Source organism: uncultured Flavobacterium sp., from assembly GCF_937967675.1.
Lineage (GTDB): Bacteria > Bacteroidota > Bacteroidia > Flavobacteriales > Flavobacteriaceae > Flavobacterium.
In genome coordinates, this window is the sequence record NZ_CALBSN010000066.1 from 1 (window position 1) to 53,271 (window position 53,271).

Sequence of the window (53,271 nt, forward strand, 5' to 3'; positions counted from 1 at the left end):
AGAATTCTTATATTTGTAAATTAATTAAACCAAAACAAACTATGAACGAAATTATCAAAAAAAACGGAATTACCTTCGGTATTATCACTGGAGTATTAAGTGTATTGATTACAACTTCTATTTACATTGTTGATTTATCTTTAATGACTAAATGGTGGCTTGGTATACTAATTTTAGTAGTTTATATTATTATTGGTTGTGTGTTATTAGTTAAAACCAAAAAAGATTTAGGTGGTTACATGAGTTTTAAAGAAGGCTTCACTACTTATTTTGTATCTGCACTTATAGGTATAGCAATTTCTGTTGTTTATAATATTTTACTTTTTAATGTAATTGATCCTGAAGCAGCAATTCGTTTAAAAGAACTTACACTTGAATCAACTGTTCAAATGTTAGAAAAATTTGGAACTCCCACTTCTGCTATCAAAGAAACAGTTGATAAAATGAAAGATTACAACCAATTTTCTGCAATTGAGCAAGCCAAAGGAAGTATTTGGAGCATAGTAGGTTCTGCAATTTTTGGTGCAATTTTAGCTGCAATTTTCAAAAAAGATAAACCTGTATTCTAAATGAATTTATCCATAGTTATCCCATTATTAAACGAACAAGAATCGTTACCTGAATTACACAATTGGATTGTGAAAGTGATGCAAGCGCACAACTTTTCCTATGAGATCCTTTTTATTGATGATGGTAGTTCCGATGCTTCTTGGAATGTTATTCAAAAATTATCTCAAGAAAATTCAAATGTAAAAGGTATCCGTTTTCTTAGAAATTATGGAAAGTCACAAGCCTTGCATGCAGGTTTTGCAAAAGCACAAGGTGATGTCGTGATTACTATGGATGCCGATTTACAAGATAGTCCAGATGAAATTCCAGAATTATTCCGATTAATTACCGAAGATAATTATGATTTAATTTCAGGATGGAAGAAAAAACGTTACGATTCGGTTGTAGCAAAAAACATTCCATCTAAATTATTTAATTGGGCCGCTCGAAAAACTTCAGGCGTTAAATTGAATGATTTCAATTGCGGATTAAAAGCCTATAAAAACATTGTTATTAAAAACATAGAAGTTTCAGGTGAAATGCACCGTTATATTCCTGTTTTAGCTAAGAATGCTGGATTTGGGAAAATCGGTGAAAAAGTCGTGATTCATCAAGCTAGAAAATACGGAAGTTCTAAATTTGGAATGAGCCGTTTTATTAATGGCTTCTTAGATTTGATTACGATTTGGTTTTTATCTACTTTCGGAAAACGACCAATGCATCTTTTCGGATTATTAGGCTCCATTATGTTTGTGATTGGATTTTTATTCGCATTCTACTTAGGTATCGATAAATTATTCATCAACACAACAGGAAGATTAATCACCGAAAGACCGCAATTTTATTTATCGCTAACCGCGATGTTAATTGGAACTCAATTATTCTTAGCCGGATTTTTAGGTGAAATCATCCTAAGAACCAAAAACAACGAAGAACGTTATAAGATTTCAGAAGTACTATAATATTGTGAGAAAACAATAGTTCTCTCAAAACATACAGAATATGCATATCGAACAAAGTATTTTAAACAAAGTAAACGAGTGGTTAACCCCAACATTTGACGAAGCAACTCGAAACGCTATAGAAGAAATGATGACTTCGGCTCCAAAAGAGTTGGAAGAAAGTTTTTATAAAAATTTAGAATTTGGAACGGGTGGAATGCGTGGTGTTATGGGTGTTGGAACGAATCGTATCAACAAATACACATTAGGTAAAAACACGCAAGGTTTATCAGATTATTTACATAAATCGTTTCCAAACGAACAATTGAAAGTAGCAATCGCTTACGATTGTCGTCATAACAGTAATACATTGGCTAAAGTAGTAGCTGATGTTTTTTCGGCTAACGGAATTAAAGTATATTTGTTTTCAGATATGCGCCCAACTCCTGAATTATCATTTGCAGTTCGTCATTTGAATTGCCATGCAGGAATTGTTTTAACGGCTTCTCACAATCCACCAGAATACAACGGTTATAAAGTGTATTGGCAAGATGGTGGTCAATTAGTACCGCCTCAAGATGCCGAAATTATCAAAGTAATTGAAGATTTAAAATACAGCGATATCAAATTCGAAGCGAACAACGATTTAATTGAATATATCGATGCTGAAGTAGACGAAGCTTTCGCAAAATCAACCGTTGAAAATGCAAGTTTTAACACGCCAGCCGATGCTAAAGCTAATTTAAAAATCGTTTATACTTCTTTGCACGGAACTTCGATTAAAGCAATTCCAAACGTATTAGCAAAGGCAGGTTACACCGATGTAAATATCGTTCCTGAACAAGCGGAACCTAATGGTGATTTCCCAACCGTAGTTTCTCCAAATCCAGAAGAACCAGAAGCATTGTCAATGGCAATTGCTTTAGCAGAGAAAATTGGTGCCGATATGGTCGTAGGAACTGACCCAGATTCTGACCGTTTAGGGGTTGCCGTTCGTGATTTAGATGGAAACATCAAATTATTAAACGGAAATCAAACGATGGTTATCATGACCGCTTTCCTATTAGAACAATGGAAACGCGCTGATAAATTCCAAGGAAATGAATTCATTGGTTCGACTATTGTTTCCACTCCAATGATGTTGGAATTAGCAGCAGCTTATGATGTAGAATGTAAAGTAGGATTAACAGGATTCAAATGGATTGCAAAATTCATTAAAGATTTCCCAAATCAGAAATTTATTGGTGGTGGTGAAGAAAGTTTTGGTTTTATGGTGGGCGATGCCGTTCGTGATAAAGATGCTGTTGCCGCTATTTTATTGGTAAGTGAAATTGCAGCGCAAGCTAAAGCTTCGGGAAGTTCGTTATACCAAGAATTATTGAATTTGTATATTGATTTTGGTTTCTATAAAGAACATTTGATTTCGATTACCAAAAAAGGAATTGAAGGCGCTAACGAAATCAAACAAATGATGATTGCTTTACGCGAAAATCCTTTAAAGGAAATCAATGGACAACGTGTGATTTGCATCGAAGATTATCAAGCTTCAAAAGGAAAAGACTTCATGAACAATGAAGAATTTGAAATTCATGTTCCAAAATCAAACGTATTGATTTACTATTTGGAAGACGGAAGTAAAATTTGTGCACGACCAAGTGGAACCGAACCAAAAATTAAATTCTATTTCAGCGTAAATGGAGATTTAGATACGATTGAAAACGCAAAATCAGTTGAAAAAGAATTAGATAACAAAATTGCTGGCATTATTTCAGCAATGAAATTAAACTAAATGGATCAAAATTTAAAGAAAATAATTCCGTTTGCTCTGAAGTACAAAAAAGATATTGTAATGAATGTTATTTATAATATTCTTTATGCTCTTTTTAGTACTTTATCATTTATTGCATTAATTCCAATGCTCGATGTTTTGTTCAAAGACGCTGAAAAAATAGTTAAAGAACCTAAATTAACTTCGATTTGGGAAATAACAAGCTACGGAAATGATTATTTATATTTTTACATAACAAAATTAACAAATGAAAGTGGTGCACAATACGCTCTTTTATTAGTAGTTTCTATTATTATTTCAACTTTCTTATTAAAAAACATTTTTAATTATTTAGCTCTAAATCATTTGATGCTTCTAAAAAATGGAGTTTTAAAAGACCTTAGAAACAAAATGTTTGATAAAATCATTAGTCTTCCAATTTCCTATTATTCAGAGAAAAGAAAAGGTGATATGATGGCAAGAATGTTAGGAGACGTTAATGAAGTAAGAAATTCGTTTTTTAACATCCTGGAATTGGTTATTAAAGAGCCAATGACAATTGTTTTCACTATTGGTGCCATGATTGTAATAAGTTTTAAATTAACTTTATTCGTATTTGTTTTTATCCCTATTTCTGGTTTTATCATTTCTAAAATTGGAAAAAGTTTAAAAGCAAAATCTAAAAGAGCACAAGATGAAAATGGTTATTTGATTTCGGTTGTAGAAGAAACCCTTGGCGGATTAAAGGTAGTTAAAAGTTATAATGCAGAAGGCTCATTTACAAACAAATTCAATAGTTCAATTCAAAGATTATATCGTCTAACAAACAGTATCGGAAGAAAAAACAACCTTTCTTCTCCTATGAGTGAATTCATGGGAATCGTTGTAATTGCTATTTTACTTTGGTACGGAGGAAATATGGTTTTGGTAGAAACCTTTGCTGATGGTTCTCCTCTACTTGAAGGCTCTAAATTTATTGCTTACATGGGATTAGCCTACAATATTCTAACTCCTGCAAAAGCAATTTCTAAAGCTTCTTATCAGGTAAAGAGTGGATTGGCTGCTGCCGAACGCGTTTTTGATGTATTAGAAGTTGAAAATACTATTACCGATAAAGAAAATGCAATCATAAAAACTTCTTTTGATACTTCCATCACAATTGAAAACATCAACTTTAAATATGAAGAAGAAAATGTTCTAAAAAACTTCTCGTTAGAAGTTCCAAAAGGAAAAACAGTCGCTTTAGTAGGACAATCAGGTTCTGGAAAAAGTACGATTGCGAATTTATTGACTCGTTTTTATGACGTACAAGAAGGAAGTGTAAAAATCGACGATATCGACATTAAAGACATGACGTTAGAATCGTTACGTCATTTAATAGGATTAGTTACTCAAGATTCAATTTTGTTTAACGATACGATAAAAAATAATATTCTATTAGGGAAACAAGATGCAACAGATGAAGAAATCATTGCGGCTTTAAAAATAGCTAATGCTTACGAATTCGTAAAAGATTTACCTAACGGAATTGAAACAAACATTGGTGATGCTGGTGGAAAACTTTCAGGCGGACAAAAACAACGCTTATCGATTGCAAGAGCCGTTTTGAAAAATCCTCCAATTATGATTTTAGATGAAGCTACTTCGGCTTTAGATACAGAAAGTGAAAAATTCGTTCAAGTGGCATTAGAAAACATGATGCAAAATAGAACATCAATTGTTATCGCACACCGATTATCAACCATTCAAAAAGCGGATAAAATTGTTGTAATGCAGAAAGGTGAAATTGTGGAGCAAGGAACGCATGACGAATTATTAGCTTTGAATGGAACATACTCGAAGTTGGTGATGATGCAGAGTTTCGAGTAAAAGTTAGGAGTTTAGCAAAATAAATTAATCTCATTTCAAGATTTTGTAGATTATGTAAATTTCTTAAATCTGTGTTCCAAAATTTGTAATTTTACTTGAATTTGATTTTTGAACTTGTAATTGCACTTGAAAAATGTATGTAAACCATCCAAATATCACATTACCCGATGACAATGAGACCATTGTTTGGAAATATTTGGACTTGTCTAAGTTTTTAGACATGCTGTTGTCACAACAGTTGTTTATGTCGCGTTCAGATAAGTTTGAAGACCAATATGAAGGCACATTTTCGGAACCTACTTTTGAAGAAATAAAGAAAATTGCTGCTAACAATCCTAAGTTTTTAGATTACTACAAATCACATCGAGAAAAAGTTGTGATTAGTAGTTGGCATATTAACGAATATGAATCGTTTGCGATGTGGCAAATTTTCACTCAAAACACCGAAGGTTTAGCGATTCAAACTACAATTGGTAGACTTAAAGAAGCTTTACAACCTGAAAGACAAACCGAACAATACATTGGCGCTGTAAATTACATCGATTACAAAAAAGAATTTATTCCGTTTGAAGATACGTTTTTCCCGTTTTTGTTTAAACGTAAAAGTTTTCAATACGAAAGAGAAATTCGTATTATTTCTGACGTTTCAGCTAATGGTATAAAAATCGACAACGGCTTAAAAGTCGATGTTAATTTGAACCAATTAATCGAAAAAATCTACATTCACCCAAAAAGCGAAAACTGGTATAAAAAACTGGTAATCGAATTAGTTTCTAAACTAGGATTTGATTTTGAAATTGAAAAATCGGATTTAGAAAGTGATATTCTGATTTAGAAAATCTTCTGAACTCTATTTGAGAAATCTTGTAAATTAATTCGGAGTATACATTTCCACTTTCCACTCGTCTGCTAACAAGTTAACATAGTGGTAGTGTACTTTATCATTTTTATCAAAAGCACCATTTTTGTTGATGTCTTCGATACATCTGAAATACAAACGATTTTGGGCTTCAATTATATTCCAATCGATTAACTCTTTAAATTCTTCTGATAGTTTGGTAAATTTTTCACCACTTGCCGAACTCAAATACAACGAACGAATATCATTTTGATTGATTTTTCCATCTTTGTTAGTATCGGAATCAACCAAAGTGTAAACCATGATTTGCTTCTTGGTTTTAGCCGCTATTCCATCTAAAAATGTTGCGGTTTGAATTTGAATCTTCTTATTTGTTAATGGTTTTATAGTTGTAGAATCAATATGTTGAAAGTTCAAATTATCGAAATAACCTGTAATTTCAAATCGATTATAATTGGAAATAGCATAACTAACTTGATTGGTTTTACTGCTTCCGTAGACTTTACTATTCGAATCATACACACGAACATCTCCAACTGGATGAATCAAATACTTGGTTCCTTCCATCAATATTGGCAAATCTGCCACTTTGATAGACGACGTATCTTTAACTTCTGCTTCTACCTTAGTTTTTCCTTCTTCATAGATAACCTTTGGCGTTTCTGCTTCATTTTTACAACTCATTAAAGTTGCAACTAAGCTAAAAGTAAAAAGAATACGTTTCATCTGTTTGAATTTTATAGTCAAATATACTAAAATAATAATTGGCTTACAATCGGGCTACCAATTTGATATTAAAAACGCGAGTGGTCATGTAGTTTGGAATTCCGTATTGTGATTTTGTATATACATCACGAACCCAAGTATTCGTAATCGCATTTTGATTGTTGAATAAATTGAAAATTTCCAACCCTAAAGAGAATTCATTAAAAGGTTTTAACCATTTTTTAGCAGCCTTAATTTCTTGGTCTTTAAACACATAAGAAAATCCAACATCAGCTCTTCTATAATCATTTAATCGCATTTGATAAGCATAGGAATCTTCAACATATGAAGGCGATCCTCCTGGCAATCCTGTATTGTAAACCAAGTTTAAATATAACTTAAGATTAGGAATGTTTGGCATATAATCTTGAAATAAAATTCCAAATTTAAGTCTTTGATCTGTTGGACGAGCTATAAAACCTTTTCCGTCTTGATTTTCCTCAGTTTTTAAGTACCCAAAACTAAACCAAGATTCGGTTCCAGGAACAAACTCACCATTTAGCCTAGCGTCAAATCCGTAAGCATAAGCTTCTGCGTTATTGTTTGCTCTGTATCGGATGCGAACATTGTCTATTGTATAGGTATTTACATCTGTAATATTTTTATAATAAGCTTCTGAAACCAATTTAAAAGGGCGATTCCACATTTTAAAACTGTAATCATTACTTAAAACGATATGAAATGATTGTTGGGCTTTTACATTGGTTTGCACTACCCCATCATAATCTCGAAGTTCTCGATAAAAAGGAGGTTGATGATACAAACCTCCAGACAATCGAAACATCATATCTTTACGCCAGTTAGGTTTAAAAGCAAATTGAGCTCTAGGAGAAAAAGTAAATTGACTAGCTCCATCAGGTCGATTATCAGCGGTAACTTGCCATTGATGAGAACGAATTCCTGCGTTTAACCAATACTCATGAGCTCCTAATTTCCCCCTATAATTCCATTGTAAATATCCTGACAATCTATTAATTTTAGTAAAATTAGTAGCTCTAATATTTTTATAAGGTGCTAATGGCCCATAATACGGATTATATGGTTGATTGTTTACATATTCTAATAAAGGATTTGGTAATGAAAAACCGGCAGAATCTACTGCCTCCCACTCTACTAATCGATCTCTAATGTCCTCAATAGTAAACTTTGCTCCCCATTCAATTTGAGATTTTTTATTAATTTCATGAAAACCTTTAACTTCTGTATTAACAATTAGTGCATCTAAATTATTACGAGCATGATTTAATTGGGAACCTACACCACGAGAAAAAACCACATCACCAAAGGTATCAGAACCAATATTTGCATCAACTTCTCCTAATCTATATTGAGCCAAGATATCATAATATTCTTGCTCTTGCGTATGATAACCCGAAAGAATAAATTTTAATTTATTTTTTTCATTGTATTGATAAACGGCTTTCCCTGCACCAAAAAAAGTAAGGTATTTATCCTTTTCTTGCCCTTCATAAAACACTAATAAAGCAATAGGCTCATCAATAGTTCCAAAGTTGGTTTGACGCGTTAAAGGCTGATAATTATAGTTATTTTGTGAAATATTGCCTAAAAAACTAAAATTCCATTTAGAGGAAGCATTGAAATTTAACAAAGACTGAACATCAAAAAATGTAGGTCTAAAATTAGTTTGAGTTTCCTGACTATTAACTAACAAACTATTATCTCTGTAACGAATTCCCGTAATATTACTCCATTTTTGATTTTTAGAAACCCCTTCAACTGTAAGACTTCCTCCTAAAAAACTAGCTTCTAAACTAGCGCCAAACTGTTTCGGATTTCGATATGTAATATCTAAAACTGAAGATAATTTATCACCATATTTAGCTTGAAAACCTCCGGCGGAAGCATCAACATTATAAACCAAGTCTGTATTAGTAAAACTCAATCCTTCTTGTTGTCCTGAACGAATTAAAAAAGGACGATAGACTTCAATTTCATTTACATAGACTAAGTTTTCGTCGTAATTTCCACCACGTACCGCATACGAAGTACTCAATTCATTATTACTATTAAAACCTGGTAAGGATTTAACAATATTTTCAATTCCGGCATTAGCACCGGGTATTTTTCTTATAATAACCGGATCGATTGTGGTAACACCCTCAATTCTTTTTTTACTATTTCCTACAACTGTAACTTCACCAAACTCCTCAACTTTAGAATTCATTACTGGATTTAACTCAAAATCTTCATTAGGTTTCAAATTCAAATCAATCGTAATTTTCATTAATGATACGTGAGTAAAAGTAATTGTAACTTTCTTATTAGCCTCAATTTCTAAAATATAGAAACCATTTTCATTAGAAACCGTTCCTTTATCTCCCACTTTAACCGTTACATTTTCAACCGGATTATTAAATTCGTCTAAAATAACACCTTTAACACGGGCTTTTTGAGCCGAAACCGTCAAAGAAAATAAACCAATAATGAATACCAAAAATATATTTTTCAAAAGAATTCGTTTTAATTATCTAAAAAAGTAAGATTCAAAGGTAGTAGAATTTTGCAAATTATCCGTTACAACAATCTTTAAATCGTTTCTACCTTGAACGCAAATATTATCATCTAAATTGTGTATTAATTTTTTTGTTTTATAATCATATTCCATTAAAATCCATTTTCCATTCAAATATGCATTAAATGTATCAATGTCAGAATGCAAATCATTTACAGAAACACTAATCGTTTTTAGTTCTTTAATAGTACTCCCTTCTACAAAATTAACATTATAAATTCTTGGAGGTGTAGTATCTTGTGCTAGTTTATACTTTCCCAGCGATTTCGTTTTCATGGTAAATGAATTCCCTTTTCTATACGTTTTATTGTATGATAATTTATATCCATCAAGTGTTGCAATAAAAGTTTTTGATAATTGTTCTTCTGTTAAACCTTGAACATCATTAAATGTTATTGTAATATTTTTGTGCACAGGAACACTATCGTCATGTAATGTTAAAATATCACCATTTACATCAAAATTTAAATAGAAATTGTTGTAAAATGCATTTTCAGGTATTTGCACCGATACATTGCTTTTTTCAAAAATAGCTTCATTTTTAGCTTTAACAAAGTAAGGTGTTTTTTGAATTGTATTTAAAATATTAGGATTACTTGAAGCAAATTCAATAGGGATTAGCACTTCAACTTTATTTTCATGAAAGTCATATAATTCAATTCTATAATTATAATTTGAATTAGGATTTACTTTTATTGTACCGTCTTTTTTATTCCCTGCAACAATAGATAATGGGTAATCTGATAATTGGAATAATTTCTGAATGCGTTGCCCCATTAAATGAAATCGTTCATAATCAATAAAATTATTAATGTAACGAGATTCATCAAAAGCAAAACTATCAAACCCGAATTGATATTGTAAAACACCATTTAAATAAGCTTTCACCTTATACAAACCATTCTTGTTGTAGGCATTGGTACAAAAATCATAAGCATTTATTCCAAATCCTATCCTACCATTGGCTTGTACTTTAGTTCCTAAATAGCTTCCATCAGATTGTTTAGAAAAATTAATATTTATAGGTTTTTGCGATTTATTAACCGTAGTTGAATCTAAAGGGTAAACCACTACTCCTTGAATCACGGGTTTTCTATCATCGTTAATTATTTTTTTAAAACCAAAATGCATAGGATTTAAAATTTCCTCTGACTTTGTATTTCTAAATTCAAAATGTAAATGTGGCGCTCCACTACCTCCTGTATTACCTGAAAAAGCAATAATATCACCTTTTTTTACAGGTAACTCTGTTGGAAATAAATACATTTCAACCTCATAAGATTGTTCTTTATATTGTTTCGACTTGATGTATGTTTCAATAGCTCCATTAGCTTTTTGCAAATGACCATAAACAGAAGTGTACCCATTAGGATGCGTTATATAAATAGCCTTTCCATATCCAAATACTGAAATTTTGATTCGGGAAACATAGCCATCACCCGCAGCATAAACAGGCAAACCTTCTACCCCCTTTGTTTTGAAATCCAAACCAGAATGAAAATGGTTACTTCGCAATTCGCCAAAGGAGCCAGATAAATCTAAAGGAATCAGTAGAGGCGATTGAAAATAATCTTGAGGAAAATCTTGACTGTAAATTAAAAAAGGGAGAAATAAAAAGGCTAATAAAAATTTCATACAAATTCTGTTTAGCGCTAAAATAGGAAAAAAAATTATATTAAAACAGTCAAAAAAGATACGTTATTTAAAACAATAACAATCAATCAGTTATGAATACTTAAAATTAATTCATAAAAATTAATAAAAAGTATTGCTATTTTTGAATACTAATGCTAACTTTGTGAAATAATGAAATGAATTTATCATTAATGACTGAATTATCTGAATTAATTGATTCTCTCGAAGTTAAATTTTTTAAGCTCAACCAAAAAGTCGTTCAGCTTGAAAAGAAAAACATAGAGTTGCAAGAAGAATTGTTGCTTTCTAAAAAAAATCAACAGTTGCAATCAAGTGAAATAGAAACTTTAAAGAATCAGCTAGATACTCTTAAAATGGTTAATTCATTACTAGGCAGTGAAGAAAACAAACGAGAAACAAAACTCAAAATAAATTCATTAATCAGGGAAATTGATTATTGTATAGCCCAACTTTCGGATTAGAACCGTATGAGTGAGAAACTGAAAATTAAAATATCAATAGCAGATCGAATGTATCCCTTAACTGTGGATCCATCACAAGAAGAAGGGCTTAGAAGCGCTTCAAAGAAAATAGATGCTATGATAAAACAGTTTGAACAAAGTTATGCTGTAAGAGACAAACAAGATGTTTTAGCTATGTGTGCCTTGCAATTTGCAGCTCAAGTTGAACAAAAACAGATCAATTCTTCTCAAGATAATGAAACAAATATAGCCAGATTGCAAAATTTGGATAAAAAATTGAGTGAGTTACTCTCAAAATAAATACGTTCTTACATTAACAAACAAAGATACTGCCTACATTAGTATATATTTGATAAACTCAACACTAACAATTTAAACGAGTGAATCTTTGCAACTATAACAGGCCCTTAAGTGGGAAGTTTGAACTGCAGGTTAGCTCAAATCTTGTATAACAGAGTTTATACAAACATCTAATGTAGGCTTTTTTTATATAATTTTTTAACACACATATGGACATACTAAGTATAATAATTGGAATTGTTGTTGGTCTTGCAGGAGGTTTTGGAATCGCTAAATTTTTAGAGAAAAGCAATGTTTCTAACCTAATTAAAAATGCAAAAAAAGAAGCAGCTTCGATTTTAAAAGACGCTAAAACAGAAGCTGAAGCAGCAAAAAAAGATAAAATTCTACAAGCTAAAGAGAAGTTTTTAGAATTAAAAGCAGAACACGAACAAGTAATTTTAGCTCGCGATAAAAAAATGGCCGAAGCTGAAAAAAGAACGCGTGATAAAGAATCTCAAGTTTCAAATGAATTAGCAAAAGCTAAAAAAATTAATGATGAAGTTGAAGCTAAAATTGCAGATTACAATAATAAAATCGAATATTTAGACAAGAAACAACAAGAAATTGATAAACTTCACAGAAGTCAAGTAGAGCAACTAGAAGCTATTTCTGGTTTATCTGCTGAAGATGCTAAAAATCAATTGGTAGAAAGTTTAAAAGCGGAAGCCAAAACAAACGCTATGTCATTCATTCAAGATACTGTGGAAGAAGCAAAAATGACAGCGCAACAAGAAGCGAAAAAAATCATCATCAACACTATTCAACGTGTAGGTACTGAAGAAGCAGTTGAAAACTGTGTATCGGTATTTAACATTGAATCGGATGATGTAAAAGGTAGAATCATTGGTCGTGAAGGTCGTAACATTAGAGCTTTAGAAGCTGCAACAGGAGTTGAAATCATTGTTGATGACACACCAGAAGCTATCATCTTATCATGTTTTGATCCAGTAAGAAGAGAAATCGCTCGTTTAGCATTACACAAATTAGTAACCGACGGTCGTATTCACCCAGCACGTATTGAAGAAGTGGTTGCTAAAACTGCTAAACAAATCGACGAAGAAATTATCGAAACTGGAAAACGTACAGTAATTGATTTAGGAATCCACGGATTACACCCTGAATTAATTAAAGTTGTGGGTAGAATGAAATACCGTTCTTCTTACGGACAAAACTTGTTACAACACTCAAGAGAGGTAGCTAAGTTATGTGGTATTATGGCAGCTGAACTAGGATTAAACGTTAAATTAGCTAAAAGAGCTGGTTTATTACACGATATTGGAAAAGTACCAGATACAGAAAGTGAATTGCCTCACGCAATACTAGGTATGCAATGGGCAGAGAAATATGGTGAAAAAGAAGAAGTATGTAATGCTATTGGAGCACACCACGACGAAATAGAAATGAAATCATTGATTTCTCCAATAATCCAAGTTTGTGATGCTATTTCTGGTGCACGTCCTGGAGCAAGAAGACAAGTATTAGATTCTTACATCCAACGTTTGAAAGACTTAGAAGATATTGCATTTGGATTTAATGGTGTAAAAAATGCTTATGCAATTCAGGCAGGTAGAGAATTACGTGTGATTGTTGAGAGCGAAAAAGTTTCTGATGAAGCAGCAGCTAATCTTTCTTTTGATATTTCTCAAAAAATTCAAACGGAAATGACTTATCCTGGTCAAGTAAAAATTACGGTTATTCGTGAAACTAGAGCAGTTAATATTGCGAAGTAATTTTTAAGTCGCAGTATTCAGTCGCAGTTGACAGTAAATATTTAAAAAAGGGATTTTTAAAATTAAAAATCCCTTTTTTTTATTCCCATAACTGTGACTGAAAACTGTGACTGCTAACTATTTACGTGGATGATAATTATTCAACACTTCCGACAAGAATTTTCTATCCAAATGCATATACACTTCTGTAGTAGTAATTGATTCATGACCTAGCATTAATTGAATAGAACGTAAATCGGCACCATTTTCTAAAAGATGCGTTGCGAATGAATGACGAAACGTATGCGGACTTATGGTTTTATTTAAATTGATTTTTACCGCTAAATCTTTTATAATAGTAAAAACCATTGCACGTGTTAATTGCCTTCCTCTCCTATTTAAAAACAAGGTATCTTCATGTCCTTTTTGAACGGGATAATGCACTCGAATTAAATTCACATAAGAAGTAATATATTTAATAGTAGACTGACCCACTGGCACAAATCGTTGCTTGTTTCCTTTTCCTGTGATTTTAATAAAACCTTCTTCAAAAAATAAATCGGATATTTTTAAACCTACTAATTCCGATACACGCAAACCACAACTGTATAACGTTTCTAGCATAGCCCTATTGCGTTCACCTTCTGGAGTAGATAAATCTATAGCCGCAATTAAAGCGTCAATTTCTTCTGTGGCTAATGTATCTGGAAGTTTTCGACCTGTTTTAGGCACTTCAATTAATTCTAGCGGGGTATCTTTTCGATAATCTTCAAAAACCAAATAATTAAAAAAGCTTTTTAAACCCGAAATTATTCTCGATTGACTCCTAGCATTTACTTTTGAAGCTATTTCATAAATAAATTGCTGAAGGGTTTCTTCTGTTATAGTAATTGGAGTAACCTTTATATCGTGTTGGTTTAAAAACAAAACCAACTTTTCGATATCAAAAGAATAATTTTCTATAGTGTTCTTAGAAAGTCCACGTTCTAAACGAAGATAATTTTGATATTCTTTAATATACGATTGCCAAGTGCTCATATATCAAATGTAGGCAAATTACAGCAATAAAAAAATCCCGCCGAAGCGGGATTTTTGACTTATTTGTTTTACAAATATTAGAAATGTAAAGCAAAACCAACATTCAATTGGAATACACCTTTATCAGTATAATCATCATTTAATGAATGGTTGTAACGAATACCTGGCTCGATAGATACATTATCACCTAAAAACCATGCGTAACCTGCACCAACACCTAACCACATTGGAGTTTCTCCTGCAAAATTTTCAACTCCATCTCCAGAAGCACCTGTTAAATCTAAAGTTACAGGAATCATACTTTCAACATAATACTTAGCACCTAATCTATAAGAAAAAGAGCTTGTATCAGAGAAACTATCTCCACCATATCCTAAACCAGCTTTTAAAGCTAAGTTATCCATGATGAAATAACCTCCATCTAATCCAATATTGTATTGAGACTCACCATCTTGAGAAGCAAAATAGAAACCAGTTGTTCCTAACATTGCATTACCAGTATTTGCCTCAATTAACCATTTACCTTTAGAAGTTTGGTTTCCTCCTTCAGATTTTTCTTCTTGTGCGTTAGCAAAACCGAAAGCCAATAATGCTACAGCAGATAATAAAACTTTTTTCATGTTTAGTTTAAATTTAAAGTTAATAGGGCAAATTTATAGCATTTTTCTATACAAAATAACAAAATTTGTTATGTTATTAACAATTTTATTAACAAGTAAAACAAAAAACACTCATATTCAGATACTTAAAAAAAATAAAAACTAAAAAATTAAAGTTTTTTTAATAAAAAATAAAGACTTAAAAAAACGCAAATAAAATCTAAAACATTGTAAATCAAATAGTTCCTAAAAACGTTAAAAACTGCATTTCATCGATAAAAACAATAAAAAGCGCCCGTAAGCGTTACCTATTAAAACATTTCAATATGAAAAGAACAATTGCAACATTGATTTTACTAGTTCTAGGAACTGGTTTATCTCAGGCTCAAATGCTAAAATTTGGGGTAAAAGGTGGTGTTAATTTTGCCAACTACACGGGAGGAGAAATATCAGGTGTAGATTTTAAAACCATTACCAGTTATCATGCTGGATTAGTTGTAGAATTAAAAGTATTTGAAAACTTTGCCATTCAACCTGAATTACTTTATTCTACACAAGGTTCCGAATTAGAAGGTTTTGGCAATCAAATTAAAAATGAATTGGGCTATTTATCAGTACCTGTACTTGCTAAATTTTATTTAACTTCAAACAAATTGAGCTTAGAACTAGGACCGCAAGCATCCGTTTTAGTTAGTGAACGAAATAAAATAGATACTAACGACACCAAAACATTTGATATTGGTTTAGCTGGAGGTTTAAGTTTTAAAATTACAGATGGTATTTTTATTTCTGGCAGATATGTAGCTGGATTAACTGAAGCCAAAAAAGAGGCGGATGTAAAAAATTCGGTAATTCAATTTTCTTTAGGTTATATGTTTTAACAATAAAACTTATAATATTTTGCTAAAACCATTCTCAAAAGGAATGGTTTTTTTATTTTTACAAAAACAATTCTCATGAAGATTATTATCATCAATGGTCCAAATCTAAACTTACTAGGTAAAAGAGAACCTGAAGTTTATGGCAATGAAACTTTTGAATCCTATTTTGAAAAATTACAAGTTCAATTTCCAACTGTTACTTTGGAGTATTTTCAAAGCAACATTGAAGGTGAAATCATCTCTAAAATTCAAGAAATAGGCTTTGATTATGATGGTATAGTTTTAAATGCTGGAGCTTATACACACACTTCTATTGGAATTGGCGATGCAATAAAATCGATTACGACACCCGTTGTTGAAGTTCACATATCCAATACTTTTTCAAGAGAATCTTTTCGCCATCAGTCCTATATATCACCAAATGCAAAAGGGATCATTATTGGTTTTGGATTAAAAAGTTACGAGTTAGCACTAAAATCATTTTGATAATACAACCTTTTCAAAAAAACATTCGTCTATAAAAGAAACTCTTATGAATAAAATTTTATTTGCTCTATTGTTTGTAAGCTCATTTACGTTTTCTCAAATAAAAGGAACTGTCAAAGATAAAGATGGAAATCCATTACCTTTTGTGAATATTTATATTGAGAATACTTATATAGGTACCACTTCTAATGAATTGGGAAAATATGAATTGAATACTACTGAGAAAAATAATGTGCATTTGATTTTTCAATATTTAGGATACAAAACCCAGAAACACATTTTAAACATAACGAGTTTTCCATATGAGTTTGATGTGGCTTTACAAGAAGAAGATTTTCAATTGAAAGAAGTTGTTGTTGTAAATGGTGAAAATCCTGCCAATGATATCATTCGAAATGCTATTAAATCTAAAAAGAAAAATGCTGCTAAAACAGACAAGTTTGAAGCTGACTTTTATTCAAGAGGTATTTTTAGAGCAAAAGATATTCCTAAGAAATTCATGGGTTTTGAAATTGGTGACTTAGATGGTAATTTAGATTCTACGCGAAGTGGTATTATTTACCAATCGGAAACGGTTTCTAAAATTAAATTCCAAAAACCTGATAATTTAAAAGAGGAAATTATTGCTTCAAAAGTAGCTGGTAATGATAACGGTTTTAGCTACAACACCGCTTTGAATACCAATTATGATTTTTACGAAAACTATGTAGACTTTGGAATCAATATGATTTCTCCCATTGCAGACAATGCATTCAATTACTACAAATACAAACTAAAAAGTACATTTTACGATGATAGGAATCAGTTAATTAATAAGATTTTAGTAACGCCTAAGCGTGATAAAGAGCCCGTTTTTGAAGGTTATATTTATATCGTAGAGGATTCTTGGGCTATTTTCGGAATTGACTTAGATATTAAAGGTTATAGAATGCAAGAGCCAATTTTAGAAACCATGAAACTGACTCAGAATTTCAGTTATAATTCGGAAAGTAAAATTTGGGCTAAAAACATTCAGGCTTTGGATTTTGAAGCGGGAATTTTTGGAATGAAGTTCACTGGAAAATTCACTCACGTATTTACGAATTACAACTTTAAAGATGCTTTCGACAAGAAAACGTTTGGAAAAGAAATTGTAACATTTGCTGAAAATGCAAATAAAAAGGAAATTTCTTTTTGGGAAGAAAATCGTCCGGTGCCACTAACAGAAGAGGAAACTACGAATTACGTTAAAAAAGATAGCATCCAAACCATCAGAAAATCTCAAGTATATCTTGATTCTATTGATGCTAAGGGTAATAAATTCAAATTATTTAAGATTATTACAGGTTACACATATAAAAATTCGTATAAAAATTGGAACTTCAACTACCAAGGATTAACCAATTTGACATCTTTTAGCTTTAATACGGTTCAAGGTTATAATTTAGACAGTGGTTTTTCATTCAGAAAATGGAATGAAGAAACAGGTAAATTTACATCTATTTCGTCTACTTTCAATTATGGCTTTGCCGAAGACAGATTGCGTATAAACGGAAAATATTATCACCGATTTAACAACAAAAATAATGCTTACATCAGTTTAAGCGGAGGAAGTGCTATTAGTCAGTTTAATCCTAATGAGCCGATTAGTAACTTAGTAAACTCGGTGGCGACTTTATTCTTTAAAAACAATTACATGAAATTGTATAACAAAGAATTTGCTGAAATTAATTATGGAAGAGAAGTTACCAATGGTGTTTTTGCATCGGGTAAATTCGTATACGAAAACCGTCATGCATTATTTAACAATACCGATCATACGTTGATTAAAAACGATGATTTATATTTTTCAAATGATCCGTTACAACCTTATAATTATACTTCGGTTCCGTTTGAGCAGCATCATATAATGAAAGCGAGTATAGGAACGCGCATTCGTTTTGGTCAAAAATATATTTCGCGCCCAGATGGAAAGATTAACATTCAAAACGATGATTATCCGGTAATAAGTCTTTTCTATGAGAAAGCGTTTGGAGCTTCAAATAGCGACTATCATTATGATTTAATAAGTGCAACAGTTGATTACAACAAAACTATTGGCAATAAAGGAGATTTTGGCTTACGTTTTAAAGCAGGTAAGTTCTTTAATGCGGAGCATATTTCATTTGTAGATTATAAACATTTTAATGGAAATCAAACGCATGTAAATATGATGAACAATTCATTAAATGCATTTAACTTATTACCTTATTACAGTCACTCCACAAATGATGCGTATTTGGAAACGCATATTGAGCACAATTTCAAAGGCTACATTATGAATAAGATTCCGTTATTAAATAAATTACAATGGAATTTAATAGGAGGTTTTCATTTGTTGAATATTCCGAATATGAAACCGTATCAAGAGTTTACTGTTGGTTTTGATAATATAGGTTTTGGAAAATTCAGATTCTTACGTGTTGATTATGTAAGAAGTTATCAAAACGGATATCAAGGTGATGGTGTGATGTTTGGAGTTAAATTCTAAGAAATAATAATGAGAAGCACTTCTAAATGGAGTGCTTTTTTATTTCAAAAAAACATCATATCCAAAACGAAGTAACGCCAATCCTACGACAATTAAAAAGAAAACACGAATAAATCCGTTGCCTTTTGAAATGGCTAATCGGGCTCCTAACCAAGAACCAGTAACGTTACAAATTGCCATTGGAATAGCAATTGACCAAATGATTTTTCCTTTTAAAACGAATAAAGTTATGGAACCAATATTGGTAGCCAAATTGACTAATTTCGCATAGATGTTCGCTTTTAAAAAATCGAAACCAAGAATCGCAATAAACGCCATAATTAGTAAACTTCCCGTTCCTGGGCTAATGAATCCATCGTAGAAACCTAAAAAAATTGAAATTATAATTCCGTAAATATAGGTTTGCTTTTGAGTTAGTTTATTGATTTGAAATTGTCCAAAATCTTTTTTGAAATAGGTATAAAGTAAAAGCAAAATCAACACCACAAAAAGTAAAGGTTTCATGAAATCGTTTTGCATTACGTTGAGTAAACTCGAACCCAAATAAGCAAATGAGAAAGAAACAATTGCCATTACTATAAATAACTTCCAATTGACTTTGGCTGATTTCAAATAGTGATAGGTTGCCATACTAGTTCCACTAAACCCCGGAATTTTTAAGGTTCCAATAATAGAAGCAACAGGCACATTTGGCAATAAAATTAAAGCGGCTGGAGTTTGAATGAGTCCACCACCACCCACAATAGCATCGATAAAACCAGCTACAAAGGAAGCAATGCAAAGAAAAATGATGATGTAGGTTTCCATTATTTAGTAATCAGTCCCAGTGTTCAGTCTAAGTAATACTGCTTACTGCGACTGAACACTGAATACTAAATTATACTCTTACAATATTAGCTCCGATAGCACGTAGTCTTTCATCAATACGTTCGTAACCTCTATCGATTTGTTCGATATTTTGGATAGTTGAAGTTCCTTTTGCTGTTAAAGCGGCAATTAATAAGGAAATTCCAGCTCTAATATCTGGAGAACTCATGGTTGTTGCTTTTAATTGCGATTGGAAGTTATGTCCCATAACCACAGCTCTGTGCGGATCACATAACATGATTTTTGCTCCCATATCAATTAATTTATCCACGAAGAACAAACGGCTTTCAAACATTTTTTGGTGAATTAACACATCGCCTTTAGCTTGTGTACAAACCACTAAAACGATACTTAATAAGTCAGGTGTAAATCCTGGCCATGGTGCATCAGAAACGGTTAAGATAGAACCGTCGATATCGGTTTTGATTTCATAACCATCTTTGTGAGCAGGAATGTAAATATCATCTCCTTTTCTTTCAAGTGTAATTCCTAATTTTCTAAATACGTTCGGAATCTGTCCTAAGTTATCCCAACTCACATTTTTGATTGTAATTTCACTTCTTGTCATAGCTGCAAGACCAATCCAAGAACCAATTTCAATCATATCAGGTAAAATTCTGTGTTCGCACCCCCCTAAACTTTCAACACCTTCAATCGTTAATAAGTTAGACCCTACACCAGAAATTTTAGCTCCCATTGAGTTTAACATTTTACACAATTGTTGCAAGTAAGGTTCACAGGCTGCGTTATAAATCGTTGTTGTTCCTTCCGCTAAAACCGCAGCCATCACAATATTAGCCGTTCCGGTTACCGAAGCTTCATCTAACAACATGTAAGAACCTTGTAATCTTCCGTCAATTTCCACTCCGTAGAAATGGTCTTCTCTTTCGTATCTGAATTTAGCTCCAAGATTAATAAATCCTTCAAAGTGTGTATCTAAACGACGACGCCCAATTTTATCACCTCCTGGTTTTGGAATATATCCACAACCAAAACGTGCTAATAAAGGACCAACAATCATAATAGAACCTCTTAAACTTCCTCCTTCTTTTTTGAATGCTTCTGTTTTTAAGTAATTAACATTTACCTCATCAGCTTGAAACGTGTAATCGCCAGGTCCATTTTTTTGGATTTTAACACCTAAATTCCCTAAAAGGGTAATTAGTTTATTAACATCGATAATATCTGGAATATTCGTTACTCTTACTTTTTCAGAAGTTAACAAAACAGGACATAACACTTGTAGCGCCTCATTTTTAGCGCCTTGAGGTGTAATTTCTCCTTTTAATGCTTTTCCTCCTTCAATTTTAAATGTTCCCATGTAACTGCCTATTTTTTAAATGTATTTTTATTTTGATTGTTTTTATTCATGTGCCCTTTATTGTTATTATTTTTCTTAACAATACCAGGTTTATTAGAACTAAATTGGGTTTTATTGGATACTTTCTTGTTCACTTTCATTAAATCGTGAGTGTTCGAAAGCTCTTCGTTTGATTTGGAAAGATTTAATTTTCCTCCTGAAAGTTCTAATAAGTGTTCAAAAATTACTTCATCGGTTACCGTGTCTTTGTTCCAACTCAAGTAACATTTTTTCATATGATTCGCAATAACTAAAACTAAAGCATTTTTTAATTCGCTTTCTTCCCAACTGTTAGCTACATCAATCATGTATTTGATGTTATTTCCATAAAAACGATATTTAGGAAAATTTTGAGGATATTTTAAACGTTCTGGTTTTTGCGTTAAAATATCTTTTGATGGAATTGGATAAGGAGAATCAACATCCAATTTAAAATCAGACATAATAAACAACTGATCCCACAATTTATGTTGAAAATCTAAAACGTCTCTCAAATGCGGATTCAACGAACCCATCACAGAAATGATATATTTAGCTGCTTTGTTTCGCTCTTCACGATCTTCAATAGCAGTAGCTTGATCGATTAATTTCTGCAAATGTCTTCCATACTCAGGAATAATCAAATGCGGACGTTGCGAATTATATTCTAAATTACTTACTTGTTCTTGCATGTTTGTTTTATAATGAAATGATACCTTCTATATCAGATACTTCAATGTATTTATCAATTACACTTTGAGGGTTAGGCATATTTACGCTTACCGATACACTTGTAAATTTACCTGTTTTTGATTGTTGTGTAGTAATAACAGCTCCCATGTTATTAAAAGCTGCTTCTACTTTTGCAATACTATGAACATTAGAAGGCATGATAAATTTATATAAATACTCTGAAGGCCAAAGCGTTGAATTTGTTAATTCTTCTTTTAATCTAATATAAAAATCTTCTGTTTTCTTATCCATCATCATTTCTTATTTGAATTAGCAAATATACTTTTTTATGTTCAGAATTGTAATGTAGTAACTTATAAATTTTAAAGTTGATTAGATTTTTAAAAAAACTTACTTTTGCGCCTTAGTATTTTTAAGATGAATAAAGAAATTGTGGTTTTAATTGGTGGACCAAGCTCTGGAAAAACCACCTTAATAGAAGCATTGAAAGAAAAAGGACACACTTGTTATCCTGAGATTTCGCGTGAAGTTATTCGTGAGGCTCAAGAACAAGGAATCGAGCAATTGTTTCTAGAAAAACCCCTTTTGTTTAGCGAATTACTTTTGGAAGGCAGAAAAAGACAATTCAAAGAAGCCTTAAACGAAGAAGCTAATATCGTTTTTTTAGACCGAGGCATTCCAGATGTTTTGGCGTATATGCATTACATTGGCGATTCGTATCCTGCATTTTTCGATAAAGCCTGTCAAGACCACAAATATTCGGCAATTTTTGTTTTACCTCCTTGGGAAGAAATTTATGTGAGTGATGCCGAACGCTACGAAAACTACCAGCAAGCCGTTTTAATTCACGAACATTTAATGGAAACTTACAAGAAATACGGCTATTCGATTACAGAAGTTCCAAAAGATACGGTTGAAAATCGTGTTGATTTTATTATGAAACATCTTGTTAAATAATTTTTTTATAATTTAGTGTTTCTAAAAGTCCTTTTTCATGTCGGAACCCATACAAATTCTAAAAAAATACTGGAAACACGATAGTTTTAGAACACCACAAGAAGCAATTATTCAATCGGTTTTAAGTGGTAACGACACCTTTGCACTTTTACCAACTGGTGGCGGAAAATCGGTTTGTTTTCAAATTCCGGCTATGATGCTAAATGGAATTTGTTTGGTAATTTCGCCTTTGATTGCTTTGATGAAAGACCAAGTTCAGAACTTAAAAAGCAAAAACATCAAAGCCATTGCATTAACGGGTGGTATTTCGCAAGATGATGTTATTGACATTTTAGACAATTGTCAATTTGGAAACTATAAATTCTTATACCTTTCACCCGAACGTTTGCAACATGATTGGATTGTTGAACGTTTAAAACAATTACCCATTAATCTGATTGCAATTGATGAAGCGCACTGTGTGAGTCAATGGGGACATGATTTTAGACCTGCGTATTTGAAGATTTCAGCTTTAAAAACACACTTCGCTTCTACTCCGTTTTTAGCTTTAACGGCTACTGCCAACAAAAGAGTTCAGGAAGATATTTGCACGCATTTAGCATTGGTAAATCCGAAAATTTTTACAAAGTCATTTACTCGTAAAAACTTAGCTTATCATGTGATTAAAACAGAAGATAAACTGTTTAAAATTCAGCAGATATTATCAAAAAATCCGCAATCTTCTATAATTTATGTTCGTAATCGTAAATCGTGTATTGAAACTTCGCAACAGTTGAATCAATTGGGATTTACTTGCACGTTTTATCATGGCGGATTACCCGCAAAGGAGAAAGAAAAAAACATGCAATTGTGGTTAGAAAACAAAGCGCAAGTTATAGTTGCTACAAATGCTTTTGGAATGGGAATTGATAAACCCGATGTAAAAACGGTAATTCACATTCAACTTCCAGAAAATCTTGAAAATTACTATCAAGAAGCTGGAAGAGCAGGTAGAAATAATGAAAAAGCATTTGGGATTATCGTTACGAATCCTTCTGATATTGGCTACACCAAGGCTCAATTTATTGATGTTTTGCCAGATAAAAAATTTGTAAAAGACGTTTACATCAAATTAAACAACTACTTCCAAATTGCTTATGGCGAAGGTTACAATGAAAGTTTTACTTTCAATTTGAATCAGTTTAGTATGCAATATCAATTTCCGGTAATCAAAGTGTTCAATAGTTTGCAGTTTTTAGACCGACAAGGGATTATCACTTTCCAAAGTGAATCTAGCGAAAAAGTAAGTTTACAATTTATTATTCCAAGTAAAGAAGTGATTCGTTATGTTAGTTTACACCCACATGACGAACCCATTATTACTGCAATCTTGAGAACCTATTCTGGAATTTTTGATATTGAAACCACTATCAATCCTCACTTAGTTGCCAAAAAAGCAAGTACCTCAGAGAAACGAGTAGAAGAAGTAATTGACAAACTAGCCACAAGTGAGTGTATTATTTTACATGCCAAAAACAATGATAGCTCGATTACGTTTAATGAAGCTCGAGAAGATGATTTAACCATCAATCGTGTGGCGAAGTTTTTAGAACATCAGAATAAATTAAAAGAAGAGCAATTTCAAAGCGTAGTGAATTACATTACGAATGAAACTACTTGTAAAAACAAAATGTTATTAGCCTATTTTGATGAAATTTCGAAAGAAGATTGTGGCATTTGTTCCTATTGTACTTCTAAAAAAAAAGTGACACCCATTGAAATAACGCAATCGATTCTTCAATTATTAGAAAAAAGTCCATTAAGTTCAAGAGAAATTGAAAACCAACTGCACATTTCTACAGAAGCGACTATCTTTGCGATTCAATTGTTGCTAGAAAACAATCGAATCAAAATCAATTCAAACAATCAATATTACCTTATATAATGGAAAAACTTAGAATTGTATTCATGGGAACGCCCGATTTTGCCGTTGGGATTTTGGATACTATTTACAAAAACAATTATACTATTGTAGGTGTTATAACCGCTCCCGACAAACCAGCGGGTCGCGGACAAAAAGTAAGCATGAGTGCGGTTAAAGAATATGCGCTAGAAAAAAACTTACGTTTGTTACAACCCACCAATTTAAAATCAGAAGAATTTTTAGCTGAATTAAAAAGTTTAGAAGCAAATTTACAAGTTGTTGTAGCGTTTAGAATGTTACCAGAAGTGGTTTGGAAAATGCCAAAATTTGGAACATTTAATCTTCACGCTTCTTTGTTACCGGAATACCGTGGGGCTGCTCCTATTAATTGGGCTATTATTAATGGAGAAACCAAAACGGGAGTTACATCCTTCTTTATTGATGATAAAATTGATACCGGTGCGATGATTTTGAGTAAAGAAACTGAAATTGGTGCAAACGAAACCTCTGGTGAATTACATGACCGTTTGATGCATTTAGGAAGCGAAACAGTTTTAGAAACTTTACAATTAATTGAAACAGGAAAAGCAACTACTACTTTACAAGAAAATAATCCTGAGGTTAAAACCGCTTACAAATTAAATAAAGACAATTGTAAGATTGACTGGTCGCAATCCGGAAAGACGATTTTTAATTTAATAAGAGGTTTATCTCCTTATCCAGCGGCATGGACTTATATTAAAGATGGCAAAAACGAATGGAATGTAAAAATCTATTCAGCAAGTTTTGAAGAAAAGGAACATACTGATACCATTGGACAAATTTCAACTACTAAAAAAGAGATTTTTATTGCGGTAAAAGATGGTGTTCTAACAATTGAAAGTTTACAATTTCCAGGAAAGAAAAGAATGTTGGCACATGAATTATTAAATGGTGTTAGGATATCTGAAAACGCAATAGCTTTGTAAGGCCTGAAAAAACTATATTTAAGGGTGAAATTCAAAAAAACAAACAATGTTATTAACATTTAATCTATTTTATTAACATTTTAGTCGAAAAATAGTCTGAATACTTGCACAGCTCAATAATACCGCTAAATTTGTGATAAATAATTAAGTTTAACCAATTAAAAATAACTTTAATCATGAACAAATCAGAATTAATCGATGCAATGGCAGCTTCTGCTGGAATTACAAAAGCAGCTGCTAAATTAGCTTTAGAATCATTTTTAAGCAATGTTGAAGGAACTTTACAAAAAGGTGGAAGAGTATCTTTAGTAGGTTTTGGTTCTTGGTCAGTATCTAAAAGAGCTGCAAGAGATGGAAGAAATCCTCAAACAGGAAAAACTATCAAAATTGCTGCTAAAAACGTAGTAAAATTCAAAGCTGGTGCTGAATTAGAAGGTGCAGTAAACAAATAATATTTTTGTTACCATAAAATAGAAGTCCCGATTAATATCGGGATTTTTTTTGCACTTCAACGAGATTTTTTTGAATCTTTAATTTTTTTTGGTAACTTTAGGAAATAAACTACAGAAATTATGATATCAACTTTACCCCAAAAAGGTCATTTGCTAATTGCAGAGCCTTCAATTTTAGGCGATGTTTCTTTTAATCGCTCTGTGGTCTTGTTAGCAGAACATAATAGCGAAGGCTCAATAGGTTTTATACTAAACAAACCTTTATCCTATAACATCAATGATTTGATTCCCGAAATTGATGCTACTTTTTTAATCTACAATGGAGGTCCTGTAGAACAAGATAATTTGTATTTCATTCATACCATTCCAGATATAATTCCAAATAGTATCGAGATTTCAAATGGGATTTATTGGGGTGGCGATTTTGAAACTACCAAACAACTTATAAATAGTGGTAAAATTTCAAAAAATCAAATACGGTTTTTTCTTGGCTATAGTGGCTGGAGTGTTAATCAATTGGAAATGGAACTTCAAGAAAATGCATGGATTGTTACCGAAAACACACTTAAAAACAAACTACTATCTAAAGCAAGCACCTTATTTTGGAAAGAAAAAATTATTGAACAAGGCGGTGAGTATGTATTATTTTCTAACGCTCCCGAAAATCCAATGCTTAACTAAGTCGAATTTGAGCATTTAATCTTTTCAATACTTCTGCAGTAAATTCAATTCCATATTCCTTTTTACGGTATTTGGTAATGGGTTGAATTCCTGAGATTACATTTGTTAAAAACAATTCATCTGCTTTTTGAAGATCGAAAGGAGAAATTGAGGTTTCTTTTGCTACAATCCCTTCGGTTTTTTTCAAGATTTCCAATACTTGTTTACGCATAATTCCGTTCAAGCAACCATCAGAAACCGGAGGCGTCACTACAACATTTCCAGTTTTCATAAACAAATTACTCTGCAAAGCTTCTACTACATTCTTTTCATCATTTAAAATTAAACAATTATCATAACCATTTTCGTCTGCAAAAATACTCCCTGTAATTTGAATCATTTTATTATTCGTTTTTAAAGTGGAAAGCAATTGTTTAGAAATATAAAAATCCTTATATAATTCGACTTCATAATTTTCTTTTCCGAGTACATATAACTCAAAATTCAATGGAGATGCCGTCACTATAAATTTTACTTTGCGAGATTTTGGCAAATAAAAACCTTCTGAATCTCTGTAAACCGAAAAACGAACACGATATGAATTGGCAATATTTAGCGCCTGAACCAAATTTACTATTTGGGATTCAAAATATTCCATGGTAAAATTCATTGGAATTTCCATACGACAAATACGCATAGAAGCCATCAATCTAAAATAGTGATCTTCAAGAAATAACACTTTATTATCCAACACTTTAATGGTTTCAAAAATGCTATCACCAAATAAAAATCCTCTATTATTTTCAATTGAAATTGAACTGTTTTCCTGAATATTTCCGTTAAAATTTACCATAAAAAAACCCGACTTTAAATCGGGACAAATATAGTTTATATTATTGAGTTTTAAACTGAACCCAACACATGTTTTAAATCGGAAATTTGATTTTCCCAAAGCAGTTTTGATTCTTCCAATTCATCAGCGAAAGCAAAATCTGAAACAACAATAGAAACGTCTTTAGTGATTTCATCTTCCATTATTTTCATTTCGAAAAAATAATCTGTTTCATTTCCATCCTCATCTAACCACTTAAATTTAATTCTTTCACCTGATTTTTTTGAAGCTAATCTTGCTTTTTCTTCAGAGTCATCCCAAATAAAAGTAAAAAATTCACCTCTTGAATTTACATTATCAGCAAACCATTCTGATAGCCCAGAAGGAGTAGAAATATATTGATATAGTAATTGTGGTGAAGATTGTATAGGAAATTCTAATTCGTATTTTACTTTTACACTCATAGTTCGTTTTAATTTTTCAGTTTGGAAATATATACAGAATATATCGAATTAACAAAAAAATATTTTAATTTATTTTAATCAAAAAATATTTGCAAACAAAAGAATTAGTTTTATATTTGCACCCGCATTCAACAAGGATGTGAGACCAATATTTGGCGAGGTAGCTCAGTTGGTTAGAGCGCAGGATTCATAACCCTGAGGTCACGGGTTCAACTCCCGTCTTCGCTACTTGATAATCAAGCCTTTACGTAAAAGTAAAGGCTTTTTTTATGCAAGGTGTCGGGTAATGGTGTCGGGTAAAATTGTTAAAAAAATTATTTTACACATCATTTTTATTAATTTCAAAAAATAAAATTAACCAAAAACTTTTAGTTTTAAAATTGCTTTTTCAACAGCACTAAGTATCTTAGGGTCAATATAATGTCTTTCTAGAATTTCTTCAGATGAATGCGATGAAAGTAATCCTGTTTGCTTATCCATAATAACTCGCAACCAAGTAATGTATGTTTTTCTCAAATTTTTCAAACTAACATCACTTTCTATACAAGCTTCTTGTTTGTAATGAGTAAATGATTTACTAATTCTGTCCATTAGTGTTTTTATAGTACAATTTCTATCTGGATAAATTATATAATCAACAGAATTCTTTTTCTTTTCATAGCCTAATTCAATAAGTAAGTCCATTAAATCACCATTAACAGCAATTAATTTTTTTTTAGATTCAGTTTTTACAACTTTGGTTTTATTTGCACGATTAACCTTCAAATTATCGATATTAAAAAAACACAGTCCATCTTCATAATGTTGTATTTGACACCATCTTAGACTCAAAACTTCTTCCCTTCTACCTCCAGTAAGTAAAAATAACTTAAATGCTTCTTTTAGTTGTGGCCAATACATAGTCTTTTTTCCACCCTTACTATCTATTTTAAATTTACTTCCTGTTTCAATTGCATCAATTATCCTATTAAACTCAGATTTTGAAAGTGATTTTATTTCTGACAATTCAATATGTTTGGATTGATATGTTTCAAACGGATTCTCCATTTTTATTTTTTCAACCATGATTAAAAACTTATAAAAAGCCTTCAATTCATTAAACATTTTATTAAAAGTTCTACCTGAATAATTACCATTTGCCCATGTATAAAAATTGGCAACATCAATATCAGAAGTTTCAACAATGTCAAATATCTCTAAATCAACTCTTGTCTTTACAATTTGAGCAAAGTAGCGACAATATCTGATACATTCATCTCTGTAACCTGCACTGACATGTTTTTGCAAGTGAGCTAATTCATGACTTCCACTTAAATACTGATAATATTTTAAGATAGCACTTGGTAATGTGTAACTTTTAATCAATCGTTTATTGTTTGGTCTTTTATAATCACAAGCTTCCATTTCCTTCTTAAATTTATATCCTTCATCAAAAGCAGATTTGTAATCTAATGCATTTAAGACTTTAGTTAGCTCTTTTTTAGGATTATTAGGAACATAAACATGCATGCGAAATCGATGTTTATCATAGTGATTACACTTCGGATTTTTTAGTTTGCATTTGGTACAAAAAATCTTTAATCCTTTTAAAGAGTTTTTAGTTGGAATTTTTAATTTAGGACTCATGATAGTAACGAATTTAACAAGTCTTTTTCCTTATTGTTAGTTGGCATTACTTTTGAAAAAGCCTTACTGCTCCTGGGCTCGCCTAATTTAAGAAGAAAATAATTAAACAACGAAGTATCTGGAGTAATATCTTTAAGTATATCTTTCCAGTCTATAGGATTCGTTTTTTGTAAGTTTAAAATAAATGGTTTTGATAATGTAAATTGCAGGTCTAATTTATAAACGTAATCTCTTTTCGAGAATTTGTAAACAGGAACCTCATTAGATATACACCATTTTTTTGTAGCTTCGGTATCTTTTAATCTAATTTGTTGTCCAGCTTCTGCAATTGTTAAAATTTCAAAAGGGAATTGTAATGTATTCAAAGTAATCTACCCGCTTTTCTCATCATTTTTATGCGGGAGAGAATTATTTAATGCAAAAATACTAAGCATTTTAATATGATGCCAACTTTTTGGTTCAGTTTTTTTTAAAGATTAATTTAATTTAGAAAAAACATCTTTGAAATTCCCGTAAAAAAAGGTCTTTCAAAGATGTTTTTGTTTATTAAATATCCCCTCGAGTATGGTATGCTGGGTATTCTCTCACCATCAAGTCGTCAGGTATTGATATTTTTTTATCAACTTGTTTGAAGTTAAATGGAACCCTATTTTCTTTGCATTGGTCACGAAGAATTCTACCCCAGTCAGTATTGAATGGCCTTCTGTGATGGCCTGACTCTCCACCATTAATAATCCAGTCTACAGAATCAATTAATCTCAAATCAGAGCCTTTCATTTTTACTGTTAGGTCAATTTCATCCAATTGTGGTTCAATCGATAAAAATCGATGTCCATTGACTTTAAACAATTGTGGAATCAGGTCATTGGCGGTTTTTTGATTCACTACTGATGTTCCAAACATTACATTTGAAGGTGGGTTTGTTTTCCACGTCTCAGGGATGTATTTGTTAATGTTGGATGGTCGCTTGGTTAGTAACAGAAACATCAAGTTTGGACAATTAGGAACAACCTCATTAAAGAACTTATCCCTAAGCTGTCCTGTGTTCCAAAACTCATCTTCACCTTCAAGCTGCTTAACCTTTCTATGGTTAATCATTTCTTTTGGCTTCTCGAAAATGTCCATCATAGAACCCACAAATACCCTATGCATTTCGCCAGCCTTTTCAGCATCACGTTGAAATCGTCTGAACTCATCCCAAGCGTTTTTAATTACTCTTCTTATACCGTCTTCACCCCATAGGTCAAATCCGTATCGCTTTGCAAGCTCAGCAGCATAGCATTCTTGGCAGCCCTCATGTACACGAGAACAGCCCCACCATAAATTTTGAGTGTGGTGGGTCCACTCAATTAAGCTATTTTTTGCCATTTTTTTCAGTTTTTAATATGTTATTGAATTTTTCTATCACCTCTAGTTGGCTAGCAGTCCATTTGTTTGGATGTATTAATTGTTCTCCAAACCAAATTCTGAACATGTAGTAATCATGCCCAACGAAGTTAATTACATTGTTTACCCAATCCACGTCATCTGTTTCACCAGTGATAAATGTTGGCAAGAGCTCATCAAGAGCATCATATGAGTCCCAAAATGTATTTGACTCATTAACTTTAATTTTTAAAGCCTCGAAGGCTAATTCTTTGTTTCTCATAATTAAATAATTATTTTTTTAAACATTTGTAATTCAGTACTTTGTACGATATTTTTTTAGATTTATGGACAAACAACTCCCCGCACCCCTGTTTGGGGTGTTTTCAAATCCGATAAAATCTTGGTGATAGAGCGTCCCAGAACGGGAGCCCAGTTAAGGCAGGATGTGTTGTGTTGCCCTAATAATTCTGATGTTTAGTCTTGTTTTATGTCATAGTTTATTGTTATTAAGTATTAGACAATAGTTTATCTGGTCGACATACAGTCGTCCTATTAATTATTTGATAAATAGATGATTATTTTACTCTTCTATGCTTAAAATAAAATCTTTTATTCGAATTGAATTGCGGCTTCTACCAAGAGGTTCTTTAATAATTTTTGCGTTTTTAAGGTCAACCAAATCAAAACGAATATCTGTTACTGGTTCAACTGGCATGAGTTTAACAAAATCTATCATATCAGGTACATTTTGCTTTCCCAGATATGCTCCAACATCAGTAAAAGCCTGCCTGCTTAATTTGTTGTACTTTAAAACATCAATTGCCCAAGCAATTTGAAATGACATTCCCTTAAGTGGGTAGAGTTCTTTAGCATCAATATTTGATTCAGACATATAGTTATCTGCCATACGTTGTAAATTTTTTGCTAAGTTTTTATAATCTATAGGTTTTTTGGTTCTAAAATTTGTATAAACCAATTCGTTTAGACTTGGTTTAAGTTCCTTGAATATCATCAAATTCAGTTCCTTACAAAATGGACTTACTTCAATACCCATATCAACTCCATCAATAACAAGATTCGATTTTGGATTAAATGATTTATTTATAAGGTCTCCCCACTTTATCTTAAGTTGCTGCCCAATTTTAATACCCCAGCAAGTTCCATGGATTGTGAGTAAAAAATATTCGTAGTATTTTTGTTCCCACTGCCAAGTAGCAAATTGCCAAAGTTCTTTTGTACTCCAATGTCTCATAGTTAATTTATTTTTGGCAAAGATACTAACAAATTTTTATTAATACGATTTTTTACTGTTAATAAATTGTTATTCGTAAAAATATTTCATAAAACATTGATTTTTAATATGTTTAAAATTTTAAAAAAAGAAATATTGTATTATATTACTATAATTACTTAAACTATGTAGTTTTATTCTTAACTATATAATTAGTATCAACTAAATTCTGAACAATTCTCCTTAGCATGATATCAAATCCCAACTGGTCGTTTTCTCTTGAAAGTCGTTTCATGATGCCAAGTCTGTTTTTGATGCCTTCCCAATATTGTTTATATACTTTCGGCACCAATAACACTTGACCAAAGCTGGTTATAAACTCAATATCAGAGTAGCCCATTTTTTTGATTTCATTGGCAGTAAGTTCAAGAATATTAGCACATGTATCAATCACATCTACTATTTCAGCCACTTCGCTTTGGGTGATTTGACTCAATGTTAACTTGTGTTCCTCATTAACAGAGTTAGGCATTGTTTGAATATCATTAATTTTGACCATAGGGCATTTTTGCACTAGTATAATATCGTTATTATAAGCAATATCAGCCACTTTATTATCTGAAATATCACTTTGATTAACTTCAGATATATCTAGGCTTAAATCAAATAAAATTGACTTATAATGCTTTTCAACCGTTGACTTTGCAACACCAGATAATTCTTGAATCTTTCTTATTGTTATCTTTTGATTCATTTCAATGATTTGTTTGATGGCTTGAGTTATAACAGCAACTTTCTCTTCTTGTAATTGAGTATTTTTATTTTGTCCTACACCTTTGGAATTATCCACCACATATACAGCGCCTGCCGCCTCTCTCTCTCCCTCTCTCTCTTTTTTCTCCTCTTTCAAACAATTATTATATAAGTTATTATATGTGGTGTACTTGGAACAAGGTGTAGGACAAAATTCTTCAAGAGATAATGAAATGAGTCTACCAAGATAATTATAACAATTATCATTGATTATTTTTTCAACTTTTTCAATTTCATCCAAGTTAAATATAATGGCATCATGAATTGGAATCACAAATAATTCATCATTTACAAGGTCTTTTGTAATATTATTAATAAACAAGTCGGATTCTTCCCGTTGAAGCTCTGTGGCTTTTGATTTATTAGATTGCATTTCAATCAAATGATGAAATGTAATTGGGAATAATTTTTTAAAGGCTTTACCATAGTTACTATTAGCAACAACAACTCTATTTTCGTTAAATAAGATAGAATTAAAGAATTTACGTTTAAATTCCTTTTTATTGACATCATTTGAAATATCAATACCCATTTCTTTTGCCAATATATTGTAAAACCCTCCACTATAAACAGCATCATTGAATACTTCATCATCGTTAAATAAATGCGATAACAAGACTAATTGAGCATTTTTAGCATCAAATTCACCAAGTCTAATTCCATCAATGTGTTTGAGATAAATACGTTGTTTTTTAGGCATATTGACAATTGAATGGAATAATCTTCCAGTATTTTTAGATTTGTTCATATAAAGCCTAGGAACATCAAATTCTGATGGTAATTGAAGTTGTTGTATATTATAAAGTACTTGCTTCTCAAAATCTTTAAGACTTTCGTAGTTGGTGTTATGAAAATATTCAATAGTTCTTATAAGGGAAGTTGACTTCAATTGATAATCAATTGTTTTTTTTGTGCTTATAAGTAACTTGTAGGTGTAATAACTAAACTTTCCTACTTGTTTGTTATAGATACGTTGAACGATACCTCTTTCAATGAAATAATTTATTATTGTTAAATAATATTTATCACCAAACGTTTTTTTAAGAAGTTTTGAAGATAGGTATTGGAAATTTCTATCAGTTTTTTTTCTGATTAGTGTGTCGATAAAATAAAAGTGTTTATCTTTTAGTAGTTGATTGTGATTAAAATCTGATTCTAGGAGATTGAATATCTCCAAAGTTGTTTTGATTTGCATTTTTCATAGTATTCTTGCTTTAAATGTTATTGAGTTCTTGCTAGTTGTAAGGGGAGCAAGAACCAGCAGATAGCTACCTCCACTGGATTCCCCTGAATTCCGATTAAGAAATTCAAATTGTATTTATATTAATTGAAACATACTTTATAATAAATATGCTTAATAATACTAAAAGACTAGAAAAAGTAAAGAATTATTTAAAAAAATAATCATAGTATTACACAAATGTGTCAACTAATATAAGTAGCTAATTTTTTGATTCAATTAAAAATTAAATCTGATGTTTTAAATAATGTGTTTTTAAGAAAATGTTATTGAAGTGTCTCCGTTTGATGGCTGAGACCAACCCAATGCAACTGCATCGAGCGACCAGATATGGTTTGGAAGGCATTCTTTCAAAAATACGAAGAAAATGTTAGAAATGCAATATTTTAGTTCTTGAATATAGTGAAAAAGCAAGAAATTATGTTCCAGTAAGCAATAAATTGTACCCGTAACTGCTATTTAACCTTACATAACAAATACGGGTATAAATATCATAGAGCTATTATTTAAGCATTGAAGCATTATAGTATTCACACCATTTCAATAGCATCTGACAAATTTATTTCAATATTATAATAATTGAAATCATTTGGTGTTCCGTTTTCAATTTCAATTAGGTTAATAACAGCATCTTTCAGTTCCATAGGTTCAAAGAAAAGAGAATAATATTGCCAATCCTTATTGGATTGAAAATTATGTTTTTGTGGTGCAATGGTGATTCCTGAAGCTTTTATCATTTTGTATCGTTTTTTTGTTTCTACATTTTCAATAAAAGTATCTTTTGACATTTTATATAATTGTTTCAAAAAATTCGATATTGAATATCTTGGTAATTTACACAAGTTGGCGATGTTGATAATGAGATTCCGAAATAAACCTTAAAAAGAATAACACCCACAACGTTCTCTTTGCCAATAATCTTCAAGACGAATGTTTAGGAAAAAACTATGAATACCTCCATTACTATTGGAAAATTTGGTAATTGAAGTATCATAGGAGTAACCCAAAAGGTATTTCTCATTTATTCTAAAACCTGCAAATCCACCTAGAGTTGAATTCAAATCTACATTTAAGCTACCATAAATTTTTTCTTGCCAATTTAGTGTTCCTGCAAACAGAGTATTTATTGGCGCACCATTAACAAAACGCAATAATACACTTGGTTGTAAATACAAATCATTTTGTAAATCAAATTTATAACCCGAACTCAAATAATAATTAGGTCTACTATTTGCTAAAGTCGCATTATAAGAATCCACATAAGTAGTTTTTAGAAAATTAGGAACGCCTAATCCAAAATAAAAATTTTCATTGTGAATGAAAAACCCAGCACCAATATTGATGTTAATATTAGTCATAGTTCCATCAAAATTATTGAACTCATTTGGATTTTGAATGCGTAATCTATTATAATCAATACTATACCAAGATGCGCCTGCTTTTATTCCTAAAGCTACTTTCCATTCTTCATTTAATTGAATATGGTAGGCATAATTACCTAACATCTTGGTATCAGTTGTAACTCCGATTTCATCGTGCATAATTTCAGCACCAATTCCTGTGTTAGGTCCAAAAAATGTACCATGTCCGTTTAAGAAAATTGATTTAGGTGCTCCATCAAAACCTACCCATTGCGAGGAATACAAAGAAGTAAAAGACATTCCTTCATAACTACCTGCATAGGCTGGATTGTAAGTTAAAGGAGTAAGAAAAAAGCTCGATAACTTTACATCAGATTGTGCAAATGATTTATATATACTAGAAAACGTAAAAAGGATTACACTATAAAATATCACTTTTCTCATTACAACTTATTATCTATATGAATAAATCCTTTTAACTCTGTTTTTTCACAATCATTTGGGTATGATAATATGAAAAAGTAAGTACCTGTTGGCAAATAACTTCCTTTAGAAACAACACCACTAACATTTGCCATTCCATTAAAGGTATTAGTTACATTATTATAATTGATTCCAGACCAAACTAAGTTCCCATATCGATTGTAAACTTCAATGGTATTATTTGGAAACTGCTCAATACCTTCAATTTTTAATTCTTTATTTAAGTCATTATCGTCAATAGTGATTAGATTGTTAAATTCTAGATTAGAATTAATTATAGATATTTCAAGAGGTATTCTAGTTGTACTCTCACAACCACTTGCAGAATTTATTGCAGCCCCATAAAAAACATCTCCATTTTGAAGTATATAGGTTGTAGGAACAACGGAACCCCCTGTAGGGTTATCATACCAATTCATTGTTGTTCCATTAGTATTTATTGCCCCTAATGTCATGCCATTTTCAATACAAAATTCTTGTTCAACTTCAATTATTGGTAATTGTGGATTTTCAACTTGCACTTGCACTTGATAGCGTGAAGGATTTTCACATAATGTAATTGGGTCCATAGCTGCGGCATATAAAATTAATCCATTGGTCAGAGGAAAATTTGAATTTAAAGCTGAGCCTCCAGTAGCTGTAGTATACCAGTTCACATTAGTAGTATTTAACACTAAGTCATTAATAGTGGGTCCATCAATTGCACAAAAACTTTGCTGTGCATTTCCTGTTGGAGTCGTCGGTAGGGGATTTACTATAATTGTCATAGAAGCTGTAGTGGCACATTGACCAGCAGATGGAGTAAAAGTGTAGGTAGTAGTAATGGTATTATTTAATGCCGGAGACCAAGTCCCTATAATTCCATTGGTTGAATTTATTGGTAAAGCATTAAGGGTTGTTCCGGAACAAATAGTTGGTACTTGTGTAAAAGTTGGTATTATGTTTGGATTTACAGTTATTGTTATTTCTTTTCTACAGGTAACTCCATTAACTGTAATATCAACCCAATAAGTGGTTGTTACTGTTGGGGTTGGATTTATAGTTTCAGTTGTTTCACCAGTAGACCATAAATAGCTAATTTGAGTTGAATTATAGAGTTGTGAAATTTCTTGTTGACTCAATGCTCTATTCCATACACCAATATCATCAAGTTTACCATTAAGGTTATCAAATGCTGGATGATTCATTCTTCCAAATGCAGCACTATTTGCAAGAATTGGATTTCCATTCGAAGGAATACTTGTAATTAAATTACCATCTCTATAAAATTTACCTGTTAACCCATCATTAGTATATACAATATTGTACCAAATATCATTTCCATTAACTGGAATACCCGCAGAACAATCAAATCCTGTTGATGTAATGCTTCCTATTCCAATTGTATTTATGTTATTACCCCAACCCCATTGTGCCATACCAGGTCCGTTAGGATTTGCTGATGGCCAAAATTCTAAAACCCTGGGACTAATACACCCATTACCAACTCGCAAAACCCAAATTGAAATAGTTAGTCCGGTTTGAATTGTATTTGTATTGACTTGAGCATCTATTCTTGTAGAACAACCTGTACTTGAAAAATAGTAAGCGTTATTAGGATTTCCAAATCTGTCTGTTGTCAAGGTGGCACCATTTACAGTACCATTATTACCATTACCACTTTCGTCATTTGCATTACCACAAAAAGGCCAATAACCTACTAATCCATTTTGTAAATTAGTTGGAAGTGAACAGTTATTAGATATTGGTGTTATAGAATTACTAGCAGTCAAAGTAACAGCCGTTCCATTACAAACGGTTATAGCACTTGCCGTAATTTGTGGGTCGTTAAAATCAACAGTTACAGCTAAACGAGTAGTGCTTTCACAGCCATTTAATGATTGAGAAGCAAAATATGTAGCACCATCTACTAAATTTGTTGTACTCGCTAAAGGCGAACCACCTGTAGCTGCAGCATACCATTGAATAGCAGTTCCTGTAGCTGTTAAATCTGAAATCAAAGGTGTTGGATTAGCACAAAATACTTGAGTAGGGTTACCTGTTGGTGCAGGTGTGTCAGGATTTACATTAATAGTAATGTTTTTTCTACATGTTAAACTTCCAGAAGTGATATCTACCCAATAATTTGTTGTTGAATTTGGTGATATATTAATTGAATTTGTAGTTGCTCCTGTTGACCATAAGTAAGTTGTTGTTGGTGAAATAGGATTATTATAAATTATGGGGTCTATTTCCATTATAGGTACCATATTTGAATAACAGCTTCCATTAGCAGAATTATCATCTAAATTATTCCATGTATTTAAACCGAAACTACAACCACGAATAATTTGTGTATAAGGTTCTCCACAAGGCCCACTATTTGGCTCTCCTGGTCTCCAATTTGTAAAGGTGATATTCATACAATCTAGCCATCTAAATTGACAAGTAGTTGGGTCTCTGAACAAACCAATCCAAATATTGTTATTTGTTAAATTGCTTACAAAAGTATTCTCATTGATATCATTTATACAAACTAAATAACCCCCATTTTGTCTGCATATTAGCTCACCTTGTGTCCAAGAAGTAGGCGTATTGTATACATAATAATGATGACCATTATATAAACCACCATAAGTAAAGCCAGGAATTGGATTACCCAACGGAATTGTAGTAGGTGTAATGTTCATATTACAAATAGTAGGTGGTGTGTAAGTTACTGAAAGTGTTGTAGATAATCCTGAACATATAGTAGTGGATGTTGCTGTAATTTCCGGAAAATCAGAACAAACTTGAGATTGTAATGTTATTGAAAATAATAATACAAAAATGAATTTGAATTTTCTTATCATGTTTTATTTTTATATTTTATGACTAATTATGACTTTAATTGTAATGCGTTTGGTTTTGATTGACATAATTCTGCAGCTATAAGAATATTTGAAATTACAGAAATTCTTCTATCAATTGTATCTCCATCATTCTTTTTGTAAATTTCTTTTGCTACTATATATTCTATTGTATTAGGTCCTAAATCATCATCACCTATTCTGTTGCCTTGAGCTTTTCCATTTGGTAAAGTAAAATCTTTCGTTTTTGATAGTGTTTTTAAAACAAGATTGAAAATTTCGATAGGAAAAATTGTATCAGCAGGCATTACTCTTCGTTCTACATTTATGGCAACTATTTTTGAGTTTTTATAAATTGGGTGAATTTGAAAGCTATCAAATTCCTTTCTTCTTTTTTGTAAAGGAATTGATATTGTGTTTTGACCTTCGTTGCTTTTTTCTTTTAAGAAATTAATCAGATATTGGGTATATTTATTTTTTTTTTCTCATTTTTATTAGATTTTATTTTCTTTCCAACTGCAAAGAGAATTTTATCAATATGATAAGCATAATCTGTTTCTCTTTTCAAATCATCTGAAAGTTCATCAGATATTAACCAATTTTTATAATCTTTGATTAATTCTATTTCTTTTTTACCAACTGTAGCTAAATTTCTTGCTTCACATATATCATCCTCTTTATCTGCATCTGTCAGATATACTTTAAAATCTCTTAAAACATGCTGGTCAATAATGGGTTCACTTTCTTTTTTGGCTAAATATTTACCAAACTGATAAAAAACTAAACCATCATTTTTTTTAGAACTTGATTTTTCAACATCTTTGATGCCTTGAATAATATGTTTAATTTTTTTTAAATCACCATTTTTCCAAGCCATTGCATATAATAACTTTGCTATGGTATTATCAACATCTTTTATCTTGTTGTGATTAAAGATATAGTTTATAATAAATGATTCATTTTCTAATTTTTCAATCTCCGAATTAGAAATATAAAATTTAATTTTTGGATAATCATCTGTTTTAATCCAATATTTTGTTTCAACTTCGTTCTTTTCCAATATTCTTTCTAAATCAGAAATAGATTTCGAATTAATTATATCATTGAAAATCGAGTTTATTAACTTTTTTGCTATTAAATTTTCGCTACAAATCATATCAACTTTTTCAAATCATTCAATCCAATTTTGATATTATTTATACGAGTTGTAAAATTACTTTTATCATTCTCGCTTAATTCTTCAGGAAGATTTGCAATAACTTTAACTGTTTTAATTCTATTAATTATATTACCTGTAAGACTTTCTCTTTCTACATGTTTCTCATCTACCGTTTTTAAAATATTTTTATTTGAGTAAGCATTTAATAACTTTTCAACTAGATTTGGTTTTCCTAAATAAATAAATTCTTCTAATGCATTTGTCGACAGTTGATTAGATAGATGTTTTTTTGTTTTTTTATTTATTTCATTCCAATTTATCATATCAATAATTCGCAAATTATAATTGATTTCATTTTTTAAACGCAATATTGCCATTTTTCTTAAATGTCTTCGATTAATAAAAATTTTTAAGCTATTCTCTATATATGGTAACATATTAATCATAAATCAATTATTTATTTTTGAATCATTTTAAATATTCTAATTACTATTGATAATATTTTAAATCTATAATTTGGTATCTAATATTCAATTACACTTATTCCATATATATTTGTATCTGGTTCAATTGTTGTGCCTTGAGGTAACCAAATTTCATTCTTTAATAAGTCATAAATATTACCCGAGGCCCCTCTATTGTAATAAGCTCCTGATTTAGCCGCTCCAATATAAATAGAAGAACCATTTACTTTTATTACGAAATCTTTATTTCCACTAAGAGATGAGTTTGGGAATACAGATGAGATTTTCCATTTTTTACCATTCGGAACAGTCAATAAACTTGTTACTATTCGACAATTTAGATTATTGTTCTCTATTTCTTGAATTGATAAAAATCCTATATTATTAGTAGACACAATAGAAATTGTTGTACCTTCTGGAAGCCAAAAATCTCCATTAATTAAAAAATATGTCCACATAATTCTATCATCTGTTTGGTTAATAGTACCTTCAAAGGTACTTCCAATATAAATTGCTGTTCCATTTATACTTATAACTCTATCCCCAGAAAGAATCGATGAATTGGCAAGTATTTGAGATATTCTAGCTGATTTTCCTATTGGCACAGTATATGTTGTTTGATTATTTAATAGAAAAATATTTGAAAAATTATTAAATCCAGATGCATTTGAACTAGATAAATTTTCACCATTACAAATATACTTGGTCAAGCTATTATTAATTTCTCCAGAGTCTAAAATTCCATTACTATTTGCATCTAGTCCTACTTCAATTTTGGTTCCGCCATTTGCACAATTTGTACCAGCAGGTTCAGAGGTTGTTTTTACTAAAGTGTTTTTTCCATCTTGTCCGTTTGTTCCAGCAGGACCTTGAGCTCCCTGAAGTGATGCGATAAAGTCTGACTCAGTACCCGTGTTACCACTGTTTAACCATATTTGATATGCTGATAAACCATCTATTCCGTTGGTACCGTTAGTTCCTGCAGGTCCTTGAGCTCCCGTCAAACCAATAGGTCCTTGCTCACCTTGAATACCTTGTGAGCCTTGAGGTCCAGCAACACCTTGAGGACCAGTTGCACCGTCACTTCCGTTAGCTCCAGCAGGTCCTTGGATTCCCTGTGGACCTTGAGCTCCTTGAAGAGATGCAATAAACTCAGCTTCAGTTCCAGAATTACCATTGTTTATCCATATTTGATATGCCGATAAACCATCTATTCCATTGTTTCCATTTGCACCTGCAGGACCTTGAGGTCCAGTCAAACCAATAGGTCCTTGCTCACCTTGAATCCCTTGCGGTCCTTGAGGTCCTGTTGCTCCAGCTGGACCTTGTATTCCTTGAGGTCCTTGAGCTCCCTGAAGAGAAGAAATGAAATCTGCTTCTGTTCCAGTATTACCGTTATTTAGCCATATTTGATAAGCAGATAAACCATCCGTGCCATTTAAGCCGTTAATTCCTGCAGGTCCTTGTATTCCTTGTATTCCTTGTGGACCTGTTTCTCCAGTTAATCCAATAGGACCTTGTTCACCTTGTGGTCCAGTAGCACCATCTATTCCATTAACACCAGCAGGACCTTCAATACCTTGAGGGCCTTGAGCACCATTGCATACATACTTGGTTTGAGAAATATTAATTTCATTAACATCCAACACTCCATTCTCATTAATATCAATACCAACTTCAATCTTTGTTCCACCAGTTGCACAGTTGGCTCCAGCAGGTTCTAGTGTTGTATTTACAAGTGCATTCTTCCCATCGGCTCCATTGTTTCCATTGGCACCAGCAGGACCTTGAGGACCAGTCGCACCGTCACTTCCGTTAGCTCCAGCGGGTCCTTGGATTCCCTGTGGACCTTGAGCTCCTTGAAGAGATGCAATAAACTCGATTTCAGTACCAGTATTACCATTGTTTATCCATATTTGATATGCTGATAAACCATCTATTCCATTGTTTCCATTTGCGCCTGCAGGACCTTGAGGTCCAGTCAAACCAATAGGTCCTTGAGGACCAGTTGCACCGTCACTTCCGTTAGCACCAGCAGGTCCTTGAGCTCCTTGAGTTCCTTGTGGTCCTGTCAAAGAAGTAATAAAATCAGCTTCAGTTCCAACATTACCAAGATTCAACCATATTTGATATGCAGACAATCCATCCGTACCATTTGTTCCATTTACACCATCAATTCCATTTGAACCAGCAGGACCTTGAGGACCTGTTACTCCAGCTGGTCCTGTTGCTCCTGTTGCTCCAGCGGGACCTTGAGCTCCTTGAAGAGATGCAATAAAGTCGGTTTCAGTACCAGAATTACCATTGTTTATCCATATTTGATAAGCAGATAATCCATCCGTACCATTGGTACCGTTAGTTCCAGCTGGACCTTGAACTCCCTGAAGAGATGCTATAAAATCTGCCTCAGTTCCAGTATTACCACTGTTTAACCATATTTGATATGCTGATAAACCATCTAATCCGTTGGTTCCATTTGTTCCTGCAGGTCCTTGAGGTCCAGCGGGTCCAGGCTCACCTCCATTTGCCGAAAAATAAGCAAATGGAACATAAGTAAAAGGGTTATTGCTTATTTGAGTGAAATTTTGACAATTTTGAGAAGCATCTAATTCTACTTTCAAACTTTTTGTGTTTACATTCCAAACTATACCATTAAATCCTGTTGCATATCCACCAACTTGGTTTCCAGTTCCTATCAACAAATTCACCATACCAAATTTATCTGTTGTTGTTACAATGGTTTCTTGGTATTCAACAACACCTTGATGGTCAATGATTGAAAACTGCAAACAAATAGTTTTATTGGCTAAAATATATTGTTGATTATTGGCGCCAGGTAGTTGTTGACCATTAGGGCCATAGATTACCGCTTGATAGGTAATGCCTGAATTTTGTGTAACTCCAATTGTTGATGTTATTAAAAATAGAAATAAAAATATCTTTTTCATAATATGATTAATTTATATTGAAATGGATTCCAAATCTTATTTGTTGATTATTGAACTTTAATTTTTCTTCTGTACTATTCGATAGATTCATTCCTATGGAATAATTGTATCCTAAACTCATTTGCCAATCATCGCTTATAAAATATTTGGCTGTTATTATTCCTCCTGGTTGTATCCAAAAACCTGAAAATTCTTTTTCTTTTGTTAAATCAAATGTTTCTCCGTTAATTTTTTGTTCTCCATTTATAATGTGCATCAATTGCATTTGAGCGCCAGCGCTTAATTCAAAAGGTACTCTGTTAGAAGGAATGATGACATATTGTAATTGATTATTTAATCCCATATAAGTGGTTTGCCAATCATAATGATTAGCACTATCACCTGCACTTGAATCATAGCCATTAATTGCTAAACCTGCACTGTAGTTTAATCGGTTATCCATCAATTTAAAAACATATCCTATTTCATAAAAAGAACTTGATTTAGTTTTAAACTCAAGTGGCAAATTATCGGTGCCTTTAAAATCATAAGTTGTTAAATTCAATCCCGTTGAAAAGTATAATTCTTGTGCTTTAGCACTTGCAGAGATAAACAAAAAACAAGAAATTATAAGTTTAATCTTTTTTGATAATTGTTTCATAAAATACAGAGGTGTTGTTAGTTATTTTAATTATATATGTTGATGATGCAAGATTTGATATTGATAGACTAGTTTTAAAATCAGTAATAGTAAGTTCTTTACTTAAAACCAAACGTCCTAATCGGTCAAATAACTCAACCATACATTTTCCTTCAAACGATAAGGAAAAAAGTAAATTTAATTCGTTAGTTGCTGGGATTGGGTATAATTGTAAAGTTTCTTTAACAATACTACCGTCAATAGTTTTAAATCCTGTAGGTTGTTGATATCCTTGGACTATACTTTTGTCAATTATATCAAAAAAACCAATTGTAGATAATTGCCCAACACTTTGGCTGACATAGTAACCATTTTGTGTTGTATTTGAATTACCAACAACTGAAATTGTATTTCTCGATATTTCTTGAGAATAAACAGTAAAACCTATAAAGAATAATAAAAAATATTTCATGTATTAATGATTACTTTAACAAGATTTAAAATTACTAATAATTTGAAAATTAAATGAGAATTTTATTATTTTCGCGACATATATTGTCGTGAATTATGAAAAAATCTAAAAGAATCTCAATATTACTGAATCAATTGAAAGAAAGTAAATTATCTGCTTATGATTTACATACTATATTCAAGAATAAAAACATCAATATTTCAATAAGACAAATTCAAAGGGATATTAATGAATTAGAAAATTATTTAGATAAAACAGAAATTCTAGATAAAGTGAAAAGTGAAAAAAAAATATTTTATTTCATTTCAAAAAAATCTAAACTCAATGCTGATAAATTAAATAGTATAGAAACATTTTTTTATTATCCAATCGAAAATGAAATTGATACAAGTATAAATTTATTTGATACCGCTATTAATCAAAGAAGTACTATTATTATTAGATTAATTAAAAATGATTTGACAGGAGATAATTCAAATTTCGAATTTGAACCATTTGTTTTTTATCCAATTTCAATTATTAATCATAGAAATATAAAATACATTGGGGGTTGGAATCCTCAAAAAAAACAAATTCAAATATTTGGAATTAATCAAATTTCAGAATTTTCCATTGAAGATAAGAAATTTAAAATGAATAAAATAAAACAAAAATTTCATGAAGAATTGGACAAAAGATTTGGAGTAACAAAAAATATTGATGAAAATGTCTATGAAATAAAAATTGAATTATCTAAAGTTTTAGCAAATTTCATAAAATCACACTATTGGCATAAAACTCAAAAAATTATAATAAAAGATAATAAAACATTTTTATTCTTAAAATGTGGCATAAATAGAGAGTTATTAGGATGGCTATTTCAATGGATGTATAACATTAGAGTAATTGAACCTAAAATATTAAAAGACTATTATGAAAAAACAATAAAAGAAATTCAAAATAATTCTGTTTCAAAAACACCATTGGTTTACAGAAATATTTTTATAGAGAAAGAAAAATAATTCAAAATTAAATTACCACATTCATTTAACATTTTCTTAGCATAAAGCCTTAATCAAATTGGTACTAATTGCATTGTATTAGCTCTAACTTTTAAAGGTAATAAAATGAGGATAAAGTACCAACGTGATAGTGCGTTTCAACAAACGGGAAATCGGTTTGAAGTGGATAAAGACCAATACTATTTAATCCTTTTTGTTAAATTTCAAATTGATTTAATTTATCAAATAACCTCCAAAGCCCTGGATTTACGGGCTTTTTCTTGTTTATATCAAAATTCAAACAGACCTTTGCATCAAGTTTTAGATTTAGATTATAGTTCATTATTAAAACATTATTAAAAATGACCAAACCAACAAAATTGGTTAAAGTGTTTCAAATAAATTGAGCATCTAAATTTAAAACGAAATTCAAACCATGTCAATTTTGTGCAAAATTAGATTTTAGTCATACACTGCACAAAACACATAAATAGGATTTCAATAAAATGCAATGTTAAACATGTGCAAAAGGGCATACCCTAAAATTGCACAATTTTAAGCAAAGGTCACCATGAAAAAAGCTCGTTACATTCGTCAATCAACAAAAAATCAAACCAACCTTCGTCAGCTTGCAAAAGCACACCCAGATGAAGAATTATTCATTGACATAATAAGTGGTTCAATTCCATTTGATGAACGTCCTGAAGGTAAACGACTCATTCAAGCAGTTGAAACTGGACAAATAAATTATGTAAGCTTCCATGCCATCGATAGAGCTGGAAGAAATACTATCAATGTATTACAAACGCTACAATACTTTTATGATAAAGGTGTGGTTGTAAAGATTGATAATTTGGGATTGGAATCAATGATTAACAACAAAGCCAATCCAGTGTTTAATCTTATTACAACCATATTAAGTGAGCTAAGTTCACTTGAAAAAACTAGCCTTCTTGAAAGACAAGCTGAAGGAATTCAACAAGCCAAACTAAAAGGTATATATAAAGGTAGAGCTGAAGGAACTTTTGATACGCCAGAACAAACACTTCAGAAGCATAAGCGTGTGGTAAGGGCTATTAAAATGAATCCAACGCTATCGCTTAGACAAATTGCCAAGTTGGCGAGTGATTCAGATTATAAAGTATCAGCCAATACGGTTAAGAAGGTAAAAGAAATAATGTTGAACTCAAATTTACAAGTTGCCTAATGATGCGAGTTGATTTAACAGCCATACATAATTTGATGTTTAAATTTTATGGAAGCCGAGAAATGCAAATGTACACTTTTGTGGAGCGCAAGCACTTTTTAAAACCCAAAGAAATCATTATTAAATTTGATTTTAAGAAGGATTGCAACTTGGATATTGAAAAACTAACAAGAAGATTATCTCGACACATTTGGAATGTTCATAATTTCTTTGTGACAGTAAAGGATGATACTATTGAAATTTGCATAATATTTTACGTCAATAAAAAACTAAAAGATTTCGATTTTGAGTTTAGTGTGAATTAATTCTGAAAAATAAAAAAGGGTTCAACTTTAAGTAAAAAGTCAAACCCCATTATTTTTAACTTACACACTTTTTAGGATAGTGTCTTAACTTAACTAAATTTTATTTAATAATCATCAAATAATTATTAGGAGCTGGTTTTGGTTGATTCCTATAATATTCAACTGCTATTTCTTTTGCGGCTTGAATTCTTTGTTTTTCAAGAGCAATACTATCATTGTACATTTTCATACGAACAGCAAACTGAGTTTTAGCTTTTGCATCAACTTTTTCTTCTGCTTTTTTAATAAGTGCTTCCACCTCTTTATAACATTTCGTTGATGGGTCAATTTGACTTAGAATATCAAGCGCGTCTTTGTAATAATTTTTTGCTAAAGTTGTTTTAGCCTCTTGCAATTGTGTACTACACTTTTGATTTTGATAGGCTTTATAAGCTTCAATTGTTTTTTGCTGAATTTTGTTATAACAAGAAACTTCTTCAGGCACCGTCATTAATAATCCTATCGCTCCTTCATAGTCTTGCATCTTCACTAAACTTTCTGACTTAGTGATAATATCTTGACATTTAAGGTTGTAATAATCTATTATTTTTTGTTTGCCTGTTTCAATGAAAGTTACAAACTCCTTTGAGTTTGAATTGATTTTTGAAATCGCATTGTTAAAAGCAATTTGTTTATCAACACCACTTCCTTTAAGTTTTGTGACAGATGTGGAATAAATGACATTATTGTCAAGTTGTTTTAAAATAAGTGTTAATTCACAATTCAACATAAAAATATCTTCCATACCCCCTTCTACAAATTTGTCATCATAAATTGCTAACTTGGGATATATAATGAAATTTGAAGAATATCCATTAGCTGCAAGTCCAGATTGTGTAACTAGTTGAATTATTTTTGTTTCAAGTTTAGAAAGATTTGAAGAATTTAAACCTTCAATGTTATCAGGGATTACAATAGATAAAGCAATTTTCCCAACTTCATTAGAAGACTGCGCGCTTATTGAAAAAACAGAAAAGCACCAAAAAAATGTGTAAAAATATTTTTTCATGTTTATTTTATTTTATTTTAATTGAAATAAATTGACCATTAAGGTAGCTAGGTATTGCTTGTATATTTAGTGTTTTTAAAAACAGTCTAATTTCTCTTCCGAAATCCTTAATCGTATAATTTTGATTATTTACTTTTAATGGCAGTTTAACTTCTTTATATGAAATTAATGCACTACTTGAACCACTTTCAATAGCCACTCCTTTATATGCATTTTTTTTCATCCAATCTGAAATTACTTCGGACAGCAAAAATCCATCATTCCCCACTTCCATGTCAAAGTTAACCTGAGAATTAGGCTCCAAAACAAAGTCCACTTTTGCAATCATTCCTTCTTCAATTATTTTTGTAAAGCTATTTTGCAAATCATTCATAAATTCTTCTTGGATACTTTCAATTGCTTTTTCAGTTAATTTTGCAATATCAGTTGTATTAATACATTGACTATCTCCATTTTGAGGAGACAAATTCTCTCCAGTGATAGTGTATCTGGCACTTAATATTATTTTTGCTTTATTGCATCCATCTGAACCTTTTTGTAATTTAAAATCTACTTTGACTAGTATATCAGCTCCAGAATTTTTAATTAAAATATCCTCCTCATCTTCTTGTTTGTCGGTTGAAAAAGAACCTGTTTGTCCTATACTTTCTAAAACTTCTATATACCCTTTAGTATTAAAGTTTCTTTTTCTGAAAGCTTTGTCAACCAAACTAATAGCTGTTCTTAAATTAAAACCAGTATCCTCGTTTTCAATTAAATCTCGATATTTCTGACCTTTAATTTTATAGGGAACGACTATTATCCAAGGTTGATTTTGATTTGTCTGATTAATTTTCTGGGGTTGATTATCCTGTCCATATGAAAAGAATGAAATGAAAAACAAAAGAATAAAAATTATTTTTTTCATAAATATAAATTAAAGTCCAAATTTTCTAATTACACCATTTTGTTCTAAATCTTTTCTCAAAGAATTATAGTTTATTTTTAACACCAATGAAGTTGAATAACCGCCTTTCACTTTCACAGGTACAGACTCGGAACTATTTACCATTAAGTATTTAAATAACCCACCATTCTCGAATAAATTATCAAAATAATCCTTGTGTGAATTTTTAGCTTCATACTCATTAGAAACTAAAGGAACATTTATTTCAGTGCCAGGCAAACCCTTAAAAAGTAAAACATTAAAAGCATTTTTTTGAGCATCTTTTATTGCTTCCTTTTCATTTTTTCCAAAACCGTTACTTCTTACCGTAATTGTTCCTTGTTCTTCTTTAGCGACAAAACTAACTTCGGCAGAATAAGAACTTGGTACAGATTTGCAGGAAAACAGGCTCGTTAATATTAACAAGCCTATAATTTTTATAGTTTTCATATTATATTATTTTGTAACAACTTGAAGATTTGCCTTTGCTTCAAATTTTGTAGCTATATCAACACCACCTGAATTAACGGAGCAAGTAGAAAAGTTCTCATCTTCAACTTTGGTAATTTTTAATTCTCCAACTTCTTTTTTACGGGTAAGTTTTTTTCCACCTACTTCCATAACAGAAATTTCAACAACTTTTAGCTTATCGCCCTTAGACAATCCAAACTCACTGCCTCCAGCAATCATTAATCTTACAGCTGCACCTTTACTATCCTTTTCTTGAATTTCAGCAATGAAAAAAGAAATCGGGAAATTTCTACTTACAAAATCATCTACTTTTTCTTCAATACCTTTAATTGCTTTTGCTATAGAGGCTTCTGGAGATGAAGCACCCAAACCAATAGCACCAAGAAGACTACTTCCTGATTTAGGCTCAATAGTTTCTGAGGAAACAACTTGTCCTGTAGCAACATCAATTACTTTAAGGTTAATAGATAATTTTGTTTTGTAAGTGATGGCACCATCATCAGCTCTCATTTGTTCTGCATTTGCTGAAACAACATGACCAGACACAAGATATTGCGCTCCTAAAGAAACGCCTTGCTCAGCATATGTTTTTGCGTCTATGAAATCCTCAGACTTTTGAAGTTTTTTTTCACTGCGTAATGCATCCATTTTTGTTCTATCAACAATATTAAATCTTTTGGTTTTAACGAAACCATTTGTAACAGTTTCTTGAATTGAATTTGTGGTTTGCTGATTTGAAGCTCCATTAACATAAGTAAATGGTAAAATACCAATACTCGTTTTTTCTTGGGCGTTGGATAAAATTGAAAATAAAATAATGGTGTAAATGAAAAAATTTCTCATAATTTTTATTTATTGGAATTAGTTTTTAATTGTTCTTCTTTTGGTTAATTTTAAATGGATTTATTTTTTAAGTTTAGCCAACCTTGCAGTTACAGTGACTTCTGCATTCGTGAAAATAAAGCCCGAAGATTTGGTTTCAAACTTTGGATAAAACACTACATCATACCCAGGGTGCTCTTTTAATAATTTATATATAGCAACATCTTCAGCTTTATCCAGTTTGGTTCTGAAACCAATAATTTGGATACTGTTTTTACTGAATCGTCCTATTTTTTTTGTGTTTGATAATGGAAATCCAAATAGGAAATTAATTTTGGTGGTGGCAGATATTTGGTCTGTGAATTCAAAATCATTTTTATTGAATTCAACCAAATTGTTTGGCTCTTTGATAGAACTACTAGATACAGAACAGCTCGTAACTACAAATGCTGAAAATAAAATAAGGAAAACTTTTTTCATGTGTTTAAAATTTTAAAATTAAAACACAAACCAAATGAAAATATTTTTAGTTTTTTTAAAGAATTAGTTACCGTATGAATGTAATTAGTTACCGTAAAAAAAGCCACAATCACTTGTGGCTTTTTAACTAAAATGTTAACTAAATTTATTGTAAAACAATTTTTTTTGTGGTTATTGTTTTACCTGAATTATCAATAATAGATACAAAATATAATCCACTAGTAGTTATTGAACTTAATGAGATGTCTTGTATTTGCTGACTTAAAATTGATTTGTAAATTTCTTGACCTAGTGTGTTAATGATTATTATTTTACTACCAATTAAATCAGTTTGGTTACTAGTGTCAATACTGATATTTGAATTGGTTGGGTTGGGATATACTGTGATTGTTGATTCTGTATTTACAAATGAATTTGTATTTAAAACGTTGTTATATAAATTGGTTATTTCTTGTTGAGTTAAGGCTCTGTTCCAAATACCAAAATCATCTATTTGCCCAGCAAAAATGTTTTGAGAATTTAAGTTTGGAGAAGACCCAATATAATATGATGACCAATCGTTTGTTGAAAAATTAGAAATACTTTGTGAACCAGCATAATTCCCATTAATATACAAACTAACTTGACCTAAATCACCATCAATAGTATAAACAATATGCTCCCATGTATTTGTGTTAAATAAATAATTCGAAATAAAAGTGTTAGAACCATTAAATCCTAACTTATAAGTATATCCGTTAGAAACGTAGGTTGGATAATTTCCGTAAATTTGGAACCAAAAGGTACCACCACCAAAAATCTGATTATAGTACAATCCAGACGATAATGTTGTGGGGAATTTAATCCATACAGAAAACGTTTTCTTTGTACCTGTGAAATTTGAAGGATTGGTAACAGATAAATATCTAGAAGAATCTCCGTTAAATTCAGCTGTTGAGTTAGTATTACCAAATCTATCTGTACCCCAAGTTACATTTGTAGCTACTCCATTATTCCCATTTCCACTTTCATCATTAGCATTTCCGCAAAAAGGATAATAAGCAACCAATCCATTAGTTAAACTTCCTGAAATAGTCTCGCAACTATTACCAAATGTTTGAAGACTAATACTAGTATTGTATGCATATTCAAATTGTGCCATAGTTGCATTGGTATCTGTTGATTTGAACCAAAATTCAATTGTTATTGTATTAGTGGGTAATGATTGTGAAATTCTAGCATAATCATCAATACCATCAAAACTTAATGCTTGTCCAAACTTACCTGAGGAATAATTTACGCCTCCATACAATATACCATTATTACCTATACCAGAGTTTAGTAAAGTATTATCACTGGATGTGTCAAAATTATATAGACCAATCGTATTAGCATCACTGTTAAAAGGTTGATTACTATTGAAATAATTCATGACTTGTGTTGATGACCTTTCGATATTGGAAATTCTTAAATCATCTATTTGTCCGTAAAAATTTGGTACAGGTACACAAGAAACACAACCTTGAGTTGCCCCTAATAGTAAACTATTCCAAATAAATGGTTGATTAGAAAAATTTGAATCTGTCAGTAAATTACCATCTAAATATATTTTACCATTTAATCCATTTTTTGTTACGGCTATATAATGCCAAACTGTGTTGTCTTGGATTGATTGATATTGGGGATTAATACTGGATTGTAGATAACCTACAGTTGTATAGGTAGACTGAGATAAACTAGAATTAACAGTATTTAATTGTGCTACAAGAGTTTGAACCCATAAGACTAAGCACAACACAACAAGAAGTAATTTGTTTTTCATTTTTTTTGTATAATGGTTAACTAGCACAAAGAAAAAAATAATGTCCTCTGTCTTTTTAGATATTTATTAAACGCTTAATTTCTTGATTTAACGTGTAGAAATCTCTATTTGAGCAAGAGTGCCTTTATCTAATTTTTGAATATTAAAACTGTTTTTAGAATCCGTTTTTAATAGTTGAAGTCTTTCCTGAACTAATTTTAAACCCTTAGAAGTTTTTCCTTTTGCTTCATAACCCTTTCCGTTGTCCTTAACTTTGCAAATAAGCACGTCCTTAACTTTTGTAAATGTAACTTCGAGTTTACATTCGTTATAAGTGTTATCAAACGCATGTACAAACACATTTTCTATCAAGGGTTCAAGTAACATTGGAGGGATTTCAATATCGTGAAAATCAATAGTATCATCAATATTAATTACCCATTTCACTTTTATTTTTCTTCTAAAATTTTCTAAAATTATATACCTTTTCAAATAATCTACTTCTTCTTCCAAATTAATTGTAGTTTTTGAAGAATAATTA

General features: G+C 31.3%; 50 protein-coding genes, 1 tRNA gene and 1 pseudogene. 19 read left to right on the forward strand and 33 right to left on the reverse strand.

Features of this window, described 5'->3' with window-relative positions; translation table 11 throughout:
- From Q0075_RS04185 to Q0075_RS04205, 5 genes are all read left to right on the forward strand, one after another.
- Window positions 1-569: DUF4199 domain-containing protein (locus tag Q0075_RS04185; RefSeq protein WP_366798147.1), on the forward strand; the 569-nt coding region annotated here is incomplete at its 5' end.
- Window positions 570-1,511, forward strand: coding sequence for a glycosyltransferase family 2 protein (locus Q0075_RS04190; protein WP_297868416.1), 942 nt, complete (start codon window positions 570-572; stop codon window positions 1,509-1,511).
- A gap of 40 nt (window positions 1,512-1,551) precedes the next feature.
- Window positions 1,552-3,279, forward strand: coding sequence for a phospho-sugar mutase (locus Q0075_RS04195; protein ID WP_297868417.1), 1,728 nt, complete (start codon window positions 1,552-1,554; stop codon window positions 3,277-3,279).
- Window positions 3,280-5,127 (forward strand): ABC transporter ATP-binding protein, encoded by a 1,848-nt coding sequence (locus Q0075_RS04200; protein ID WP_297868418.1) that lies wholly within the window; start codon window positions 3,280-3,282, stop codon window positions 5,125-5,127. It begins immediately after the preceding gene.
- A 133-nt stretch (window positions 5,128-5,260) separates the two neighbouring features.
- On the forward strand, window positions 5,261-5,962 hold the full coding sequence (locus Q0075_RS04205; protein ID WP_297868419.1) for a hypothetical protein: 702 nt from the start codon (window positions 5,261-5,263) through the stop codon (window positions 5,960-5,962).
- A gap of 36 nt (window positions 5,963-5,998) precedes the next feature.
- On the opposite strand, the gene Q0075_RS04210 is transcribed toward Q0075_RS04205, so the two are convergent.
- Genes Q0075_RS04210 through Q0075_RS04220 form a run of 3 tightly spaced genes read right to left on the reverse strand, consistent with a single transcriptional unit; the run spans window position 5,999 to window position 10,919 of the window.
- Complete coding sequence (locus Q0075_RS04210; RefSeq protein ID WP_297868420.1) at window positions 5,999-6,712, reverse strand: hypothetical protein; 714 nt, start codon at window positions 6,710-6,712, stop codon at window positions 5,999-6,001.
- A 43-nt stretch (window positions 6,713-6,755) separates the two neighbouring features.
- Window positions 6,756-9,221 carry a TonB-dependent receptor gene (locus Q0075_RS04215; protein WP_297868421.1) on the reverse strand — a complete coding sequence of 822 codons (2,466 nt, stop codon included), beginning with the start codon at window positions 9,219-9,221 and terminating at the stop codon, window positions 6,756-6,758.
- A gap of 15 nt (window positions 9,222-9,236) precedes the next feature.
- The gene (locus Q0075_RS04220) at window positions 9,237-10,919 is read right to left on the reverse strand and encodes a M23 family metallopeptidase (RefSeq protein WP_297868422.1); all 1,683 of its coding nucleotides are present in this window, start codon (window positions 10,917-10,919) and stop codon (window positions 9,237-9,239) included.
- Between the two features lie 191 nt (window positions 10,920-11,110).
- Between Q0075_RS04220 and Q0075_RS04225 the strand changes: the two genes are divergently transcribed.
- The 3 genes from Q0075_RS04225 to rny all read left to right on the forward strand — a co-directional run bounded on the left by Q0075_RS04225 (window position 11,111) and on the right by rny (window position 13,473).
- Window positions 11,111-11,401 (forward strand): hypothetical protein, encoded by a 291-nt coding sequence (locus Q0075_RS04225; protein ID WP_297868423.1) that lies wholly within the window; start codon window positions 11,111-11,113, stop codon window positions 11,399-11,401.
- Window positions 11,402-11,407: 6 nt separating this feature from the next.
- A complete protein-coding gene (locus Q0075_RS04230; protein WP_297868424.1) occupies window positions 11,408-11,701 on the forward strand; it encodes a cell division protein ZapA in 294 nt (97 codons plus the stop codon).
- Between the two features lie 209 nt (window positions 11,702-11,910).
- Entirely contained in the window at window positions 11,911-13,473 is a 1,563-nt protein-coding gene (gene rny / locus Q0075_RS04235) for a ribonuclease Y (protein ID WP_297868425.1), read from the forward strand.
- A 117-nt stretch (window positions 13,474-13,590) separates the two neighbouring features.
- On the opposite strand, the gene xerD is transcribed toward rny, so the two are convergent.
- Entirely contained in the window at window positions 13,591-14,490 is a 900-nt protein-coding gene (gene xerD / locus Q0075_RS04240) for a site-specific tyrosine recombinase XerD (RefSeq protein WP_297868426.1), read from the reverse strand.
- A gap of 77 nt (window positions 14,491-14,567) precedes the next feature.
- Window positions 14,568-15,110 (reverse strand): outer membrane beta-barrel protein, encoded by a 543-nt coding sequence (locus tag Q0075_RS04245; RefSeq protein WP_297868427.1) that lies wholly within the window; start codon window positions 15,108-15,110, stop codon window positions 14,568-14,570.
- 305 nt (window positions 15,111-15,415) lie between these two features.
- On the opposite strand from Q0075_RS04245, the gene Q0075_RS04250 reads away from it, so the two are divergent.
- The 3 genes from Q0075_RS04250 (at window position 15,416) to Q0075_RS04260 (ending at window position 18,965) form a co-directional block, all read left to right on the forward strand.
- Window positions 15,416-15,970, forward strand: coding sequence for a porin family protein (locus Q0075_RS04250; RefSeq protein WP_297868428.1), 555 nt, complete (start codon window positions 15,416-15,418; stop codon window positions 15,968-15,970).
- 75 nt (window positions 15,971-16,045) lie between these two features.
- Window positions 16,046-16,456, forward strand: a complete 411-nt coding sequence (gene aroQ / locus Q0075_RS04255) for a type II 3-dehydroquinate dehydratase (protein ID WP_297868429.1) — start codon at window positions 16,046-16,048, stop codon at window positions 16,454-16,456.
- Window positions 16,457-16,502: 46 nt separating this feature from the next.
- Window positions 16,503-18,965 carry a DUF5686 and carboxypeptidase regulatory-like domain-containing protein gene (locus Q0075_RS04260; protein WP_297868430.1) on the forward strand — a complete coding sequence of 821 codons (2,463 nt, stop codon included), beginning with the start codon at window positions 16,503-16,505 and terminating at the stop codon, window positions 18,963-18,965.
- 39 nt (window positions 18,966-19,004) lie between these two features.
- Here the strand turns inward: Q0075_RS04260 and Q0075_RS04265 are convergent, their stop codons facing one another.
- From Q0075_RS04265 to Q0075_RS04280, 4 genes are all read right to left on the reverse strand, one after another.
- Window positions 19,005-19,772, reverse strand: coding sequence for a TSUP family transporter (locus Q0075_RS04265; RefSeq protein WP_297868431.1), 768 nt, complete (start codon window positions 19,770-19,772; stop codon window positions 19,005-19,007).
- A gap of 70 nt (window positions 19,773-19,842) precedes the next feature.
- The gene (gene murA / locus Q0075_RS04270) at window positions 19,843-21,153 is read right to left on the reverse strand and encodes a UDP-N-acetylglucosamine 1-carboxyvinyltransferase (RefSeq protein ID WP_297868432.1); all 1,311 of its coding nucleotides are present in this window, start codon (window positions 21,151-21,153) and stop codon (window positions 19,843-19,845) included.
- A gap of 8 nt (window positions 21,154-21,161) precedes the next feature.
- Window positions 21,162-21,863, reverse strand: a complete 702-nt coding sequence (locus Q0075_RS04275) for a DUF4290 domain-containing protein (protein ID WP_297868433.1) — start codon at window positions 21,861-21,863, stop codon at window positions 21,162-21,164.
- A gap of 7 nt (window positions 21,864-21,870) precedes the next feature.
- Window positions 21,871-22,155, reverse strand: a complete 285-nt coding sequence (locus Q0075_RS04280) for a DUF493 family protein (RefSeq protein ID WP_291109721.1) — start codon at window positions 22,153-22,155, stop codon at window positions 21,871-21,873.
- 126 nt (window positions 22,156-22,281) lie between these two features.
- Between Q0075_RS04280 and Q0075_RS04285 the strand changes: the two genes are divergently transcribed.
- The 5 genes from Q0075_RS04285 to Q0075_RS04305 all read left to right on the forward strand — a co-directional run bounded on the left by Q0075_RS04285 (window position 22,282) and on the right by Q0075_RS04305 (window position 26,825).
- Entirely contained in the window at window positions 22,282-22,821 is a 540-nt protein-coding gene (locus Q0075_RS04285; RefSeq protein WP_297868434.1) for an ATP-binding protein, read from the forward strand.
- 37 nt (window positions 22,822-22,858) lie between these two features.
- Window positions 22,859-24,745 (forward strand): ATP-dependent DNA helicase RecQ, encoded by a 1,887-nt coding sequence (locus Q0075_RS04290; RefSeq protein WP_297868435.1) that lies wholly within the window; start codon window positions 22,859-22,861, stop codon window positions 24,743-24,745.
- Window positions 24,745-25,692: a methionyl-tRNA formyltransferase gene (fmt, locus tag Q0075_RS04295; protein WP_297868436.1), complete on the forward strand. Its 948-nt coding sequence runs from the start codon at window positions 24,745-24,747 to the stop codon at window positions 25,690-25,692. The genes Q0075_RS04290 and fmt overlap by 1 nt, the downstream gene beginning before the upstream one ends.
- Before the next feature lie 176 nt (window positions 25,693-25,868).
- On the forward strand, window positions 25,869-26,144 hold the full coding sequence (locus tag Q0075_RS04300) for an HU family DNA-binding protein (RefSeq protein ID WP_073584108.1): 276 nt from the start codon (window positions 25,869-25,871) through the stop codon (window positions 26,142-26,144).
- A 120-nt stretch (window positions 26,145-26,264) separates the two neighbouring features.
- The gene (locus Q0075_RS04305; protein WP_297868437.1) at window positions 26,265-26,825 is read left to right on the forward strand and encodes a YqgE/AlgH family protein; all 561 of its coding nucleotides are present in this window, start codon (window positions 26,265-26,267) and stop codon (window positions 26,823-26,825) included.
- Here Q0075_RS04305 and Q0075_RS04310 read toward each other — a convergent pair.
- A complete protein-coding gene (locus Q0075_RS04310; protein ID WP_297868438.1) occupies window positions 26,818-27,657 on the reverse strand; it encodes an aminotransferase class IV in 840 nt (279 codons plus the stop codon). The two genes, Q0075_RS04305 and Q0075_RS04310, sit on opposite strands and share 8 nt — an antisense overlap.
- Before the next feature lie 50 nt (window positions 27,658-27,707).
- Window positions 27,708-28,100 (reverse strand): START-like domain-containing protein, encoded by a 393-nt coding sequence (locus tag Q0075_RS04315; protein ID WP_291109690.1) that lies wholly within the window; start codon window positions 28,098-28,100, stop codon window positions 27,708-27,710.
- A 154-nt stretch (window positions 28,101-28,254) separates the two neighbouring features.
- Between Q0075_RS04315 and Q0075_RS04320 the strand changes: the two genes are divergently transcribed.
- Window positions 28,255-28,328: transfer RNA gene (locus tag Q0075_RS04320), tRNA-Met, on the forward strand.
- Between the two features lie 126 nt (window positions 28,329-28,454).
- Here the strand turns inward: Q0075_RS04320 and Q0075_RS04325 are convergent.
- From Q0075_RS04325 to Q0075_RS04395, 15 genes are all read right to left on the reverse strand, one after another.
- Window positions 28,455-29,726 carry a hypothetical protein gene (locus Q0075_RS04325; protein ID WP_297868439.1) on the reverse strand — a complete coding sequence of 424 codons (1,272 nt, stop codon included), beginning with the start codon at window positions 29,724-29,726 and terminating at the stop codon, window positions 28,455-28,457.
- Window positions 29,723-30,091 carry a hypothetical protein gene (locus Q0075_RS04330; RefSeq protein ID WP_297868440.1) on the reverse strand — a complete coding sequence of 123 codons (369 nt, stop codon included), beginning with the start codon at window positions 30,089-30,091 and terminating at the stop codon, window positions 29,723-29,725. Before Q0075_RS04330 ends, Q0075_RS04325 begins: the two co-directional genes overlap by 4 nt.
- 181 nt (window positions 30,092-30,272) lie before the next feature.
- Window positions 30,273-31,094, reverse strand: a complete 822-nt coding sequence (locus tag Q0075_RS04335; RefSeq protein WP_297868441.1) for a DUF5131 family protein — start codon at window positions 31,092-31,094, stop codon at window positions 30,273-30,275.
- A complete protein-coding gene (locus Q0075_RS04340; RefSeq protein WP_297868442.1) occupies window positions 31,081-31,374 on the reverse strand; it encodes a hypothetical protein in 294 nt (97 codons plus the stop codon). The genes Q0075_RS04335 and Q0075_RS04340 overlap by 14 nt, the downstream gene beginning before the upstream one ends.
- 300 nt (window positions 31,375-31,674) lie before the next feature.
- Window positions 31,675-32,346, reverse strand: a complete 672-nt coding sequence (locus tag Q0075_RS04345) for a hypothetical protein (RefSeq protein WP_297868443.1) — start codon at window positions 32,344-32,346, stop codon at window positions 31,675-31,677.
- A 163-nt stretch (window positions 32,347-32,509) separates the two neighbouring features.
- Window positions 32,510-34,333: a hypothetical protein gene (locus Q0075_RS04350; protein WP_297868444.1), complete on the reverse strand. Its 1,824-nt coding sequence runs from the start codon at window positions 34,331-34,333 to the stop codon at window positions 32,510-32,512.
- A gap of 575 nt (window positions 34,334-34,908) precedes the next feature.
- Entirely contained in the window at window positions 34,909-35,166 is a 258-nt protein-coding gene (locus Q0075_RS04355) for a hypothetical protein (RefSeq protein ID WP_297868445.1), read from the reverse strand.
- Window positions 35,167-35,256: 90 nt separating this feature from the next.
- Window positions 35,257-36,183, reverse strand: coding sequence for a type IX secretion system membrane protein PorP/SprF (locus Q0075_RS04360; RefSeq protein ID WP_297868446.1), 927 nt, complete (start codon window positions 36,181-36,183; stop codon window positions 35,257-35,259).
- A complete protein-coding gene (locus tag Q0075_RS04365; RefSeq protein ID WP_297868447.1) occupies window positions 36,183-39,053 on the reverse strand; it encodes a gliding motility-associated C-terminal domain-containing protein in 2,871 nt (956 codons plus the stop codon). The genes Q0075_RS04360 and Q0075_RS04365 overlap by 1 nt, the downstream gene beginning before the upstream one ends.
- Window positions 39,054-39,079: 26 nt before the next feature.
- Complete coding sequence (locus Q0075_RS04370; protein WP_297868448.1) at window positions 39,080-39,358, reverse strand: hypothetical protein; 279 nt, start codon at window positions 39,356-39,358, stop codon at window positions 39,080-39,082.
- Window positions 39,359-39,504: 146 nt separating this feature from the next.
- Window positions 39,505-40,206: a hypothetical protein gene (locus Q0075_RS04375; RefSeq protein WP_297868449.1), complete on the reverse strand. Its 702-nt coding sequence runs from the start codon at window positions 40,204-40,206 to the stop codon at window positions 39,505-39,507.
- Entirely contained in the window at window positions 40,203-40,586 is a 384-nt protein-coding gene (locus tag Q0075_RS04380) for a hypothetical protein (RefSeq protein ID WP_297868450.1), read from the reverse strand. The genes Q0075_RS04375 and Q0075_RS04380 overlap by 4 nt, the downstream gene beginning before the upstream one ends.
- A gap of 146 nt (window positions 40,587-40,732) precedes the next feature.
- The gene (locus Q0075_RS04385; RefSeq protein WP_297868451.1) at window positions 40,733-43,621 is read right to left on the reverse strand and encodes a hypothetical protein; all 2,889 of its coding nucleotides are present in this window, start codon (window positions 43,619-43,621) and stop codon (window positions 40,733-40,735) included.
- Between the two features lie 7 nt (window positions 43,622-43,628).
- Window positions 43,629-44,261, reverse strand: coding sequence for an outer membrane beta-barrel protein (locus tag Q0075_RS04390; RefSeq protein WP_297868452.1), 633 nt, complete (start codon window positions 44,259-44,261; stop codon window positions 43,629-43,631).
- Window positions 44,236-44,712 (reverse strand): T9SS type A sorting domain-containing protein, encoded by a 477-nt coding sequence (locus Q0075_RS04395; RefSeq protein ID WP_297868453.1) that lies wholly within the window; start codon window positions 44,710-44,712, stop codon window positions 44,236-44,238. Before Q0075_RS04395 ends, Q0075_RS04390 begins: the two co-directional genes overlap by 26 nt.
- 95 nt (window positions 44,713-44,807) lie before the next feature.
- Between Q0075_RS04395 and Q0075_RS04400 the strand changes: the two genes are divergently transcribed.
- Both Q0075_RS04400 and Q0075_RS04405 read left to right on the forward strand, forming a co-directional pair.
- Window positions 44,808-45,713 (forward strand): WYL domain-containing protein, encoded by a 906-nt coding sequence (locus Q0075_RS04400; protein WP_297868454.1) that lies wholly within the window; start codon window positions 44,808-44,810, stop codon window positions 45,711-45,713.
- A gap of 550 nt (window positions 45,714-46,263) precedes the next feature.
- Entirely contained in the window at window positions 46,264-46,899 is a 636-nt protein-coding gene (locus Q0075_RS04405) for a recombinase family protein (RefSeq protein WP_297868455.1), read from the forward strand.
- 405 nt (window positions 46,900-47,304) lie between these two features.
- Here the strand turns inward: Q0075_RS04405 and Q0075_RS04410 are convergent, their stop codons facing one another.
- The 7 genes and pseudogenes from Q0075_RS04410 to Q0075_RS04440 all read right to left on the reverse strand — a co-directional run.
- The gene (locus Q0075_RS04410; protein ID WP_297868456.1) at window positions 47,305-48,252 is read right to left on the reverse strand and encodes a hypothetical protein; all 948 of its coding nucleotides are present in this window, start codon (window positions 48,250-48,252) and stop codon (window positions 47,305-47,307) included.
- 7 nt (window positions 48,253-48,259) lie between these two features.
- Window positions 48,260-49,159: a DUF6175 family protein gene (locus Q0075_RS04415; protein ID WP_297868457.1), complete on the reverse strand. Its 900-nt coding sequence runs from the start codon at window positions 49,157-49,159 to the stop codon at window positions 48,260-48,262.
- 9 nt (window positions 49,160-49,168) lie between these two features.
- Entirely contained in the window at window positions 49,169-49,627 is a 459-nt protein-coding gene (locus Q0075_RS04420) for a hypothetical protein (RefSeq protein ID WP_297868458.1), read from the reverse strand.
- A gap of 6 nt (window positions 49,628-49,633) precedes the next feature.
- Window positions 49,634-50,491 carry a CsgG/HfaB family protein gene (locus tag Q0075_RS04425; RefSeq protein ID WP_297868459.1) on the reverse strand — a complete coding sequence of 286 codons (858 nt, stop codon included), beginning with the start codon at window positions 50,489-50,491 and terminating at the stop codon, window positions 49,634-49,636.
- Between the two features lie 60 nt (window positions 50,492-50,551).
- Window positions 50,552-50,950 carry a hypothetical protein gene (locus tag Q0075_RS04430; RefSeq protein ID WP_297868460.1) on the reverse strand — a complete coding sequence of 133 codons (399 nt, stop codon included), beginning with the start codon at window positions 50,948-50,950 and terminating at the stop codon, window positions 50,552-50,554.
- Window positions 50,951-51,095: 145 nt separating this feature from the next.
- Complete coding sequence (locus Q0075_RS04435) at window positions 51,096-52,751, reverse strand: LamG-like jellyroll fold domain-containing protein (RefSeq protein WP_297868461.1); 1,656 nt, start codon at window positions 52,749-52,751, stop codon at window positions 51,096-51,098.
- Between the two features lie 87 nt (window positions 52,752-52,838).
- Window positions 52,839-53,271 (reverse strand): annotated as a pseudogene (locus Q0075_RS04440) (histidine kinase); the annotation flags it as partial.

Excerpts from the sequence above, each read along its gene's own strand:
- Q0075_RS04345 (WP_297868443.1), bottom strand. The coding sequence starts at position 32,346 with ATGAGACATTGGAGTACAAAAGAACTTTGGCAATTTGCTACTTGGCAG.
- Q0075_RS04250 (WP_297868428.1), top strand. The coding sequence starts at position 15,416 with ATGAAAAGAACAATTGCAACATTGATTTTACTAGTTCTAGGAACTGGT.
- Q0075_RS04315 (WP_291109690.1), bottom strand. The coding sequence starts at position 28,100 with ATGAGTGTAAAAGTAAAATACGAATTAGAATTTCCTATACAATCTTCA.
- Q0075_RS04325 (WP_297868439.1), bottom strand. The coding sequence starts at position 29,726 with ATGAGTCCTAAATTAAAAATTCCAACTAAAAACTCTTTAAAAGGATTA.
- Q0075_RS04300 (WP_073584108.1), top strand. The coding sequence starts at position 25,869 with ATGAACAAATCAGAATTAATCGATGCAATGGCAGCTTCTGCTGGAATT.
- rny (WP_297868425.1), top strand. The coding sequence starts at position 11,911 with ATGGACATACTAAGTATAATAATTGGAATTGTTGTTGGTCTTGCAGGA.
- Q0075_RS04365 (WP_297868447.1), bottom strand. The coding sequence starts at position 39,053 with ATGATAAGAAAATTCAAATTCATTTTTGTATTATTATTTTCAATAACA.
- fmt (WP_297868436.1), top strand. The coding sequence starts at position 24,745 with ATGGAAAAACTTAGAATTGTATTCATGGGAACGCCCGATTTTGCCGTT.
- Q0075_RS04230 (WP_297868424.1), top strand. The coding sequence starts at position 11,408 with ATGAGTGAGAAACTGAAAATTAAAATATCAATAGCAGATCGAATGTAT.
- Q0075_RS04395 (WP_297868453.1), bottom strand. The coding sequence starts at position 44,712 with ATGAAATATTTTTTATTATTCTTTATAGGTTTTACTGTTTATTCTCAA.
- Q0075_RS04355 (WP_297868445.1), bottom strand. The coding sequence starts at position 35,166 with ATGTCAAAAGATACTTTTATTGAAAATGTAGAAACAAAAAAACGATAC.
- Q0075_RS04190 (WP_297868416.1), top strand. The coding sequence starts at position 570 with ATGAATTTATCCATAGTTATCCCATTATTAAACGAACAAGAATCGTTA.
- Q0075_RS04290 (WP_297868435.1), top strand. The coding sequence starts at position 22,859 with ATGTCGGAACCCATACAAATTCTAAAAAAATACTGGAAACACGATAGT.
- Q0075_RS04415 (WP_297868457.1), bottom strand. The coding sequence starts at position 49,159 with ATGAAAAAAATAATTTTTATTCTTTTGTTTTTCATTTCATTCTTTTCA.
- Q0075_RS04380 (WP_297868450.1), bottom strand. The coding sequence starts at position 40,586 with ATGGCAATATTGCGTTTAAAAAATGAAATCAATTATAATTTGCGAATT.
- Q0075_RS04400 (WP_297868454.1), top strand. The coding sequence starts at position 44,808 with ATGAAAAAATCTAAAAGAATCTCAATATTACTGAATCAATTGAAAGAA.
- Q0075_RS04435 (WP_297868461.1), bottom strand. The coding sequence starts at position 52,751 with ATGAAAAACAAATTACTTCTTGTTGTGTTGTGCTTAGTCTTATGGGTT.
- Q0075_RS04220 (WP_297868422.1), bottom strand. The coding sequence starts at position 10,919 with ATGAAATTTTTATTAGCCTTTTTATTTCTCCCTTTTTTAATTTACAGT.
- Q0075_RS04210 (WP_297868420.1), bottom strand. The coding sequence starts at position 6,712 with ATGAAACGTATTCTTTTTACTTTTAGCTTAGTTGCAACTTTAATGAGT.
- Q0075_RS04195 (WP_297868417.1), top strand. The coding sequence starts at position 1,552 with ATGCATATCGAACAAAGTATTTTAAACAAAGTAAACGAGTGGTTAACC.
- Q0075_RS04265 (WP_297868431.1), bottom strand. The coding sequence starts at position 19,772 with ATGGAAACCTACATCATCATTTTTCTTTGCATTGCTTCCTTTGTAGCT.
- Q0075_RS04335 (WP_297868441.1), bottom strand. The coding sequence starts at position 31,094 with ATGGCAAAAAATAGCTTAATTGAGTGGACCCACCACACTCAAAATTTA.
- Q0075_RS04405 (WP_297868455.1), top strand. The coding sequence starts at position 46,264 with ATGAAAAAAGCTCGTTACATTCGTCAATCAACAAAAAATCAAACCAAC.
- Q0075_RS04280 (WP_291109721.1), bottom strand. The coding sequence starts at position 22,155 with ATGGATAAGAAAACAGAAGATTTTTATATTAGATTAAAAGAAGAATTA.
- Q0075_RS04225 (WP_297868423.1), top strand. The coding sequence starts at position 11,111 with ATGACTGAATTATCTGAATTAATTGATTCTCTCGAAGTTAAATTTTTT.
- Q0075_RS04285 (WP_297868434.1), top strand. The coding sequence starts at position 22,282 with ATGAATAAAGAAATTGTGGTTTTAATTGGTGGACCAAGCTCTGGAAAA.
- aroQ (WP_297868429.1), top strand. The coding sequence starts at position 16,046 with ATGAAGATTATTATCATCAATGGTCCAAATCTAAACTTACTAGGTAAA.
- Q0075_RS04260 (WP_297868430.1), top strand. The coding sequence starts at position 16,503 with ATGAATAAAATTTTATTTGCTCTATTGTTTGTAAGCTCATTTACGTTT.
- Q0075_RS04275 (WP_297868433.1), bottom strand. The coding sequence starts at position 21,863 with ATGCAAGAACAAGTAAGTAATTTAGAATATAATTCGCAACGTCCGCAT.
- Q0075_RS04425 (WP_297868459.1), bottom strand. The coding sequence starts at position 50,491 with ATGAGAAATTTTTTCATTTACACCATTATTTTATTTTCAATTTTATCC.
- Q0075_RS04410 (WP_297868456.1), bottom strand. The coding sequence starts at position 48,252 with ATGAAAAAATATTTTTACACATTTTTTTGGTGCTTTTCTGTTTTTTCA.
- Q0075_RS04310 (WP_297868438.1), bottom strand. The coding sequence starts at position 27,657 with ATGGTAAATTTTAACGGAAATATTCAGGAAAACAGTTCAATTTCAATT.
- Q0075_RS04200 (WP_297868418.1), top strand. The coding sequence starts at position 3,280 with ATGGATCAAAATTTAAAGAAAATAATTCCGTTTGCTCTGAAGTACAAA.
- Q0075_RS04430 (WP_297868460.1), bottom strand. The coding sequence starts at position 50,950 with ATGAAAAAAGTTTTCCTTATTTTATTTTCAGCATTTGTAGTTACGAGC.
- murA (WP_297868432.1), bottom strand. The coding sequence starts at position 21,153 with ATGGGAACATTTAAAATTGAAGGAGGAAAAGCATTAAAAGGAGAAATT.
- Q0075_RS04390 (WP_297868452.1), bottom strand. The coding sequence starts at position 44,261 with ATGAAACAATTATCAAAAAAGATTAAACTTATAATTTCTTGTTTTTTG.
- Q0075_RS04205 (WP_297868419.1), top strand. The coding sequence starts at position 5,261 with ATGTATGTAAACCATCCAAATATCACATTACCCGATGACAATGAGACC.
- Q0075_RS04340 (WP_297868442.1), bottom strand. The coding sequence starts at position 31,374 with ATGAGAAACAAAGAATTAGCCTTCGAGGCTTTAAAAATTAAAGTTAAT.
- Q0075_RS04245 (WP_297868427.1), bottom strand. The coding sequence starts at position 15,110 with ATGAAAAAAGTTTTATTATCTGCTGTAGCATTATTGGCTTTCGGTTTT.
- Q0075_RS04370 (WP_297868448.1), bottom strand. The coding sequence starts at position 39,358 with ATGCCTGCTGATACAATTTTTCCTATCGAAATTTTCAATCTTGTTTTA.
- Q0075_RS04350 (WP_297868444.1), bottom strand. The coding sequence starts at position 34,333 with ATGCAAATCAAAACAACTTTGGAGATATTCAATCTCCTAGAATCAGAT.
- Q0075_RS04420 (WP_297868458.1), bottom strand. The coding sequence starts at position 49,627 with ATGAAAACTATAAAAATTATAGGCTTGTTAATATTAACGAGCCTGTTT.
- Q0075_RS04385 (WP_297868451.1), bottom strand. The coding sequence starts at position 43,621 with ATGAAAAAGATATTTTTATTTCTATTTTTAATAACATCAACAATTGGA.
- Q0075_RS04375 (WP_297868449.1), bottom strand. The coding sequence starts at position 40,206 with ATGATTTGTAGCGAAAATTTAATAGCAAAAAAGTTAATAAACTCGATT.
- xerD (WP_297868426.1), bottom strand. The coding sequence starts at position 14,490 with ATGAGCACTTGGCAATCGTATATTAAAGAATATCAAAATTATCTTCGT.
- Q0075_RS04360 (WP_297868446.1), bottom strand. The coding sequence starts at position 36,183 with ATGAGAAAAGTGATATTTTATAGTGTAATCCTTTTTACGTTTTCTAGT.
- Q0075_RS04305 (WP_297868437.1), top strand. The coding sequence starts at position 26,265 with ATGATATCAACTTTACCCCAAAAAGGTCATTTGCTAATTGCAGAGCCT.